Annotated in this window: 43 protein-coding genes (1 of these 43 cut by a window edge); 34 read left to right on the top strand and 9 right to left on the bottom strand. The window is 64.1% G+C overall.

The genetic code is table 11. The annotated features are described in order from the left end of the window. Both ACLBWL_RS17370 and ACLBWL_RS17375 read left to right on the top strand, forming a co-directional pair. Window positions 1-625: the 3' end of an ABC transporter ATP-binding protein gene (locus ACLBWL_RS17370; RefSeq protein ID WP_447795159.1), read on the top strand. 1,181 nt of this gene lie to the left of the window's left edge; the window shows 625 of its 1,806 coding nt (coding positions 1,182-1,806); its start codon lies beyond the left edge, outside the window; it ends in the stop codon at window positions 623-625. A gap of 142 nt (window positions 626-767) precedes the next feature. Continuing rightward, window positions 768-1,817, top strand: a complete 1,050-nt coding sequence (locus tag ACLBWL_RS17375; protein ID WP_447795161.1) for a nucleotidyltransferase domain-containing protein — start codon at window positions 768-770, stop codon at window positions 1,815-1,817. A gap of 246 nt (window positions 1,818-2,063) precedes the next feature. On the opposite strand, the gene ACLBWL_RS17380 is transcribed toward ACLBWL_RS17375, so the two are convergent. Continuing rightward, the gene (locus tag ACLBWL_RS17380) at window positions 2,064-2,525 is read right to left on the bottom strand and encodes a hypothetical protein (protein ID WP_447795163.1); all 462 of its coding nucleotides are present in this window, start codon (window positions 2,523-2,525) and stop codon (window positions 2,064-2,066) included. 355 nt (window positions 2,526-2,880) lie between these two features. Here ACLBWL_RS17380 and ACLBWL_RS17385 point away from each other — a divergent pair, with 355 nt between their 5' ends. The 4 genes from ACLBWL_RS17385 to ACLBWL_RS17400 all read left to right on the top strand — a co-directional run bounded on the left by ACLBWL_RS17385 (window position 2,881) and on the right by ACLBWL_RS17400 (window position 6,294). Then, a complete protein-coding gene (locus ACLBWL_RS17385) occupies window positions 2,881-3,393 on the top strand; it encodes a glycosyltransferase family 39 protein (RefSeq protein WP_447795165.1) in 513 nt (170 codons plus the stop codon). Between the two features lie 130 nt (window positions 3,394-3,523). After that, window positions 3,524-4,153 (top strand): hypothetical protein, encoded by a 630-nt coding sequence (locus tag ACLBWL_RS17390; protein WP_447795166.1) that lies wholly within the window; start codon window positions 3,524-3,526, stop codon window positions 4,151-4,153. Between the two features lie 252 nt (window positions 4,154-4,405). Next, window positions 4,406-5,443 carry a GDP-mannose 4,6-dehydratase gene (gene gmd / locus ACLBWL_RS17395; protein ID WP_447795168.1) on the top strand — a complete coding sequence of 346 codons (1,038 nt, stop codon included), beginning with the start codon at window positions 4,406-4,408 and terminating at the stop codon, window positions 5,441-5,443. Further along, window positions 5,443-6,294, top strand: a complete 852-nt coding sequence (locus ACLBWL_RS17400) for a GDP-mannose 4,6-dehydratase (RefSeq protein WP_447795170.1) — start codon at window positions 5,443-5,445, stop codon at window positions 6,292-6,294. The genes gmd and ACLBWL_RS17400 overlap by 1 nt, the downstream gene beginning before the upstream one ends. A gap of 72 nt (window positions 6,295-6,366) precedes the next feature. On the opposite strand, the gene ACLBWL_RS17405 is transcribed toward ACLBWL_RS17400, so the two are convergent. Then, window positions 6,367-7,245, bottom strand: a complete 879-nt coding sequence (locus ACLBWL_RS17405; RefSeq protein WP_447795172.1) for a hypothetical protein — start codon at window positions 7,243-7,245, stop codon at window positions 6,367-6,369. Window positions 7,246-7,525: 280 nt separating this feature from the next. On the opposite strand from ACLBWL_RS17405, the gene ACLBWL_RS17410 reads away from it, so the two are divergent. Both ACLBWL_RS17410 and ACLBWL_RS17415 read left to right on the top strand, forming a co-directional pair. Continuing rightward, a complete protein-coding gene (locus ACLBWL_RS17410; RefSeq protein WP_242153888.1) occupies window positions 7,526-8,185 on the top strand; it encodes an ABC transporter ATP-binding protein in 660 nt (219 codons plus the stop codon). A gap of 42 nt (window positions 8,186-8,227) precedes the next feature. Continuing rightward, the gene (locus ACLBWL_RS17415; RefSeq protein WP_447795174.1) at window positions 8,228-9,151 is read left to right on the top strand and encodes a hypothetical protein; all 924 of its coding nucleotides are present in this window, start codon (window positions 8,228-8,230) and stop codon (window positions 9,149-9,151) included. 1 nt (window position 9,152) lies between these two features. On the opposite strand, the gene ACLBWL_RS17420 is transcribed toward ACLBWL_RS17415, so the two are convergent. Beyond that, window positions 9,153-10,004: a right-handed parallel beta-helix repeat-containing protein gene (locus tag ACLBWL_RS17420; protein WP_447795176.1), complete on the bottom strand. Its 852-nt coding sequence runs from the start codon at window positions 10,002-10,004 to the stop codon at window positions 9,153-9,155. Between the two features lie 474 nt (window positions 10,005-10,478). Between ACLBWL_RS17420 and ACLBWL_RS17425 the strand changes: the two genes are divergently transcribed. The 4 genes from ACLBWL_RS17425 (at window position 10,479) to ACLBWL_RS17440 (ending at window position 16,428) form a co-directional block, all read left to right on the top strand. Further along, complete coding sequence (locus ACLBWL_RS17425) at window positions 10,479-12,644, top strand: glycosyltransferase (protein ID WP_447795178.1); 2,166 nt, start codon at window positions 10,479-10,481, stop codon at window positions 12,642-12,644. A gap of 56 nt (window positions 12,645-12,700) precedes the next feature. Further along, on the top strand, window positions 12,701-13,816 hold the full coding sequence (locus ACLBWL_RS17430) for a glycosyltransferase (RefSeq protein WP_447795180.1): 1,116 nt from the start codon (window positions 12,701-12,703) through the stop codon (window positions 13,814-13,816). Next, window positions 13,813-15,123: a glycosyltransferase family 4 protein gene (locus ACLBWL_RS17435; protein WP_447795182.1), complete on the top strand. Its 1,311-nt coding sequence runs from the start codon at window positions 13,813-13,815 to the stop codon at window positions 15,121-15,123. The genes ACLBWL_RS17430 and ACLBWL_RS17435 overlap by 4 nt, the downstream gene beginning before the upstream one ends. 141 nt (window positions 15,124-15,264) lie before the next feature. Next, window positions 15,265-16,428, top strand: coding sequence for a polysaccharide biosynthesis/export family protein (locus tag ACLBWL_RS17440; protein ID WP_447795184.1), 1,164 nt, complete (start codon window positions 15,265-15,267; stop codon window positions 16,426-16,428). A gap of 440 nt (window positions 16,429-16,868) precedes the next feature. Here ACLBWL_RS17440 and ACLBWL_RS17445 read toward each other — a convergent pair whose 3' ends face one another. Both ACLBWL_RS17445 and ACLBWL_RS17450 read right to left on the bottom strand, forming a co-directional pair. Continuing rightward, window positions 16,869-17,993 carry a lipopolysaccharide biosynthesis protein gene (locus ACLBWL_RS17445; RefSeq protein WP_447795186.1) on the bottom strand — a complete coding sequence of 375 codons (1,125 nt, stop codon included), beginning with the start codon at window positions 17,991-17,993 and terminating at the stop codon, window positions 16,869-16,871. A 29-nt stretch (window positions 17,994-18,022) separates the two neighbouring features. Further along, entirely contained in the window at window positions 18,023-18,841 is an 819-nt protein-coding gene (locus ACLBWL_RS17450; RefSeq protein WP_332801389.1) for an ABC transporter permease, read from the bottom strand. A gap of 480 nt (window positions 18,842-19,321) precedes the next feature. On the opposite strand from ACLBWL_RS17450, the gene ACLBWL_RS17455 reads away from it, so the two are divergent. From ACLBWL_RS17455 to ACLBWL_RS17490, 8 genes are all read left to right on the top strand, one after another. Next, window positions 19,322-20,233: an FkbM family methyltransferase gene (locus tag ACLBWL_RS17455; protein ID WP_447795188.1), complete on the top strand. Its 912-nt coding sequence runs from the start codon at window positions 19,322-19,324 to the stop codon at window positions 20,231-20,233. Between the two features lie 416 nt (window positions 20,234-20,649). After that, window positions 20,650-20,889 (top strand): hypothetical protein, encoded by a 240-nt coding sequence (locus ACLBWL_RS17460; protein WP_447795190.1) that lies wholly within the window; start codon window positions 20,650-20,652, stop codon window positions 20,887-20,889. Between the two features lie 209 nt (window positions 20,890-21,098). After that, entirely contained in the window at window positions 21,099-22,025 is a 927-nt protein-coding gene (locus ACLBWL_RS17465) for a GDP-L-fucose synthase family protein (protein WP_447795192.1), read from the top strand. Window positions 22,026-22,135: 110 nt separating this feature from the next. Continuing rightward, entirely contained in the window at window positions 22,136-23,920 is a 1,785-nt protein-coding gene (locus ACLBWL_RS17470) for a glycosyltransferase (protein WP_447795194.1), read from the top strand. After that, window positions 23,917-25,083 carry a glycosyltransferase family 4 protein gene (locus tag ACLBWL_RS17475; RefSeq protein ID WP_447795196.1) on the top strand — a complete coding sequence of 389 codons (1,167 nt, stop codon included), beginning with the start codon at window positions 23,917-23,919 and terminating at the stop codon, window positions 25,081-25,083. The genes ACLBWL_RS17470 and ACLBWL_RS17475 overlap by 4 nt, the downstream gene beginning before the upstream one ends. After that, window positions 25,065-25,655: an ADP-ribose pyrophosphatase gene (locus ACLBWL_RS17480; RefSeq protein ID WP_447795198.1), complete on the top strand. Its 591-nt coding sequence runs from the start codon at window positions 25,065-25,067 to the stop codon at window positions 25,653-25,655. Before ACLBWL_RS17475 ends, ACLBWL_RS17480 begins: the two co-directional genes overlap by 19 nt. After that, complete coding sequence (locus ACLBWL_RS17485; protein ID WP_447795200.1) at window positions 25,652-29,281, top strand: glycosyltransferase; 3,630 nt, start codon at window positions 25,652-25,654, stop codon at window positions 29,279-29,281. The genes ACLBWL_RS17480 and ACLBWL_RS17485 overlap by 4 nt, the downstream gene beginning before the upstream one ends. A 130-nt stretch (window positions 29,282-29,411) precedes the next feature. Then, window positions 29,412-30,197, top strand: coding sequence for a sulfotransferase domain-containing protein (locus ACLBWL_RS17490; RefSeq protein WP_447795202.1), 786 nt, complete (start codon window positions 29,412-29,414; stop codon window positions 30,195-30,197). 83 nt (window positions 30,198-30,280) lie between these two features. Here ACLBWL_RS17490 and ACLBWL_RS17495 read toward each other — a convergent pair whose 3' ends face one another. Then, complete coding sequence (locus ACLBWL_RS17495) at window positions 30,281-32,506, bottom strand: glycosyltransferase (RefSeq protein WP_447795204.1); 2,226 nt, start codon at window positions 32,504-32,506, stop codon at window positions 30,281-30,283. Between the two features lie 290 nt (window positions 32,507-32,796). Here ACLBWL_RS17495 and ACLBWL_RS17500 point away from each other — a divergent pair, with 290 nt between their 5' ends. Continuing rightward, entirely contained in the window at window positions 32,797-33,444 is a 648-nt protein-coding gene (locus ACLBWL_RS17500; RefSeq protein WP_447795206.1) for an outer membrane protein, read from the top strand. A gap of 259 nt (window positions 33,445-33,703) precedes the next feature. Beyond that, the gene (locus ACLBWL_RS17505; protein WP_447795208.1) at window positions 33,704-34,864 is read left to right on the top strand and encodes a glycosyltransferase family 4 protein; all 1,161 of its coding nucleotides are present in this window, start codon (window positions 33,704-33,706) and stop codon (window positions 34,862-34,864) included. 14 nt (window positions 34,865-34,878) lie between these two features. Here the strand turns inward: ACLBWL_RS17505 and kdsA are convergent, their stop codons facing one another. Beyond that, window positions 34,879-35,718, bottom strand: coding sequence for a 3-deoxy-8-phosphooctulonate synthase (kdsA, locus tag ACLBWL_RS17510; RefSeq protein WP_447795210.1), 840 nt, complete (start codon window positions 35,716-35,718; stop codon window positions 34,879-34,881). 214 nt (window positions 35,719-35,932) lie between these two features. Between kdsA and ACLBWL_RS17515 the strand changes: the two genes are divergently transcribed. From ACLBWL_RS17515 to ACLBWL_RS17535, 5 genes are all read left to right on the top strand, one after another. Continuing rightward, window positions 35,933-36,919 carry a KpsF/GutQ family sugar-phosphate isomerase gene (locus ACLBWL_RS17515; protein WP_447795212.1) on the top strand — a complete coding sequence of 329 codons (987 nt, stop codon included), beginning with the start codon at window positions 35,933-35,935 and terminating at the stop codon, window positions 36,917-36,919. 38 nt (window positions 36,920-36,957) lie between these two features. Then, entirely contained in the window at window positions 36,958-37,755 is a 798-nt protein-coding gene (locus ACLBWL_RS17520) for a 3-deoxy-manno-octulosonate cytidylyltransferase (RefSeq protein ID WP_447795239.1), read from the top strand. Next, a complete protein-coding gene (locus ACLBWL_RS17525; RefSeq protein ID WP_447795214.1) occupies window positions 37,752-38,378 on the top strand; it encodes a histidine phosphatase family protein in 627 nt (208 codons plus the stop codon). Before ACLBWL_RS17520 ends, ACLBWL_RS17525 begins: the two co-directional genes overlap by 4 nt. 69 nt (window positions 38,379-38,447) lie before the next feature. Continuing rightward, entirely contained in the window at window positions 38,448-39,491 is a 1,044-nt protein-coding gene (locus tag ACLBWL_RS17530) for a phytanoyl-CoA dioxygenase family protein (protein WP_447795216.1), read from the top strand. Further along, the gene (locus tag ACLBWL_RS17535) at window positions 39,488-41,167 is read left to right on the top strand and encodes a capsular polysaccharide export protein, LipB/KpsS family (protein WP_447795218.1); all 1,680 of its coding nucleotides are present in this window, start codon (window positions 39,488-39,490) and stop codon (window positions 41,165-41,167) included. The genes ACLBWL_RS17530 and ACLBWL_RS17535 overlap by 4 nt, the downstream gene beginning before the upstream one ends. A 53-nt stretch (window positions 41,168-41,220) precedes the next feature. On the opposite strand, the gene ACLBWL_RS17540 is transcribed toward ACLBWL_RS17535, so the two are convergent. Then, window positions 41,221-41,895 carry a sterol desaturase family protein gene (locus ACLBWL_RS17540; protein WP_447795220.1) on the bottom strand — a complete coding sequence of 225 codons (675 nt, stop codon included), beginning with the start codon at window positions 41,893-41,895 and terminating at the stop codon, window positions 41,221-41,223. Window positions 41,896-42,070: 175 nt separating this feature from the next. Between ACLBWL_RS17540 and ACLBWL_RS17545 the strand changes: the two genes are divergently transcribed. Then, window positions 42,071-42,829 (top strand): SDR family NAD(P)-dependent oxidoreductase, encoded by a 759-nt coding sequence (locus ACLBWL_RS17545; protein WP_447795222.1) that lies wholly within the window; start codon window positions 42,071-42,073, stop codon window positions 42,827-42,829. Here ACLBWL_RS17545 and ACLBWL_RS17550 read toward each other — a convergent pair. Then, entirely contained in the window at window positions 42,816-44,366 is a 1,551-nt protein-coding gene (locus tag ACLBWL_RS17550) for an LTA synthase family protein (RefSeq protein ID WP_447795224.1), read from the bottom strand. The genes ACLBWL_RS17545 and ACLBWL_RS17550 overlap by 14 nt on opposite strands. A gap of 229 nt (window positions 44,367-44,595) precedes the next feature. Between ACLBWL_RS17550 and ACLBWL_RS17555 the strand changes: the two genes are divergently transcribed. The 6 genes from ACLBWL_RS17555 to ACLBWL_RS17580 all read left to right on the top strand — a co-directional run. Next, window positions 44,596-45,936 (top strand): capsule biosynthesis protein, encoded by a 1,341-nt coding sequence (locus ACLBWL_RS17555; RefSeq protein WP_447795226.1) that lies wholly within the window; start codon window positions 44,596-44,598, stop codon window positions 45,934-45,936. Window positions 45,937-46,461: 525 nt separating this feature from the next. Next, a complete protein-coding gene (locus ACLBWL_RS17560) occupies window positions 46,462-47,565 on the top strand; it encodes a replication initiator protein A (RefSeq protein ID WP_447795228.1) in 1,104 nt (367 codons plus the stop codon). Between the two features lie 419 nt (window positions 47,566-47,984). Beyond that, a complete protein-coding gene (locus ACLBWL_RS17565; protein WP_447795230.1) occupies window positions 47,985-48,776 on the top strand; it encodes a helix-turn-helix domain-containing protein in 792 nt (263 codons plus the stop codon). A 275-nt stretch (window positions 48,777-49,051) separates the two neighbouring features. Beyond that, window positions 49,052-49,720, top strand: a complete 669-nt coding sequence (gene parA, locus ACLBWL_RS17570; protein ID WP_447795232.1) for a ParA family partition ATPase — start codon at window positions 49,052-49,054, stop codon at window positions 49,718-49,720. Further along, window positions 49,717-49,995 (top strand): ribbon-helix-helix domain-containing protein, encoded by a 279-nt coding sequence (locus ACLBWL_RS17575; RefSeq protein ID WP_447795234.1) that lies wholly within the window; start codon window positions 49,717-49,719, stop codon window positions 49,993-49,995. The genes parA and ACLBWL_RS17575 overlap by 4 nt, the downstream gene beginning before the upstream one ends. Before the next feature lie 213 nt (window positions 49,996-50,208). Then, window positions 50,209-50,753 (top strand): opacity protein (locus ACLBWL_RS17580; RefSeq protein WP_447795236.1); only part of this gene is annotated, 545 nt, incomplete at its 3' end.

Genomic DNA, 50,753 nt, shown 5'->3' on the forward strand with positions numbered 1-50,753 from the left:
CACGCTAGCCGATATCGTCATGGGATTGATCGCGTGCGATGCGGGCAGGCTGATGGTAGACAATCGCGAAATTGCGGGCAACGATCGGGTGCATTGGCGGCGGTCCATTGCCTACGTTCAGCAGGACGCCTTCGTATTCCACACGACGATCCGAGCGAATTTGCTGCTCGACCGGCAGGGCATCGGCGAGGGTGAGATCGACGAGGCGATCGCCCGCGCGGGTGCCGGCTTTGTGTATCGCCTGCCAGAGGGGATCGACACCATTGTCGGCGACGGTGGCGTACGCCTGTCGGGCGGCGAGCGTCAGCGCATCGCGCTTGCACGGGCACTTATAGGGCGACCGGCGCTGCTCGTCCTCGATGAGGCAACGAGCGCGCTCGATCCCGACAACGAGCTAGCAGTGCGCCGAACGATGGCGGCACTGCGCGGCACGACGACGATGCTGCTTATCAGCCATCGTACGTCGATGCAGGAAGATGCTGATCAGGTGGTCGAAGTGTCTGAAGGTCGGTTGCGGGTGGTCCTACCTTATTCGACTACGTTGCGAAACGCCGCCGTCTGCGACCGACACGAGTGTACGGACAGGTCCGATGTCAGCGTCTCTCACGACGAATCGGCAAAATAGCGTGGGTCAGCAACGCTTTTCTGTGAGTAGCGCCGTTACCCTATTTACCCTGGCTCCGCTCAGCGACGAATTCCAGCTTGTGTGTTTATGCTGCATTCGGCAGCGGACGCCGAATCAGGGACTCGACATAGCCGCCCTATCGTTGCGGATAGACTGGTCCCGATTTTGCGCGATCGTTGCGCGGCATCGCGTCGCCGGCTTGGTACATGAAGCGCTGGTACAATGTGGCGTATCTAGCCCTGCGGAACACCGTTACGCCCTTGCGCAGGATGCTCGCCGCATCGCCCTGCAAGGCATCCAGCTTGCCGCCGAAACCAAGCGCTTATGCGCGCTGGCGGAGGCCGCCGGAATTCCCGTCATCGTCCTGAAAGGCGCGCCGCTGGCGCAGATCGCCTACGGGATGGTCACCACCAAGCATGCCAAGGATATCGACCTCGCCGTCGTTCCCGGTAACCTCGCAGCGATGCGCGAAGTGCTGACCATAGCCGGCTATAGTGCGGATGGTGCGACCGCGTGCAAGGATGAATCTTGGTACCATTTACATAAGAAGGCACAGGTCGAGCTTCATGCCGCCTTTGTTGATCACCCGTCCTGGTTGCAGAGTCTTTCTATTCAGACAGCGCTGGATCGGCGTTGGCGATGCACGAGTAGCGATATTCCGACGCTCGCCCCGGACGACCTGTTCGCCTACCTGTGCGTCCACGGCGAAACGCACGGCTGGTCGCGATTAAAGTGGCTTGCCGACCTTGCCGCGTTACTTGCACAGCGCTCACCATCGGAAATTGAGGCGCTGCACGCGTATGCAGCGACACTTGGTGCTGAACGCCAGGCCGCGTCCGCATTGCTGCTGTGCGCCAGTCTACTGGGCACAAAATTGTCCGAAGAGCATGAGGCTAAGCTACGGAAGCGTCGGTTGATCCGTTGGCTGGCTGGCAATGCCAGGCGGTCGTTTACAGGTAACAGCGAAACCGCCGAACTCGACACGATGCCCATGTCAACGTTGCGTGTTCATATCGGCCAGTTCGTCACCACAATGGGATGGCGCAACCGTCACGGATTGCTGATGGCAAAGTTGGGCACGCAGCCGCGTGGCGGGACTCTGATCGGGTGGCCAAGCCGCCTTGTTTGTTGGCTAATGACGCGCCGGACCACCGCCCAGAAGATGCGGTCCGGCGTCCATCCGTTACGATGAATGGAGGCAGCAAATGTCGATCGTCATGTCAGTCGAACCCGAATAATCGGGACCGCCGGACAGTGCATACTCTAGATCCGCCTTATCAAGGAATAGGTGAGGTTACGTTCGTACGAAACTTTTTGGCCATCGAGTTTGTCGGCGACCGCTCAGCATGATGCGCCATCGGAAATACTCATCTCGGCTAAGTCTTCGGTGATGCTAGCTTCCATCTCAAGGACATAACTGCAAGCTATCCGGCATCGCTTAACAGTTTCTCGGCAAGTCGCGGGCAATCCGTGCGTGCGTCAGGCGGGGATCCTCGTAGAGGTCGCGCAGTGCACACCGGCGGAAGACGTTCCACCAGCGTTGCCAGCGATGTTCGGCCGCGTCGTGGAGCATGTGACAGCGCTGGCAAAGCGCGGCGAGGTTGGCGGGCATGTTGTGGCCCGGATCATGGTCGAGATGCGCGCAGGCGAGCACCACATACGTCGTCCGGACGCTGCCGAGATCGAAGCGATCGCGCACCGCGACCCGCCGCCCGCGCGCCGACCGCCAGCACGCGGCCTCGCCGTCCCACCAGCGTCCGTCGCCGAGGTGCGCGACGAACCGTCGATGCGGTCGCGCGCACCGCTCGCACCGCGCGCCGGCCCGACCGAACCGGATCGCGTGCGACAGCTGGTGCCAGTCGATCGGATAGAGCCAGCGGTTTTCGGGACGGATCGGCATCGTGATTCTATGAGTCACTGCCGAGTCGAAGGAAAGCAAAATCTTCGCTTTTCGTTTCCGTATTGTGCCGGGCGTGTTCTAAATGCTGCGGGGCAAGGCCTGATTGCACCGATGGTCACACATGAGAAAGATCGCTGATTGTTGCGATGAAGCCGAGCGGCGGGCCGGCCATGGCTAATCCGGTCTTAATCATCGTGGCGCATGATCGGGACGTGCGCCATCGTCTCTATACCCCTCCCCTGTTTGTGATCGCTCTGCTGGGTCTTGCGCTGCGGATCTGGTCTGCGCGCGGGGGCTGTGGGTCGATGAAGCGTGGTCGGCGGTATATGCGGCGCGGGCGTGAACGCCGCTCGGCGTGTTTCTCGCGATCAATCACGACAATAATCATCATTTCAACAGCCTGTGGATGCAGATGTGGGGTCTCGCCGCCTCGCCGCTCGCGCTGCGCAGCCTGTCGATCGCAACCGGCACGCTTACCATTCTGGTCGCCGGCGCGATCGGCGCGCGGCGGGGCGTCGGCCATGCGCTGGTCGCCGCGCTGCTGTTCGCGGTTTCGCCGATCCTCGTAAACTATGGTTCCGAAGCGCGTGGCTACGCGCCGATGCTGCTCGCTGCCATGACGATGATCTGGTGCGTCGCAGGGGTGCTCGACGATCTGCCCCGCATCTCGGGGCGCATGACGTGGGGCCTTGGCGGGTTGGTGGCGCTGGGCCTGTTGTCGCAACTGACGATGCTGTTCTTCGTCCTCGCGATGGCCGCCTGGATCGCGTGGGTGCTGGCGCGACGGCTGCCGATCGACGAAGCGATCGGATCGACCGTTCGTCTGCTGCTGCCCAGTTTCGGCGCCTGTGTTTTGGTGATCGGATGACGGTCGGTCGGGCCGTCTGGAGCCCGACCGGTAGGCAGGTCGGCGATTACAGCGGCTTTTCGCTCGCGGGCTGGTCCACCGCGATGGCAACGATGGTGCACGCCACGCTCGGTCTGCCAAATGGAGGGCGATGGATCGTCGCTGCGGCGGTCGTCGCGATCACTGGCTCGGCCTCGGCGCGCGCAACCAGCGCTCGGTCATCGGACCGTTCATCATCATCGCGAGCTTCTTCCCGCTGTTGTTCCCGCTTCTGCAGATCGGCAACAGCAGTTTTCCGCGATATGTCCTGCTGACGGCGGTCGCCATCCTGTTGCTCGTCGCCGACAGCATCGCGTGCGTGCTTGATCGTCGAACGGTCGGCCATCCACTGGGCCGTCCAGTGGGCAGGGTGTTGGCCATTCTGGCGCTCGGCGGGATCCTCGTCGGCAGTCTTTACGAGGATATTGCCCAGGCCGCACTTCGCCGAGGCGATCCCGGCGCGGTGATCGCGACGATGGCCGCGCGTGCGCCGCACGGGGCCACGATGAGGGTCGACCACCTGCGTCCCGTCGCGGTGTTGCGCGTGGCTGCGGCCGAGGCACGATACCCACTGGCGGTTATCGGCGACTGTCCTGCACGGCGCTTCCTTCAGGTCGAACTGAAGGCTCATGGGAATGCGTCGCCGACGACCGTGAGATGCGGCCGGCGCTATCGCCGGCTCGTCATGCGTCGCGGTGGCCGTCTGTCAGGCGTCGACTGGGCGCTTTATGAAACTTTGTGAGTTCGCCGCGCCCGCTGCGGATAGTATAATCAGCTAGGACAATCGGCCTGGGGGCGGCGCCATCGGCGCCTCGATCGAGATCGGGGAATCCGACTGTCGGCGCCCCAATTTGCCGGCATGCAGTCGGGAACGGTCCGGAACGGCACGATTTAACACGCGAACGCCTCATCAAAACGAAAAAGGTCCGAAGTTCTCTGGTTATCGTCGCACGACGCTACTATCGCCCCTGCGATGTTATCGAGGGAAGAAACTATGTCGAAGACCGCTATCGTTACCGGGATCAGCGGCCAGGATGGTGCATATCTGGCGGAGAATCTGCTGAACCGTGGCTATACGGTGTATGGAACGTACCGCCGGACGAGCTCGGTCAATTTCTGGCGGATCGACGAACTCGGCATCACCAACCACCCCGGGCTCAAACTCGTCGAGTATGATCTGACCGACATGGGGTCGGCGATCCGGCTGATCGAGACCTCGGAAGCCACCGAGATCTACAACCTCGCCGCGCAGAGCTTCGTCGGCGTGTCGTTCGACCAGCCGATCGCCACCGGGCAGATCACGGGTCTGGGCGCCGCCTATCTTCTCGAGGCGATCCGCACCGTCAATCGCGACATCCGCTTCTACCAGGCGTCGACCTCCGAGATGTTCGGCAAGGTCCAGGCGATCCCGCAGAAGGAGGATACGCCGTTCTACCCGCGCAGCCCGTACGGCGTCGCCAAGCTCTACGCGCATTGGCTGACCGTGAACTACCGCGAAAGCTTCGGCATCTTCGGTACCAGCGGGATCCTGTTCAACCATGAATCGCCGCTCCGCGGGCGTGAGTTCGTGACCCGCAAGATCACCGACACCGTCGCCAAGATCGCGCAGGGCAAGGCGGAGATCCTCGAGCTCGGCAATCTCGATGCCAAGCGCGACTGGGGCTATGCCAAGGATTATGTCGAAGGCATGCGGCTGATGCTCCAGCACGACGTCGCCGACACCTATGTGCTGGCGACCAACCGCACCGAGCCGGTCCGCACGTTCGTCGAGCTGGCGTTCGGCCATGTCGGCATCACGCTTGATTGGTCGGGCAAGGACGAGAACGAGACCGGGATCGACCGCAAGACGGGCAAGATGCTCGTGCGCGTCAATCCGGCGTTCTATCGTCCCTCCGAAGTCGACCTGCTGATCGGCGACCCGGGCAAGGCCGAGCGCGAACTGGGGTGGAAGCCCGAGGTTCAGCTGGAGGAACTTGCGCGGCTGATGATGGAAGCCGACATGCGTCGCAATACTGCAGGCTGGTCGTTCTGATGCGGGTCGCGCTGACCGGAGCAACCGGCTTTACCGGTCGCTTCGTGTCCGCCGCGCTGGAGCAGGCCGGCGCGACGCCGGTCGTGCTGCAGTGCGACCTGCGCGACCAAGCGGCCGTCGATCAGGCGGTCGACGAACTGGATTTCGACCGGGTCATCCATCTGGCCGGCCATGCGTTCGTCGATGCGAGCGACTGGCAATCCTTCTACACGGTCAACCAGCTCGGCACGCTCAACCTGCTCGATGCGGTCAGCCGCAGGAAGCCGGGCGCACGCTGCATCCTGGCGTCCAGCGCGCAGGTATACGGCCCCAATGCCGAGGGATTGATCACCGAGGATGCGCCGACCAATCCGGTCAATCATTATGCGATCAGCAAGCGCACGATGGAGGATGGTGCGGACCTGTGGCGGGACCGGCTGGAAATCGTCGTGACGCGGCCGTTCAACTATACCGGCGTCGGTCAGGACACGCAGTATCTGATCCCCAAGATCGTCGATCATTTCCGTCGGCAGGCCGATGTGATCGAGCTGGGCAATACGTGGGTAAAACGCGATTTCGGCGACGTGCGATCGGTCGCGGACGCGTATGCAGGGCTGGCGCTGGCGCGCGACGTCCCGCCGGTGGTCAATGTCGCGACCGGCGCGGTGTCGTCGATCGGCGACATCCTGGAACAGCTGACTGCGATCAGCGGGCACCATGTCGAGGTCGAGGTCAACCAGGCGTTCGTCCGCAAGGGCGACGTCGAGGTGCTGGGCGGCGATGCGACGCTGCTCCGGCAGACGCTGCCGGACTGGCAGCCGCGTAGCCTCGCCGATACGTTGCAGTGGATGTACGCCGCGGGCGAGGCTTAGGGTCTAGTACGAGGACCCCCGCAAAAGGCTATGGCAGCCGCTCCTGTCGACAGGAGCGGCTGCCCGGAACTGTCATCGGGCATGACCGGTGACGCGGGGATTACGCCAGCCCTGGACACCGTCGACGCGCGGCGTCGGCTTGCCGGCAAGGTCCATGATGGCGGGACGTTCCACCTCGAGTTGCCATCCTGCTGACAGCAAGTCATCGCACAGGCGGCCTTCGATCTCGCGCGAGTGTGTCCCTATCATCATGTAGGCGACATGCTCGTTCAGGAAGTCCAGCGAACTGGCGACCAGGTCGGCCTCGCCGCCCTGGATGTCGATATGCAGCAAATCCACGCGCTCGACGCCGACCGCAAGATCGGCGAAACCAACCGCGGGCAGCTTGTGATAGAGCCCTGTATTTTCCGCCTCCAACTCCTGGTCCCGCGTTCCGTTGATGATCGGATCGAGCCCGCTTCCTTCGGGTGGAAAAAATGCGGTTCCCGATCGGGGCGCCGCCACCCCGTGATGGATCGTCACGTCTTCGGGAGAAAACCCGTTTGCCAACGTCGACTCCCGGGCGAACGCGGCATGATTTGGCTCGCCCTCGATGCCGATAGCACGAACTTTCTTGCCCGCTCGACGCGCTGCGACACCCGTTATGTTGATCCAGCAACCCCAGTGGCAGCCAAGCTCGATGACGGTGAACACCTCGCCAGCCAGATCGACAGCCCGCAATGCAGCACCGAACTCCGCCATATCGGCATGCCAGTTGGCCGGAATCACGTCGACTTCAACGGTTCCCTTCATCGGCTCGAGATGCTCGGGAAAGAACTTCGGATCGATCGCTACGCCGAAATAATTGAGCGCGTAGTCGGCGTGTGCAGTCTGCGGGCCGGCTGCGTAACGCCGGATAGTTCCTGGAACGTCAAACCGGGCTTGATAATGCCAGAACGGGCTGTCGACCATTGTAACTCCTAATTACTAGACCGGATGCCGATCGGCTATGTATTTGTAAGACATAGGAAAAATATGATAAAAACTATGCAATTACCCAAAGTAGTTGAGCAATGGCGACGGTATGTTTGTCCGTCCGATCCAGCAAGCGATATTAACGCCGCTGCTTGAGAATTACGTCTCCGAGCCTTACACTGGGTACCGACCGCGGTGACACGGAGCATTGAGTTGCTCGGTGGATCCGAGCGTGATCGCGCAGGGCGATGACATTGATATATTTGTGGTTTGATTGATGATCTCGTTTGAAAACGTCTCCAAAAGCTATCACATCCGGAAGTTCCGCAAGGATGTGCTGAGCGATCTGAGCTTCGATATTCCGACCGGATGCAGTCTCGGCATATGCGGTGCCAATGGCGCGGGTAAGTCGACCTTGATGCGTCTGATTTCGGGCGTCGAGGCACCGAGCGCGGGTCGCATTACGCGGTCGGTATCCTGCTCTTGGCCGATCGGCTATTCGAGCTGCTTCCAGTCCAGCCTCACCGGCGCCGACAATGCGCGTTTCATCGCGCGGATCTACAGCAGGGATATTCAGCAGCTGCTCGATTACGTTGAGGATTTTGCGCAGCTGGGTGCCTATTTCTATCAGCCGATCTATAGCTATTCGGCCGGTATGATGGCGCGTCTCGCCTTTGGTATTTCGTTGGCGATCGATTTCGATTGTTATCTGGTGGACGAGGTTACTGCGGCAGGCGACGACCGCTTCCGGCAGCGCTGCGAAGATGCGCTCCACCACCGGCGCTCCGCCGGAACCCTGTTGATGATCAGCCATGACCCGAATACTTTGCGCGCGTATTGCGAACGTGGCGCGGTTTTGCAGGATGGCCGGCTTAGTTTCTATGACACGATAGATGAGGCCATCGATATCCACATGCATAATCAGTCCATACAGTAAGACCTTAATATTTAATCGGTGCACGGGCTGGGAAATACATGCATGAATAAGTCTATCCTTATCCAGAATTATCACCCCCAGGGTACCGAAGCGTTGATCCGCGATTTCAAAGCGATCGGTTTCAAGGTTTTCAGCCCCGATAGCGACTGGGGGCGTATCAGGTATTTTGCGGAGAATACCGGTCTCGGTGGCGAGATCGTATCTTTCGAAGACTATATGAAGACCGATCCCGGCTTTGTGCTGATCGGGTGCAAGGCGCAGGAGGACGATCTCAAGGCTATTGCTAGCCAGCATGGCGACAAGATGATTCTCAATATCGCTCAGCAAAACCATGTGTATGAGCCGAATATTGCGAATATCCTGATATGCCCGGATGTCGGGCTCTGGCGCAGTTATCCGGATCCGATACAGCACAGGCTGTTGTATTTCCCACGCCCCGTAATTGCCGACGTTCCCGCCAAGGATATCGTCCAGTCGTTTGAGGACCGGACGATCGCCTCATTCATCAGCATGCCGACGTTCTGGAAGCGGGGACTGCCGGCCTTCGAAGCGTTTCGGGCGCAGTGGCAAGGGAATTGCTACATGTTCGGCCATCAAGCAACCGATGGCCTGCTTACGCATGCGCAGTGCAATGCGCGGATGGCGACATCGTTCTTCACGGCGCATTTCAAGGACGAAGAGGCCTATGGTCTGTCGTGCCTGGAATCGATGATGCTGGGAACCCCGGTTGTGAGCACGCATGAGTTCATGCGCGATAAAACGCTCGGCGAGTATTTCCTGCGTCCCGAAAACTCCATCGTCACGGATACCATCGAGCAGGCCATTGCGGCGCTGGAGGCGCTTACGCTGGATGAATACAGGCAGCTAAGCGACAACGCCCGCACGACCGTCCTAGACCTTACCGCCAAGGAGAAGACGGTTGATATTCTGAACCACGCAGTCGAGGTGGAGATGCGCTCGCTCTAGCCTAGCGGATGGCGTAGTTCAAAATGCAGTAATGCTTGGCGGTCGTGGCCGTATCCGTAGCGGTTGGGGGCAAGACCATCCGGGACCTCGTGGAGAAGTTTGCCGAGGCACCGGCAATCCGTTGCGGGCCGCACATGCTTGGATAGGTGCCGGAGACTGCCTCGAGATCGTTGCGCGCGATCACCATCGGCCCCGTCAGATAGTCGACGTTAAGCGCGAGCATCGCTCCGCGAACGCGGTTGTCGGTCACCGCACCCCCGAAGGTCGGCGCCTCATACCAAGGCGCCGACCCGATCATGATGCCGAAGCCGCAGCGCCGCTTTGCGCCACAATCGATCATGTTGCCGGTAACCTGCGTACCGGTGAAATCGCCGCTAGTGGCGTTGGGCCAGGCTTGCAGCATGATCTCGGCGAACGCGCCGCCCTCGGCGCTCCCGCTATGATCGAAGTGGTTGGCGGTGATCGTGCAGCCGACGCAGCTGCCGAATATCAGCTGGACGTCGGTATTGTCGCGAAACCGGTTGCCCGACACCTGGAAGCGTTGCGCGGTATGGATGGTCAGACCGTCTGCCCAGCGCAGCAAGGCGTCGTGCGTGCCATTGCCGGTAAAGGCGTTGTCCGTGATGACGGCCTCGACGCCGGTCCCGTATTCGAGCGCGGTATAGCAGGCCATATCGCGAAAGACCGAGCGGGTAATCACAACCGAATTCCCGTTGACGAGAAGCCCGCCGGCCATCGGCCGTTCCTTGTCCGACGCGCAGCGCTTTGCCGACAGGGCGGGATCGCTCAATCGCGTTCCCTGGAACACCAGATGGTCGAGCCGGACCGCATTGCTGTCGATCGTGATGGGCATGATCGCGCCCTTGCTCGCGTCCTTGATGCCACCCGCTGTGATCGCGAGATGCAGGACCGCGCAGCGACGTTCGTCGGAGGAACACGGGGGTGCCTCCGGTGAAACGCCACGGGTCGTCAGGGTCACCGGACGCTGCAGGCGAACAGGCGTCGCGATCTCATATCGGCCAGATGGAAGCGCGATTTTTCCATTCGCCGGTGTCGCGTCCAGGCAAGCCTGAAGCGCGGGTCCTGCATCGTGTCCGCTACCGGCCAGGCGGGTTACCGCGGCGCAGGGCGCCGGCGCTGCGGTCGCGACTGATCGCCCCTCCCCGCCGAACCCCGACATCGCCGCCAGCGCAGCGGCCAGCAGCAAGATAAGCGCCCCTATGTATCGGTAAGTATATGAGGTCCCTTGCTTGCGACGTGATCCCCGCTGGTGCAGGGAGCGCCGCAACATTGGAACTCGACGGCTCGGGCGCGGTAGGAGCAAAACATGCTTTCAAAAATTTTCAACAAGACAAGCCGGGCTAACGATCGCCGAACGGGTAATCAATGCCGTAATGCCCGCGACTGGGCGGGCGCATCGACTGCGTATGCGCGACATCTTGCGGTCAACCGCACCGACCAGCCTATCTGGGTGCAGTTGGGTCACGCCTACAAGGAGCAAGGGCTTCTGACCGAGGCGGCAGACGCGTATCAGGCCGCGGTCGACCTCGATAGCCGCGATGCCGATGCCAGCATCCACCTTGCCGACGTCCTGCGGCGACTGGGTCGTGGCGAAGACGCGCTTGCAGCCTATGAGAGGGTAAACAACATCGCACCCAATGTCGAAAGCATGCAGCAAATCCGGTTGCTGCGCCGTGACACGAAGGCAACCGAAGCTTTGGGCTTGGGGGAGGGTACGACCTTCTTCGCGATCCAGGATCTTTTCGGGTACCTCAAGGCGCATGTGACGATGTCCGGAATCCAGCGTGTGCAAGCTGGCATCGCCATGCATGCGATACGGGATACCGACATCGACGTCCGTTTCATCCTGAGCAATGTCGGACCCGAAACGCCCGCGCTTCCTGCCGGTGAGTTCTGGATGGTCGATAACGCCGAGATGATGCGAGCCATCGACTATGCCTCGGGACGGCAGGTGGATCACGAAACGCTGCGGGCGATGTTGATGGCGTGCGAGAATGCCGCCGAACGCGTCAGGCCGCTCGAGGGCAGCACGATCATCCTGCTGGGTGCTTTCTGGGGCCTGGGGAACAGCATCCAGAATTTCGTCCGCTCCAAGCGCGATGGCGTGCGGATCGGCGCCTATGTCTACGACATCATCCCGGTGACGCATCCGGAATTCTGCGACGATGCGTTGGTCACCGACTTCACGATGGCGATCTGCGAGCTCTGCGGTACGGCCGACTTCGTTTTGACGATCTCCGACGCGACGCGCATCGCGCTGACCGACTTCATCGCGGAAAACGGGGGGCGGCCGATCCCGATGACGACCGTCCCGCTGGCGCATCACCTGACGCGCGAAGCCGGTCATTCCGTCGCATGGCCCGAGCAGCTCCGCCGCGTGAAGGGTAAGCGCTACGTCGCCTATGTCTCGACGATCGAAGGTCGCAAAAACCATTTGTACGTGATCAACGCGTGGCGACGTCTGATTGCCGAAGGCGTCGATGTGCCCGATCTCGTCTTCGTCGGCCGGCATGGCTGGAAGATCGGTGCCCTTACTGATGTGTTGATGGCGACCGAGAATCTCGGCGGACGACTGCATATCGCGCACAACCTGTCCGATGGCGAGCTGAACGCGGTGTACGCCGGATGCGAATTCTCGGTGTTCACGAGCTTCGTCGAAGGATGGGGACTGCCGGTCGGCGAAAGCCTGTTCCATGGACGCCCGTGCATCGCCTCGAATACCTCGTCGATCCCCGAGGTTGGCGGCGATTTGGTAGACTATGTCGATCCTTTCAACCTGACCCAGGGGGTAGAGGTCTTTCGGCGAATGATCACCGATCGGGGGTATCTGCGTGGTCGGGTCGAGGCGATCCGCGATCATTTCGTTGCACGGACGTGGAACGATGTCGGCGCCGATTTCCTGGAAAAGATAAAGCTCCATCAGGACACGCCGATCACGCCGTTCACGGCGACGCTCAAGGAAGGCGAGAGTTTTTCGTTCCGGGTCCATCCGGGTGATCGCGTCGATACGCATCGGTATTTCCGGCGCCTGAACCGCTTGTTGGCGGAATCCGCCTTCTTCTACGGTGGCGAAGACCATGGTGTGTGGATGCGCGGAGCCAATCCAGAGCTGTCGATAGCGACCGATATGGCAGCGGGTACGTCGCTCTTGGTCTATCTCAAGATTTCTATCGCGCCCGGCGCGTTCGAGTGTCGCTTGACGATTACCGACGTTGTGTCGGACGCGGAAACAGCCTCGACCGGATTGCACGATCTTCGGCTCGCAGGAGGTGCGGTGCGCATGCCGGCGGTCGTCGGCAAAGATGGCGCCCTGCATTTGCGCTTCAGCGTGCTCGGATCCTATTCGCAGTTGCCGGGCGAAGTCCGCAATTACGCGATCGGGCTACGATCCATCGGCTATGCGCAGACCGACAACACGCTGGCGCGGCAGGAGCTGATCGAGGCCATGACGTTGCAGGATTTGGCAGCCTGACATCTGGTGCCGGAAGAGACGGAGACGCATCGCTAGCCGGACCTACACCGCGCGGCGTGCCGATCTGTATCGACGGGCGGATGGTGTCCGATGGCGGCGCCGGTACCGGGGTCGGGCAATTCGCGCGCAATCTCATCGGCGCCTTGCGGGATGCGGGCCTTCGTCCGTCGATCCTTGAGGATGGCGGTCCGGCGGTGCGCCGTTCGCAGATCGGCAAGCTACTGGCGGCCGCGCGCCCGTGGCGCCGCGCGGCGATCATGAGCACGCACGGCTTCCTCGTACCCGACGTCTTTCGCGAGGCGCAGGTGTTTTTCGACATCCACAAGCAACCAATGCCGATCGCGCTACCCGGCCCCGCCGGGATCATGCACTGGACCTATCCGCTGCCGCTGCGCGTCTTGGGCTGGCGCAATCTGTATACCGTCCATGACGTGCTGCCGCTCGATCCGGCGATCCCCAGTCCGGTCAACGGCCCGCGGCTGCGTCGCCTGCTCGATGCATTGCGGGCGTCGGGCGGCGAATTCGCGACCGTGTCGGAGGCTGCACGCGCCCAGATCGTCGCCCGGATGGGCTGGCACGCAGATACCGTGACGTGCTGCCACCAGGCGATCGACGTCGACGGCGCCGATAAGGGGCCGCTGCCCGGCGACCTCCGCCAAGGCGAGTATCTGCTCTATGTCGGCGCGGTCGAAGCGCGCAAGAATCTGCACCGCCTGCTCGATGCCTACCGTGCCAGCGGAATTACGACGCCGCTGGTGATCTCGGGACCCGATGGGTTGGATGCAGCGGGCATCGACGACCATATCGCGGCGACCCCCGGCGCGGTGCGGCTCGGGCTGCAGCCGCGCGGTCGCGTGCTGCAGCTGATCGCTGGCGCGCGCGCGCTCGTTTTCGTGTCGCTCGCCGAGGGCTTCGGGCTGCCAGTGGCCGAGGCGATGGCGCTGGGAACGCCGGTGCTGGCGGCCGATGTCGCAGCGCTGGCCGAGGTCGCGGACGGCGCGGCGTTGCTGGTCGATCCGCTCGACCTGTCCGCGCTGCAAATCGCGCTGCTCGCGATCGACGGCGATGCGGCGTTGCGCGACCGTCTGGCGCGGCTCGGCCGGCAGCGCGCGCGACACTTTGCGCTCGGCCCCTATGCACGGCGCCTGCTATCCCTGTACGGGATGGCATGACCGACCACGCTTCATCACCCATCCGGATCGGCCTGGATGGCTATAATCTCGCGTTGCCGCAGGGCACCGGTGTTGCCACCTATGGCCGCAACCTAGCCGCGGCGATCGACCGGCTCGGCTATCCGGTCGACCTCGTCTTCGGCGTCAACATCCCGCGCAAGGCCGATGTCGATCTTCGGGAATCTCTGTTCTTCGGGCAGTTGGGGGCGGATGTTTCCAATCGCCTGACCTGGCGCAAACGCGTGCGGCGCTGGCGGGTCCATCCGCTGGCACACGACCTGATCGAGATCCCGGTGACCGGCCGCGCCATCATGGCGGATGCGGGCGACCGGTTGCCGCGGTTCGACCGGCTGTTCAACCTGAGCGAAATCTACGACGTCTGCGCGCGGCATTTCCGCCGCTACGGCACGTTCATGACGTTGCGGATGCCCAACCCGCCGACGATCATGCACTGGACCTACCCGCTGCCGCTTCGCATCGCCGGCGCGCGCAACATCTACACGCTGCACGACCTCGTGCCGTTGCGGCTGCCGCGCGCCAGTCTCGAGGACAAGCGCTATTACGACCGGCTCGCGCGCGCCTGCGTCGCCCGCGGCGATCATATCGTCACGGTGTCCGAAAAGTCGCGCGACGATATCATCGAACTGCTGGGCGCCGATCCCGACCGCGTCACCAACTGCTATCAGTCGAGCGATATCCCCCCGCTGCGCGAGCCCGCCGGGCTGGCCGGCCGGCTGCGACGGCTGTTCGACCTCGAGATGAAGGGCTATTTCCTGTTCTTCGGCGCGATCGAGCCCAAGAAGAATTTGGGGCGCGTGATCCAGGCGTATCTCGAGGCCGATCTCGAGACCCCGCTGGTGATCGTCGGTGCCGAGGCCTGGCATGCCGAGCGCGAGTTGAAGCTGCTCGGCAGTGCGCACGGCCGCCAATTGCCCGGGGTCGATCGGATCCGCCGTATCGACTATGTCCCGCGCGCGCTGCTGACAGATCTGCTGCACGGCGCCAAGGCAAGCCTGTTCCCGGCGCTCTACGAAGGCTTCGGGCTGCCCGCGCTGGAGACGCTGGCGGCCGGTGTTCCGTTGTTGTCGAGCACGACCGGTGCGTTGCCCGAGGTGACCGGGAATGCGGCGCTCGCGGTGGATCCGTACGACGTCGACGGCATGGTCGATGCGATCCGTCGGCTCGATACCGATGGCGCATTGCGGGACCGGCTGTCGCACGACGGGCCGATCCAGGCGGCGACCTTTTCGGGTCCCTCCTTCGCCGAGCGCATTCGTCAACTTTACCAAGTGGTCGCGACGCGCTAGGCGCGTGGCAAGGTGCAGGCTCCCGGATCGAACGTGACCATTCGACGATATTCCGCAGCTGCGATTGGTGACACTGGAGTGAAGATAATGCGTGTTATGCACACGGCGCGGGTCGTTCGACCAGGCCTTGCCTTGCTGGTGATGACGGCGATGAGTGCGTGTGCCACGCTGCCGCGCAACGGGCCGACCGGCAGCCAGATTACGCATGACGCGACCAAGGCGAACGATATCGGGTATCAACTCGTCGACATCGCGCCCGGTAACATCGCGGCGCTGTCGACTGTGGACGTGCCGAGCGGTGCGCTGGCCACGCTGGCGGCCGACGGCTTCGTCGACACTTTGGGGCCAGGCGATGTCCTGTCGGTCGAAATCTACGAAGTCGGCGTCTCGCTGTTCGGTGGCCGGGCGAGCATCGCCGGGGGCGCGGGCATGGCGGGTGGCGGCGAAGCGCCGTCCGCAAGTGGCGAGGCGCTCGGCGGTATCACTGTCGATCGCAACGGCAATATCACCGTGCCCTATGTCGGAACGATTCAGGTCACCGGGCTGACGCTCGCGCAGGTCCAGCAGAAGATTCTCGCCGGTCTGCGCGGCAAGTCGCAAAGCCCGCAAGTGATCGTTTCGCTGCGCAGCAACGTCGCGAATACCGTGGTCGTGATGGGCGCGGTCACCAATCCGCGTCGGATACCGTTGACGCTGGCGCGGGAACGTCTGCTGGATGTGATCGCGGATACGGGGGGCATTTCGCGTGCGGCGCAATCCGGTTCGTCGACCGCGACCGGGACCGGCACGCAGGATTCGATCGTCCGCTTTACCCGCTACGGTCGCACGGTGGAACAACCGCTCGACTCCATCGTGTCGGGGTCGCCGGACGATCTGGTGCTGCTCGGCGGGGACCGGATCGAGCTGATCCGGCAGCCGCGCACTTTCACCGTCTTCGGTGCGATCGACCGGATATCGCAGGTTCCTTTCGAAAGCCGCACGCTGACGCTGGCAGAGGCGTTGGCGCGTGCCGGCGGGCCGAACGACGGTCGTGCCGATCCCCGCTCGGTGTTCGTCTTCCGCTTGCCGGCCGGGGCGGCGCTTCAACCCAAGCAGGCCGGGGCGGCGCCCGTGACGGTCAAACCGATCGTCTACCGGATCGATATGCTGCGCGCGCAGAACTACTTCCTGGCGCAGCAGTTCGCGATGCGCGACAAGGACGTGGTGTATATCGCCAACGCCTCCGCCAACCAGCCGTTGAAGCTGGTCCAGGCGCTGGGTCAGCTGTTCTCGCCGGTCATCGCCGTCCAGAACGCTACGCGCTGATGACATGATCGGTGCGCCGCCGCGCACCGATCATGCATGGGCGGCCAAGCCCCGTGCCTGCAACGGGCGGCCATCGTTCGTGTCACCGATGTTTCGCGCGCCCGCGGTACGAGTTGCCCCGCGCCAAACAACGCCGGTTCGTGTCGGGCCTCGGTTCCGTTGCTGGGCTGGCAGCCACCGATCTCGTCTTTAATCGATACCGCTCATGCGCGCGGCAGCCTTGCCGTTTGTCCCCCCGTTCGGTCTAGGGGGAGTTCTTGCGGCAGGCCGCCTGCTGCGACAATCACCACGTGCTTCGGCAGACCTCCACGCGGGGCGCTCAGACGTGAGCGCACACCTTGGACGGACAACGTGGGGGAAAGAGGCGCGGCGTAGGAGCGGCGCGCCCGTCGGACGACCTGCCGGCCGGTGCGTCTCCACACCGGCCGGTGCGAGCCGTATCAGGCTGCGTGTTCGCGGACACCCGCGGTGATCAACCAGCCGATGCCATAGATCAGCAGGAGCGCGAGAAACGCGGTCAGGACGATCTTGGTACGCTCCGGATACAGCGCGCGGACCGGCAGATTGGCATCGACCACCGGCACGACATACAGCTGTTGTCGCCGGGCTTCGTCTTCGGCGCGCTGCAACGCCGCGGACGCCAGCTCGAACCGCTTGCCAGCCAATTCCTGGCGGATCTTGATGTTCTCGTAGGCCCCCATGCCGGCAGCGACATTGCCGGGCCCCTGCGACAATTTCGCGGTTTCCGCGTTGACCTGCCGGGAGAGTGCGGCAACGCGCTGCCGGGTCGCGACCAGCTGTGGGCTGTTGGGCGACAGGACCGCCGCCATCGACGATTCCTGCGCCCGGGCAACCGCAAGCTGGCCTTGCAGTTCGGATACCATGCTGGTCCGTGAGGTGCCCGTCACCTGCGGGTTGAAATCGCGCTCGTCTCGCCGGAATCGGGTGATCTGGCCCTGGACCTGGGCAAGGTTGGTTTCGGCTTCGCGGACCTGGCGCTGCGACGCGGCGACAGCATTGGCGTAATTGCGACGATTGAGCGTGTTCACCCGCGCTTCGCCCAGTTGGATCATCTCGCGGACAATCCGATAGGAATCCTCCGGTCGAAAGCTGCGCACCTTCAACGTGGTGATCCCCGTCTCGGTGCTGACCTCGACCTCGGCCTTGCCTTCAAAATATTTCTGGAGCTGTTCGGGCGTGGGATTCGCATACCACAGGCGCGAGACGATATCGGCCTCGGGACGCTGGAAACGCTGGGCAAGCCCGATCCGCGACTGCAAGGCAGCGACGGCATCGTGCGACTTTAGATAATCGGCGACCAGCAAGGCATCGCGCTCGGACGAAGCCCCGCCCACCAAACTCAATGCCTGGCCAAGTCCGCTCGGCGCAGCGGGTTGCGTATCCGATGTGCGCACGACGAAATGCGCCTCGGATACGTACTGATCGGCCGCAACCAGATAATAATAGGCAGCGATCAGCAGCGTTGGCGCGAGAACGATCAGGCACCAGTTGCGATGGGTACGCAGCCACCCAAGTAGCGCACCGCCGCGTCCTGACCGGTCCAATGAAGAAACGTTATCCAAGTCTAGTTACCTTAGTGAAGATGAATGCGACGCCGCGTCACCCGGATCGACACCAACCCGGCATATGTCAGCACGAGGCAGAAGCCGACGATGTAAGGAATATCGACATACGTATCCTTCGCGGCGCTGAATTGGCCGTAGCGAAGCAACTCGAAGACCGTGGTCAGCGGAAACCACGTAAGCCACGTTCGATACGGCTCGGGGATCCAAGCCAGCTGATAGAAGGCGCCCGATAGCGGCATCAATATGTAGGTAATGGGGTGTACAAATCGTGCCACCAGCCGATTGTCGTGCGTCCAGGCGCAGATCAGCAGCGAGACCGCAAACGAGAACCAGAAGATCAGGATGATCCCGATCAGGAGCTCCAACGGGCGTGCCGGCAACGATGCGAGATTGATGATCATGACGAAGCCGATCAGTACGGCATACGTGACGATCGTACCCGCGCCTTCGAGCAACGCACGCGCGAACATCATGTCGAAGATCGTGACGCGACGATGGTACAGCAGCGGCATGTTCGCTTCCAGCGCACCGTCAGCGCGCGTGACCATGCCGCGGAACATGATGAAAAGCGTGTACCCAAGGATAGCGAAGGGGATCGGGTTGATACCCGTCCCGTGGGACGATCCGCCACCGATATGCAGCAACGCGACTGCGCCTGCCAGCGTCATCGGCTCTAGGAAGATCCATAGATACCCGATATTCTCTCGACCGTAGCGGGTATGGAGTTCGCGCATCAGCAGCGCGCCGATCACATCGCCCTGCACCTTCAGGCCGCGCCAGAAGCCACGGTCTCCGGTCGACCCCGAGGTATCCGAAATCATCGTCATGCCCGAGCATCCACGGGGCGGGGGGAGGGCATGCGCGACGCATGTAATGCAGCAACGCGGCGCTGGCTTGCGCAAGACGGCTTGGCGTGGCGATACGGTGCGCCCCGCGGCCCACGTGAGGAAAGCACGTCAGCCATTTCAGCCTGCCCGAAAGAGTTGCATGTTCAGGAAACTGTCCATGGTCGCGCAATATCAGCAAATTGCGGTAGGGAAAGGGCACTTCCATCGATATCGCGTCGATTGAAGGCATTCTATGCCCTGCCTGTGCAACGCCGTCGCGATCGAAAAACACACCCTGCTCAGCACCAGGCGGCGTCTAGTCTACGATACACGCAGAGACAAGTTTACCCCATGCCGGATGCCGGGATTGGTTTGCCCACGCCGAACCGCAGCGGTTTTTCGTCGCATCCGCCGGTATGACGGACCATCCTGCCGGGTAAATGGTCGCCTTATGATGCGACCTGCCATAAGGCGACGCGCATGAATCAGTCTTCCGTTCTGTCGAGTATCGTATCTCGCCTTCATCGTCGATCGACCGCCGAGGCGGGCATCCGTCTGTTCCATCTCGAGCATCTGCTGACGCAGTCGCGTCAGCGCAACGAGGCGGTGATCCGTCAGCTCTGCGCCAACGCCTATCTTGGCGACAACCGCTCGCTGTGCCGGGTGCTGGGCCGGTACAAGATGATCGTCGATACGACCGACGTCGGCCTGTCGAGCCATCTGCTGCTCGACGGCTATTGGGAGATGTGGCTCACCGAGCTGCTGGCGACGCTGATCAAGCCGGGCATGAAGGTCGTCGATGTCGGCGCCAACCTCGGCTATTTCACCTTGCTGATGGCGGATCTGGTCGGGCCGACCGGCCATGTCCACGCGTTCGAACCGAACACCGATCTGGCGCGGCGGATGACGCAGAGCATCGCCATCAACGGCTTTCACGCTGTCGCAACGGTGTACGAGCAGGCGCTGGCCGACGCCGAGACCGACGTTGTGCTGGTCGTGCCGACCGACGAACCCAAGAACGGCCATCTGCTGCCCGCCGATCATCCGGTCTCGGACGATCAGGCGACCGAGACCCGCCTGATGCGGACCTGTCGGCTGGACAGCTTTGCCGCGTTGCTGGATGCCGATCTGATCAAGATCGACGCCGATACGTCCGAACTGGCGATCTGGCGCGGGATGGCGGGGATCCTGCAGGCGGCGCGGCCGCTGACGATCGTCCTCGAATTCGCGCGGATGCGATACGACGATCCGGGCGCGTTCATCGACCAGATCGTCGCGGATGGTTTCACGCTGGCGGAAATCACGCTGGAGGCCGGCATACAGCCGACCACCCGCGCTGCAATCCTGGCCGCACCGCCGACCGAAGACGTCATGCTGCTGCTGGTGCGCTGAACCGGGGGCGGCGGCACCCCCAGCGGCTCGCCGGACGGATATGAAGCCTCACCGGACGGATATGAAGCTATGTCCTCTACCGGCGTGGTAATGGACTCCGAAGATGTGGCAGGGCGGGAAAACCGGGATGGCGGGGCCGACCTGTTCAAATCGAGCTGGGGGATAAGGTTGTAGCAAACAGACGGATGGGGCTTGCCATGAAGTCACCGTTGCCGATGGCCTGTCTGTTCCTTCTGAGGGTCTGTGGCGGCGCTTCCTTGACCACGGCGTCCTCCCCTTCGCCGACCCCAACGCCGGCACCAACCCCAACGCCAGCCCCGACCCCGACCCCGTCTCCTTCGGCGTATCAGCCCGTATTCGATTTTACCCGCGATCGCAGTTTTACAGGGCTCGTCACGGCGAACACCACACAGGCCATGCCTGCGCGAGTCAGCTATGGCCTGTGCGATTCCGCAACGATTGCCTACTCCGCCGCTACGCGGGCGATCACCGCGTTCGGTACGACCATCGTACCGGGCATGACGGGCGCCAAACTCGCGCAGACCGGCGACCGCTGGTCTACACCTAATCTGATCGGGACCTCTCCCGCGACGCTCGACCTGACCGATCGTAGCGGAAACGACCTGCCTGGCGTCATCATCGGACGCGCAGGATAATTGCGAATACCGCGGCGCCGTTCATCTCGGGCCAGGTGGCGAGGGATCAACGACGCCGATCGCAGGAGCGGCGCCACCGATGGCGCGGCCTGCGAAATCGAAGTCCGTTACAAGCTTGAGGTTGAACAAGAAACCGGGACCCCTATGGGGTGTCAGCTTGGACGGCGCAGACGGCTATGGTAGCACAGGCGTTTCCGGTGGAGTATTGAATGCACGAGCTTGTCTGGGTCGCTGGCCATAACGGCATGGTAGGCAGTGCCGTTACGCGCGCGCTCAAAGCACAGGGACGGCGTGTGCTCACCGTCGACCGTGCGGATCTCGATCTTACCAATCAGCGCGACGTGCGCGACTGGGTTCAGCAGAACCAGCCCTCCTCGATCATCTTCTGCGCGGCCAAGGTCGGCGGGATCATGGCCAACGACACATTGCCCGCAGACTTCCTGTACGACAATCTGTGCATCCAGGTTAACACGATCAACGCTGCGCATCTTGCGGCAGTCAACAATCTGGTGTTTCTGGGGTCGTCCTGCATCTACCCGAAATTCGCCGAACAGCCGATCAAGGAGGATAGTCTCCTGACCGGCAGCCTGGAACCGACCAACGAATGGTACGCGATCGCCAAGATCGCCGGGTTGAAGATGTGCCAGGCGTATATGCGCCAATATGGCCGCAACTACATCTCGGTGATGCCGTGCAACCTGTACGGCCCGGGCGACAATTTCGACCTTCGCAGCAGCCATGTCATGCCCGCGCTGATCCGCAAGATCGTCAACGCCAAGCGCGAGGGAAGCCCGACCGTCCAGGTCTGGGGGTCGGGCAAGCCGATGCGCGAGTTCCTGCATGTCGACGATCTCGCCGCGGGCGTGGTCTTCTGCCACGACAACTACACCGACTATGAGCACATCAACTGCGGCAGTGGATCGGAAGTCACGATCCGCGAACTGGCGGAGACGATCGCGTCGGTGGTCGGCTACGAGGGCGACCTGGCGTTCGATACCAGCAAGCCCGACGGCACGCCTCGCAAGGTGATGGATTCGAGCCGCCTGCGCGCGCTTGGCTGGTCCCCCAAGATTGAACTCGTCGACGGCATCCGCTCGACGGTTGCCGCGTTCCTGGAGGCCTCCAGGGCCGAGTGAGGCCTGGGAGGATTTCAAGGCTGCCGAGTCCGGTACGGCGTCGCAGCCGGTAGGCGCCGGTGTGCAGGCGCCGTTTCGTAACCGCTCCTTTCGATCGCGAGAATGTGTTGATGACTATCGAGCATGACGTACCTGCAAACCAGATGGCCGATCTGGTACGGCAATTATATCGTGCGTTTCTCGGTCGGGCGCCGAGCGATGGCGAAGTGGTCGTGCACAGCGCATGTATCCAGCACGAGGGCGCGATGGCGGCCGTATTGGGGATCGCCCATAGTGAAGAAGCGATGGCTGTTCAGGCCCGAGCGGCCGAGCCAGCCCAGCCAAGCCTGCCCGAAGGGATGCTGGCGATCGATCGGGCCGACATTGCCGCGGTGGTGACGTACGCGCTCGAAGCGGCCAGGCACGATCCCCCCTCGGCCTATGAGGTGGGGTTGCGGGTCGCTGATTTCGAGCGCGGTACCGACCTCGCCGCGGTGCTCCGGGACGCCTTGCTCCCCCCCCAGCCGCTGCCGGATTCGGTAGAGGACGACGCCTCGATCGACCGGACGATCGAGATCATGTACCGGCTCGCGCTAGGCCGAATGCCTGGACCGAGAGACCTGGAAAACTGGCGTGGCGTGGCCAGTAACGGGGGCCGTCTGTCCAATGTGGTTTTCGGCATCGGCGAAAGTACCGAGGCCAAGCTGATCCGCGGCGCGCTCGACGTGGTGCCGGGTACGAAGGTCCAGCTCGCATTCGAAATCGTGCTGGGTCGCGGCGCCTCCGCGGCGGAGGTGGACCATTATCGACGCATGGTCGACAAGCAGGAACTCGATATCTCGCCGCTGGTCTGGCAGCTCTTCGGCGACGAGGCGCGCAAACGCCTGGCGCCGCCACAGCAGGCCAATAATCCCCATCTCGCGTATATATTCGGGTCGCGCGGCGCCGTGACCCTCGCGGATTGGCGGACCGATACAAAGGCGGTCGCCAAGACCGGCATCAGGCACGATGTCCTCGGCGCCGGAAGCGCGGTTCGTCTGCGGCCCACCGAAGACTGCGTCGTCAGTATCATCACCAGCCTTTATCGCGGTGGCGCGTTCATCCGTTCCTTCCTCGAGAACATGACGTCGCAGACGATCTTCAAGACGCATTGCGAACTGATCATCATCGATGCCAATTCCCCCGAGGGCGAGCAGGCGATCATCGAGGAATTCCAGCGGGACTTTCCCAACATCGTCTACAAGCGGATGGATGCGCGCGTCAGTATCTACGAAGCGTGGAATATCGGGGTCGGACTGGCCAGGGGGCGGTACCTCACCAATGCCAATGTCGACGATATCCGCCGCAACGACTCGTTCGAGATCCAGGCCGCGGTGCTCGACACGCTCGATTTCGTCGATGTGACCTATCAGGATGTCCTGTACTGCTTCGACCCCCGGTTGCCGTTCGACGAGATCGCGAAACGCGACTTCCGCAGCGACCTGCCGGTCGTCAGCCGGTATAATCTGATGGAGTTCAACAGTCCGCACAACGCGCCGATGTGGCGCGCCACGGTGCACCGCGACGTCGGCCTGTTCAACCAGTCGCTCCAGTCGGCCGCCGACTTCGAGTTCTGGTTGCGTTGCCGGGCGGCCGGCAAGATCTTCTATAAGGTGAACGAGGCTCATGCCGCCTATTTCGTCAATCCCGACGGCATGTCGACGCGCCCCGACACGCGCGGCGCTGTCGAAGCCAACGCGGTGTCGCGTGATCTCTATCGCAAGATCGTCTCGCCCATGCTCGTGATTTGCGACGACGAATTCCTCGTACGCGTCGAGGAGATCGACGCGGCACCCCTGCGCAAGGGGCGTCGCTACGATATCGTCCAGGCCGCGCTGCTTGCGCTTGGTACGCGACGCGAAGGAGTGGTGGCGTGAAGCTTCTTGTCGATGGTGTGTTCTTCCAGCTTGCCAGTTCGGGCATCGCCCGCGTCTGGCAGTCGGTCCTCCCCGCACTGGCCGCGATCGAGGGGATCGAGGTGCTGGTGCTTGACCGCGGCGGAATGCCGCCTCTCGAGGGCGTGATGCGGATCCCGTTTGCCACCTACAAGGATCTCTACACCGCGGACGACAGCGAGCTGATCCAGCGCATCTGCGACTTTTACGACATCGATGTCTTCACATCGACCTATTACACGACACCCTTGTCGACGCCGATGTTTCTGGTCGTCTACGACATGATCCCCGAGTTGTTCGAGTTCGATCTGACGCACCGCCATTGGCAGGAAAAGGCCGTCGCGATCGCTTATGCCAGGCGGCACATTGCAATCTCGCAGAGCACGCGCGAGGACCTGCTGACCTGCTATCCGACGCTCGATCACGTCGACGTCGCGCATCCGGGTTTCGACCGCGCGGTGTTCCACCCGGTCGACGAAGAGCGGGTCGCGGCGTTCCGGCAGCGGGTCGGTTTCGACCAGCGCCCCTATCTCGTGACGGTCGGTTCGCGCGAGCAGCATCTCAACTACAAGAACGGCGCTCTGCTGTTCGATACGGTGGCGACGTTCGGGATCGATGCGTTCGATATCCTGTGCATTGGCGGCGAGCCGACGATCGCGCTCGAAAAGCTTGCGGCACTGCCTCCGGCGGTGAAGGTCACGCGGATCCAGGTGTCCGACGATGATCTCGCGGCTGCGCTGTCGGGTGCGGCAGGCCTGATCTATCCCTCGCTGTACGAGGGCTTCGGCCTGCCGGTGCTCGAGGCGATGGCCTGCGGGTGCCCGGTCGTGACGACCGCGCGGGGATCGCTGCCCGAGGTGACGGGGGATGCCTGCGTGATCATCGACGGCACCTCCCGGCCGGAGATGGCGGCCGCACTCGCAAAGCTGACGTCGGCGTCGGTGCGTGCCGATCTGCGCCGCGCCGGTCTGGAGCAGGCCGCGCGGTTCGACTGGTCCACGCTAGTCTCGACGATCGCCGACGTGGCGCGCGAGACGGCCACGCTTGGTGACGATGCCGATTACCGGGCTTTTGCCGAGACCTGGCAGTCGCTCCGCCGACTGCAGGCGGCGGTCGACGTCAATACATGGGCGCCATCCGCGTGACGGTGATCGAAGCCGCGCGCGTCGCGTCGGTCGAAAAGGTTCTGCAGGGATGGATCAACGTCGACCGGGTGATCATGCAAATGCCCGATGGCGCCCTGGTCGAGCGGCATGTCGAGGATCACGGACCCGGCGTGGCCGTGCTGCCCTATGATGCCGAGCGCCGGACCGCCCTGCTCATTTCGCAGCCGCGGGCCGCGGTGATGCTCGGCGGGGCCGGCTCGGTACTCGAGGTGATCGCAGGCCGGCTCGACGATGCCGATCCGGCCACGCGTATCCGTGCCGAAGCGATGGAAGAGGCAGGCGTCGAACTCGGCGCGCTCGAGCATGTCGTCTGTCTGTGGACGATGCCGTCAATTTCGACCGAACGTCTGGATCTATTCCTTGCCCCCTATACTATGGCGGATCGAACCGGCCAAGGTGGCGGGTGTGACGACGAGCACGAGAATATCATGGTCCACGAACTCCCGCTGGCGCGGCTGGCGCAGGATGCCGACAACGGGCAACTGCTCGACGGCAAGACGCTGATTCTCGTCCAGACGCTGCGCCTGCGTCGGCCGGATCTGTTCGCTTGAAAAAGGCCTATGTGGCGCTTGCCGATCGTGTTCGACTGCTCCTTCAAGGGTCGGCCGCCTTGCCGCAATCGCATTTCGACGAGCCGGTCGAAACGACTGACGACCGGCGCACGCCGCAGCAGCTGCCGGAACCAGGCCAGCGACGCTTCCTGATCGTCACGCCCGTCTTCAATGCCGAGGCATTCATCGACGAGGCGATCGCCTCGGTGCTGGCACAGGGGCATCCCGGCTACGCGCTTCATTATCACGTCCAGGACGGGGGCTCGACCGACGGCACGCTGGACAAGCTGCGCGCGTGGGACCGCCGATTGCGCGAGGGCCTCTACATCCCTCATGCGGGCGACATCGTCTTCAGCTTCGAGTCCGAGCGCGATGGCGGGATGTACGACGCGTTGCAGCGTGGGTTTGCCCGACTGGCGCCGCAGGACACCGATATCCTGACCTGGATCAACAGCGACGACGGCTTAGCGCAAGGCGCGCTGGTCACCGTGGGCGGCGTTTTCGAGAACATACCCGGGTGTGAATTCCTCAGCGGCCGGACCGCCCTGCTCAACGAAGCGGGCGCGGTGATCGTCCTGGCCCCGGCGCTTCCCTACGCGCGCAAGGCCCTGGCCGACGGCCTTCACGATGGTCGCACGCTGTCGTTCCTGATGCAGGAAGGGACCTTTTTCTCGGGACGGGTCTGGAACGCGGTCGGGGGCGTCGATCCGGCGTTTCGTCTGGCCGGCGACTGGGATCTCTGGCGCCGCATGGCGCGCGTCGCCGGGCACTACACCGTCGACTCGCTGACGGGGTATCATCGCCGTCGCGTCGGGCAGTTGTCGGGGGATATGGACGCCTATCGGCGGGAGATCGATACCGCCGCGGCCCTGTCGGACACGAGCCGGCTGAGCGTGCTCGGCACGATCGTCACGTTCGACCAGGCGAGCGCGCGGTGGATCGAGACCGCCTACGACCCCGCGATGCTCACGGCCCCTGCGCTCCTGCGCGACGGTCGACCGGAACTCAGCGCGGTCTGTCGTCCGGTGGCGGGGTTCGCTGCACCGGAAGGACCATATCCGCAATATCAGCTCCCAGGCGGTATTCGCTGGATCGAGGGTTGCCGCGCCGAAATCTCCATCCTCGTACGCGCGACCGGCCGCTATCGGCTCCGTTTGACGCTGCGGGCGAGCCGCAAGGATATCGTCATCGGTCTCGGTATCGGCACGCGCGAACCGCAGCCGATCACGCTCGAGCCACCCATCCCCCTGGTCGATCAGGTGATCGAGACCGTGCGGTGGCTCGAACAGGGTGAAAACAGCCTGTTCATCGGCTATGATGGCGCTCCCGACGCACGATCCATATTGCTGATCCGGTGCGAAGCGACGAGTACTGACGAGGCGTTCCTGCGCCGACCGGTCCTTCCCCCCGCCCAGCCGACGCGGCCCGATCGTCCGGCGCTGGCGATCGCGATCCTGTGCGAGGACGACGAGCCCGATCTGCTCGACCTGAGTCTCGCCGGCTGCGACGCGGTCGCACCGGCGGGCACGGCGATTTTCGTCGTCCGCGATCCGCAAAGCGCGGCGCTGGACCGCGTCGTCCGTGCCCGGGGCGATCGTATCGCCGGCTGCATCGATAGTGGCGGTTCGCGCATCGAGTTGGCGCTGGTGCGGCAGATGCTCCACGCCGCAGGCCACGCCGACGTGCTGATCCTGCAGCGCGGGTCCGTGGTGACGCCGCGCGGTATCGACGCGGCCGCGGCGCTGCTCGACGCGACCGGTGCCGGCGCTGCGGCCGGGTTCGTCGACGCGCGGGATTCGATGGGCCGCTCGCTGCACTTGTCGGGTACGCCGGGGGCTGCACCCGTCTTGTACCGCGCCACGGCGGAAACGACCGCGGTGCTCCGGGTCGGCAGCGCGCTCGCCCAGACCGTCGCGACAAGCATCGAACCGCGCGATCCGTCGGTGATATGGGTGCTCGACGGCGACCAACCGATGCTCGGACGGACGCCGGCCGCGCTGTTGGCGGCGGGTCTGGCGCTGCTTGGCTATGACGCGCGACACGTCGTCGTCGGCGCGGGTCCAGTACCGATGCTACCGCCCGGTGCCCTGAGCATCGCCTCGCACGGGCTCGCCGATCGATCCGCTGCGACGATGACGATCACCCAGGATGGCGGCAAGCTTCGTCTTGCCCGCGAGGGCGACTGGGCGGTCGACCTGCCGTTGGCGGTGGATACCGATCTGCTCCTCCCGCGCAATCGACGCGAGGCGCGCGAGCGTCTCGGCTTTGCCCTCGACGAGCGGATCGTCTGCATCGCGGAGCCATCCGCGGAAGCCGCGGATACCGCAATCGCGCACGTGGCGGCGATGGTGGATGGCCCGTCGCGGATCCTGAATTTCGGCCATAGTCCGTCCGCGCCGGTGCCGGGATGCGCGGTGCTTGCGCTGGGCACGGTCGCCGATCCGCTGTTGCTGTCGTATCTGCTCAGCGCCGCGGATGCCGCGGTCGTCGCCGAGCGTGGTGGAACGATGCTCGCAGGCGCGGCATGGGCCTGCGGGCTCATGGTCCTCGACCAGAGCGGGGCGGTCCTGCGCCCCGACGGCGATCTCGATGATGCGGGGATCGCGCCGCAAGGCCGGCAGGCCATGGCGGAAGATGCATGGCGATTGCGCGACCTGATCGTGGCCACGCGCTCGCTGGTCGCGCTCGCCAGCGCGATCGACGAGCGTTGTCCCGATTTTCGCGGTATCGGCGGATCGTCGCCCCTGCATTTGCGCGGCGGAGCGGTATGGGTACGATCCTATCGGGATACCGATCAACCCGGCTGGTTCGATCCGATCGCCGGGTCCGCAACGCTCGCCGTGCTGGGCAATGAACGACCCTTTATCGGCGCGGACGGCGAAAACGGCCTGTCGATCGGCGGACGCGAGGCGGAGATCGTCGCCTGCTTCGACCATGCCGACGTTTCGGGCCTGCGGCTGCATCTCCGGGGAACGCCGGGTGACGCAGGAACCGTTTATGCCGGCGACGGTGCAGCGGCCTTCTGTCTCGGCGAGGACGGTGTCGATACGGTATTGGTGGCCGGCGTCTACGATGCTGGCCCGACCCGTGTCAGGGTCGAGCGGCATGGTGGCGCCGACCTCCCGCTCCTCCACGTGATCGGGCTGAGCGCGACCGGCAAGGCGGTATCGATGACGCCAGGCTGGGAAGAGACCAGGCTTTCGCTCGTCCCCGCGGCTGCCTGGCCGACGCCGGTGCTGGAGATGGATGGCGACTGGCAACGCCTGACGGGTTTTCTGCCCGAAGAGCCGGCGGTGCCGCAGGAGGGACTGCATGCGCCCTTCCGGTGGAGTTTTGGCTATGATTGCCAGATCCGGATGCGGGCAATGGTCGGCGGACCGCGAAAATTACGGCTGGCTATGGCTGCGGGCATCCGCGATCAGCGCGTGCGGCCGGTGATTGCGGGCCGGGCCTATGACTGGTGCGCGCCCCTGGCGGGGCCGATCGGTCACGTCGAACGTCGCACGTGGCTGGTGGACTGGCCGACGGGAGATGTCGACATAACGTTGGAACTCAGCGACGTGCTGCGTCCGCCTGGGCAGGAGCTTGGCTTCATTTTATGCGAAGCCATGGTAGAACCCTCTTGAGAACAGGCACGGTTCGCCCCCTGTTGAGTCAAGGCTGAGCCCTGTCTTCTCCATGGGAGGCGGGGCTATTCGCCAATATCAGGATACATGGGTGCAGTGATGACACGATATAGAACCAGCGAAAATCCGCATGGACTATAGTTCGATCATAAAAATGCCGACACCCGGTGTCGGTAGCGAGTCTTTTGTCTTTTCCGTGCACAAGGCCGGAAGCTCTTTGCTTTTTGGCATGCTGGAAGATATCTGTAGCAGGTGCAATCTGCCGGCAATATCGATACCTGACATCTTGTTCCTAGAAGGTATCGGGGATGACAACTGGCAATCAGACGAAGATATCATCCCGATGTTCACATCGGGATATATCTATTTCGGGTTTAGGTTGTTTCCCGCAATCTTGGAAAATTACGCACGGCTTGGCGAAGTCAACAAGGTGTTTCTCATAAGAGACCCCAGGGACATACTGACGTCGCAATATTTTTCATTTGGTGGAAAGCATTTTTCCCACAGGCTTCCCAATAACAATGCCGAAGAGCTGGTCGAATATCACAGGCGCGATAGCCATATGGGCATCGACGAATATGTGCTCGCTCATGCAGACGTGCTGCATCAAAAAATACGTCAATACAGAGAAAAGATATTCGACAAAAACCTACTCATGGTCAGGTACGAAGATATTTTCTTTCAAAAGTCGGTCTGGCTAGATCGGATCATGACCCATATCGGATTTCCGATAAGTAAAGACATTATAGATGTTGTGGCTAATGGACATGACATTCGCCCGGTCGTGGAGGATCCGACAAAGCATATCCGTCGCGGAACGCCGGGCGATTATGGCAACAAGCTGCAACAGGATACTATAGAAAAGCTGACGGTGAAATTTCGCGACTTGATGGGCGATTTTGGATATAATCTCTAGGTTCCGTACGGATATTCGGGGGAGTCCGATCCTTTGGCCCGGTTGGCCGGGGTTATGGATATTGCCCTGCCCGGTAGCCGTTCCTACAGCGTGATCTCGATCTTTTCGACGATCACTTCGCCGATAACCGGTGCGATCGTGATCCATATATTCTCAGCGGCATTCGGCAGCGGCCAGGATAGGATCGCCGGTATACCGGGCCGGATACGACACGTCCGCTCGACGCCGTCCATCCCGACTTCGGCGGTGGCATCGTCCCGTCCCGGCGCGAAATGAATATGCAGCATTGCGCCGTGCCGACCGGCCCAATGGAACCACAGCGCCGCATCGTCCCCGTCGATCCTGCACCCCGAAAGACCGGGTGACTGCCATGCCCGGCCATGGCGGAGTGCTTCGCCCTGCCATGCCTCTGTCGACGGTCGATCCAGCCTGCCTGTCTCCAGCCTGTCCGTCTCCAGCCTGTCCGTCTGGTGCGGGAGTGCCAGGGTCCATGTCCCGGCATCGGCGAGGCGAGGCAGCGTATCCTGCACGCGCGACGCGACGCTCGTTGCCTGGGCGACGACATCCTGCGCGATCCCGCGCCAGGTGCGCGGTACATAGTCCTGACGGATCGCCGCTTCGGCGCCGAGCCGCGTCGGCGCGTCCAGCAGCGCACGGACCGTCGCGGTGATAGCGTCGGCATCGTCAGGATCGAAATAATGTGCGAACCGCCCGCCGGCTTCGGGAAGCGACGACACGCGCGAGATCGCCGGAACCTTGCCGTACGACAGCGCTTCGGAGACCGGCAGCCCCCATCCCTCGTAGAAGCTGGGGTACAGCGCGAACAGGCAATGCTCGTAGAGCGCGGCCAGGGTGTCGTCGGGAATCCCGTGCAGGATAAGGACCATGCGCCGCAGCGCCGGCCGCTCGCGCAGCATGCGGTGCAGATCCTCGTTGAGCCAGCCGCGACCACCGACGCAGACGAGCCGGGGAACGCGCGCCTCGCCCAGCGTATCGGCAAGCGCCAGCCACGCTTCGAACGCGGTCCGATGGTTCTTGCGGGGCTCGAGCGTCGAGACGAGCAGCACGTAGCTGCCCGCTTCAAGGCCATAAACGTGCAGCGAAGCGGCATCGGCTGCAGCCTGGCGGAAATCGCCGTCGAGGCGGACGACCGGCACCGATGCCGGTGGGACAGGCGCTCGCCATTCCGCCGAGACACGCACCAGATCCGCGCGCGTGGCTTGCGAAATCGCCAGGAACCCGTCGGCGGAATGGAGCAGCGACCCGAACCAGGCGCGATAATCGCGGACCAGCGATTGCATGAACCATTGCGGCCCGATCAGGGGGATCAGGTCGAACACCAGTGGGACGTACACCACCCCGTCACGCGCGCGGACGTTGCGGACATCGAGCAGATAGTTCCGATCCGCCCACGACGTCCCCAGGTTCACCAACACGGTCGACGGTAACGCGGTCGACGGTAACGCGGTCGACGGGGAAAATCGCAGCGTCCGCGCGACGGCAATCTTCCGGTACATCCGGTCGAGCTGGCGGGTCCAGGCCGGGTCTTGGACGTCGTCGCTTTGCTTGGCCAGCCGGCAGAGCGTGTCGAAATGCTCGTGCGACAGCCCGATCCAGCCCCGCCTCGCGCTCGAATAGACGCAGAATACCGGCCGTGGATCGAACATCTGCTCGAGGCCGACCAGCGACACTTCTATCTGAACGCGCTGGATGCCGGTGGGCAGCCGGCGCTGGCCGAAAAAGGCGAGCAGGTCGGTCACGTCGAGCACCACCGCCCCCGCGGGCAATTGACCCGTATCGTTCGATATCCGGTCGTTCGGCTCGATCTCCAGGACGTCGAGCACGGTCGACCACAATGCCGGCTCGATATCGTCGCGATCGGGGAGAAGGCGCACGAGTTCGGAGACCGCCTGCAGATTATGGCGGTCGCGTTGCAGGGCAGCGATGAAATACTCCGCTGCATCGATCGGCTGGCGCCATGCTTTTGCCAGATGACCGAGCCGAAGGAGCGGTTCGGTATCATCGGGTCTCAGGCGCGCGGCTTCCTCATAGGCGCGGGTGGCCTGGTCGATGTCACCCGCCTCTTTTTGCATATGGCCGAGTTGCACCCACACATGCTGGAGATGCGGTTCGCGCGTCAGCGCATGGCGGTAGGCGATGGCCGCGTCGCGCCAGTCCTGCCGGTCTCGCGCGGCATTTCCCGCGCGGATATGACGGGCTGTGGCGCGGTGTACACGGATGCCGTTCGAGCGCGCGCTGAGCGGTAATTGCGCGGATACGCGGATCCACCACCATTTGATTGATCGCATGATGCCGGCCCTAGCGCGCCGGAAAGGCGGCTGACAGAGGTTTTAGGGCGCCGACCGGTGAAGTGCCCTGATGATCGGGGCACGCCCCTGCCGGCTGGCCTGCCCGCCGGCCTGCCCGCCGGATATCGATCGGCTAACCAAAATTTAACGAAGCCGAAATACGGGGAACCAAATGGCGGGGTGACCCTGTGGCCGAAAAGTCACGCTCCGATTATTCTAAGTTAGGCGGGGAACGTCCCGCCAGCGCCGCTGTTTCAACGTCGTCTACCGTACCAATGAAGGATGTTTCCATGCGTAAAATCGTTGCGCTCTGCGCGATCGCGGGCTTTGCGGCCGCTGCTACCCCAGTTTTCGCACAGGATGCGGCGACCGACACGACCCAGACCACAACCGATACCGGTTCGACCTCGTTCCGCGGTTTCCGCATCGAAGGTAACGCTGGCGGCGATCGCTTCCAGTCGCAGGGCCGCCACGACGACAAGTTCGGCTACGGCGCGAGCATCGGCTTCGATGGCCAGATCGGCGACCGGATCGTGATCGGGCCGGAAGCGACCTACTGGCGTTCGAGCGGCTTTGGTGAAAACTGCACCGCCGGCGTTTCGGGCGGGTCGATCTGCCACAAGTCGTTCGAGGAATACGGCGTCGGCGTTCGCGCAGGCGTTCTGGTCGCACCGCAGCTCCTCGTGTTCGCCAAGGGCGGTTACGTCACCAACGAGCAGCGCAAGCGCTTCGACGCACCGGCTGGCCAGACCAGCTTCTACAACCACTTCAACACCGACGGCTATCAGGTCGGCGGTGGCGTCGAAGCCTCGATGGCGAACCGTTTCCAGGGGCCGCTTTCGGGTCTCTACGTCAACGCGCAGTATGTCTACTCGCAGTATGACGACCACACCTCGCGCCAGCGCGTGATGGGCGGCATCGGTATCCGCTTCAAGTAAGCGATGACGCCATCGGCGGTTTCGACCGTCGATGGCGTTTCTTTGCCGACAGGCAATCTGCCGCTAGGGACGATCTCGCTAGCGGCAGCCGTGGCATTCCTCGGTGAGCCACATTCCGACGTGGTCCTGCGTCGGGTTTCGAGGACAGATACGTGCAATTTCCCTACCGGGCCTTGTGCCGGGCCCATCGCGAGATCGGCGACCATCGACCATGACCATGGTTGACCGCCCGCCCGCCCCCGCTCGGAACGACGTTGCCGTGGCGACCCCCATATTGATCGACGTCAGCCGCTCGATCTGGCGCTACTGGTCCGGCCGGCTGCCGACCGGAATCGACCGCGTATGCCTGGCGTATGTCGAGCATTTCGGTCCACGCGCGCAGGCGGTCATCCAGTGGAAGCGACGCCGGATCGTGCTAACCGTGGCCAATTCGCGACGCCTGATGGCGCTGTTCGTCGCGCCGGGGCCTCCGTCGCGGCAGAAGTTGATCGCGGTGTTGGGCAAAGCGATCCCGAGCGCGTTCGCCAGCACGCCGCAGCCCGGTCAGCTCTATCTGAATATCGGCCATACCGGGCTGAACGACGACAGCCTGGTGACTTGGATCGCGCACCATCGTCTGCGCGCGGTCCATCTGATCCACGACCTCATTCCGATCGAGACACCCGAGTTCTGCCGGCCGGGGGAAGCCGACCGGCACGTCCAGCGCATGACCAACGCATTGCTCAGCGCAAGCGGGATCATCGGCAATTCGGAGGCCACGCTGACCGCATTGCGCGACTTTGCCACGGCGCATCGCCTGCCCAGCCCGCCGATGGTCGCCGCGTGGCTGGCCGGCGACGTGCTGCCGCCCGAGGTCGCGCCGACGCCCGCCGACCATCCCTATTTCGTGGTCGTCGGCACGATCGAGGGCCGCAAGAACCACCTGCTGCTGTTGCAGGTGTGGAAGCGACTGGTCGAACGGCTTGGCGACGCCGCACCGCGCTTGGTGCTGGTCGGGCAACGAGGCTGGGAAGCCGAGGGCGCGTTCGCCTTGCTAGACCGGAGCATCGCGCTGCAGGGCATGGTGATCGAACGCGGCCGCTGCGACGACCGCGAACTGGCGGGGCTGTTGAAGGGCGCGCGCGCGCTGTTGATGCCGTCGTTCGCCGAGGGGTTCGGCATGCCGGTGATCGAGGCGTTGCAACTCGGCGCGCCGGTGATCGCCTCCGACCTCGCGGTGTTTCGCGAGATCGCGGATACGATCCCGACCTTCATCCCCGTCCATGATGCGGGCGAATGGGAGCGCACGATCCTCGATTTCTGCGGCCCCTCCCCCGAGCGCACGCGGCAGCTCGCGGCAATGCGTGCGTACCGGGCACCAAGCTGGGAGGGGCATTTCGCGATCGTCGAACGCTGGCTGGCCACCCTCCCCGCCCGGTGAAGTTGCCGATAAGGTCAGAGCAGTGGTGTCGCCTTGACCACCGCGTCGATCGCCATCAGCTGACACAGCAACGGCTCCATATCACCCAGCGGCCAGGCATTCGGGCCGTCCGACAAAGCCTGGTCGGGGTCGGGATGCGTTTCGATGAACAGGCCGGCGACGCCGGCACCGACCGCGGCGCGCGCCAGGAGCGGCACGAACTCGCGCTGGCCACCGGAGCGATCGCCCTGCCCGCCCGGCAGCTGCACCGAATGCGTCGCGTCGAACACCACCGGGCACCCGGTCTCGCGCATGATCGCCAGACTGCGCATGTCCGATACCAGGTTGTTGTAGCCGAACGTCGCGCCGCGCTCGCACACCGTGAAGCTGTCGGGATCGCAACCTGCCTCGGTCGCGGCGCGGCGCGCCTTGTCGATGACGTTCGTCATGTCGCCCGGCGCCATGAACTGTGCCTTCTTGATGTTGACCGGCTTGCCGCAGGCCGCGACCGCCGCGATGAAATCGGTCTGGCGCGCCAGGAACGCCGGCGTCTGGAGCATGTCCACCACCTCGGCGACCGCCGCGACCTGTTCGGTGGTATGGACGTCGGTGAGAACCGGCACGCCGATCTCCGAGCGGACCTTGGCGAGGATCCGCAGGCCCTCGTCCATCCCCGGCCCGCGGAACGACAGTCCGGAACTGCGGTTGGCCTTGTCGAACGAACTTTTATAGATCAGCAGGATCCCCAGCCGGTCCGCGATCCGTTTCAGCGTCTCGGCGGTCGATAGCGCGAGCGACTCGTTTTCGATCGCACAGGGGCCCGCGATCAGGAACAAAGGTTCGGTCGAACCCACCACCTTGCCGCACAATTGCATCTATCTTAACCCTTCGTCATTTCATGGCCGTAACAATTGTCGGCATAAAACCGACATCGGTACGGCTGATCATGAGAACTGTAAAAACTGGATCATCCGTCACACTTGCAGTATGCGCCGCGCGACGGCTCCTGGCCGTCGTGTATCTTTTAAGGGACGGCTTCGCCATATGCGATATGACGAGGCCCTCCGGCGAGGTGACGAGTTGCAGTCCATGGAAATGCGTAAAGTCGGCGACGCGGCGTTGGCATCGGCGTTGAAAACGGTTCGGATCGAACAGGAGGCGCTCAACATTCTCGCAATCGCGCTGGAGGATTCCGCGCTCCGCGATGCGTTCAAGCGATCGGTCGCGGCAATCGCGGCAACCTCCGGTCGACTGATCGTCAGCGGGATGGGCAAGAGCGGCATCATGGGGCGCAAGATCGCCGCGACGATGACCTCGACGGGCACGCCGTCGCTGTTCATCCATCCGGGCGAAGCCAGCCACGGCGATCTGGGGATGATTACCCCGAGCGATATCGTGCTCGCGATCACCTGGTCGGGCGAAACCTCCGAGCTCGGCGACATCATCGCTTATTGCCACCGGTTCGACATCACGCTGATCGTCGCGACCGCCAAGCCGGACAGCACCGCGGGCAAAGCCGCGCATATCTGCTTAGTCCTGCCCCATGTCCGCGAGGCGTGTCCGAACGAACTCGCACCGACCTCGTCGACGACGCTGCAGGCGGTCCTGGGGGATGCGCTGGCGATCGCGCTGATCGAGCAGCGCGGCTTTTCGAAATCGGATTTCCTGTCGCTGCATCCCGGCGGTCAGCTGGGCGCCAAGCTCGTCACCGTCGAGCAGTTGATGGGCCGGGGCGAGGAAGTGCCGATGGTCCGGCTCGGTGCGTCGCTGATGGATGCGACGTTCGAGATGAGCCGCAAACGCTATGGCTCGACCGCGGTCGTCGATGCCGAGGGCAATCTGGTCGGTGCGTTTACCGATGGCGATCTGCGGCGCAGCTTCGCGACCCAGCATCTGCAGGATCCGATCGAGGCGCATATGACGCCGACCCCGCTGGCGGTGCCGCCAACGACGCTGTCGACCGAGGCGTTGCGCACGATGAACGCCAACGCGGTCATGGTCCTGTTCGTGTGCGATGGGACCAAGCTGATGGGCGTGCTGCATGTGCATGACCTGCTTCGGGCTGGCGTCGTCTGAATACCGCGCAGCCTGTTGCCCCCCCGCCCACAGACCTGATCGTCGTTCCTGCACGATACGGCTCGACGCGGTTACCGGGAAAGCCCCTCCTCCCGATCGCCGGCCGGTCCTTGCTGGACCGCGTCGTCCGGGTGGCACGCGACGCCGCCATGATCGCCGGCCGCTGCGATGTGGTCGTGGCGACCGATGACGATCGCATCGCCGAGCACGCCCGGTCGCTCGGCTGCGACGCGGTGATGACGGCACGCGATATCCGGTCGGGGTCGGGGCGCGCCTGCGCCGCGGCGGTGCAGCGTGCCGTACGGCCGGATATCGTCGTCAACCTCCAGGGCGATGCACCGTTCATTCCGGCCGCGATGGTCGCCGCGTTGATCGCGGCCGCGCGCGCAAGCCCGGCTGCTTGCGTCACCCCGGTGGTCCAGCTCGACTGGCCGGCGCTCGATGCGATGCGGGCGCACAAGGCGCGCTCGCCATTCAGCGGTACGACCTGCGCCCGCGATGCCGCGGGCAGGGCGTTCTGGTTCTCGAAGACGATCATCCCCGCGATCCGCGACGAGGCCGATCTGCGTGCGCGCGGGCCCTTGTCGCCGGTGTTCCGTCACCTCGGGCTGTACGCCTATCGGATCGACGCGCTGGAGCGCTTCGAGGCGATGCCCCCGACTGTGTATGAGCGGTTGGAAGGGCTCGAACAGCTGCGCTTTCTCGAGATGGGGCTCGATATCCAGACGATCGCGGTCGCACCCCCCACGCACGCCATATCGGGGATCGACACACCCGAGGACGTCGCGCTCGCTGAGGATCTGATCCGCCGCTTCGGCGATCCTTACGCGTCGTGATCCGAACCTTCGTCATCGTCCGTCACGGCAACACGTTTGGGGAAAACGAAGCCCCGCGAAGGATCGGTGCGAGAACCGACCTGCCGCTCGTCGCCAGCGGGCATGAGCAGGCGCGTCGGCTGGGAGGCTATTTCGTCGAACAGGGTTGGCGCTTCGACACTATTCTCTGTTCGCCGCTTCTACGGACGCGGGAAACCGCGGAGGCGATCCGCGGCGCGTTCGACGATGTGCCGACCGTCACACCCGCACAGCTGCTCGCCGAGATCGATCACGGGCCGGAAGAGGATCGGATCGAGAGCGACGTGATCGCGCGGATCGGCAGCGACGCGCTGGCTGCGTGGGAAACGCACGGCGTCGCGCCTCCCGGGTGGGTCGTCGATGCCCCGGCGCGGCTGGCGGGGTGGCGTGCGCTCTTCGCGGCGCCCACCCCGATAGGGCAAGCGTACAGCACGACGCTGTTGATCACGAGCAACGGCGCCGCGCGGTTCGCGCTCCTCGCCGACGCCGCACTGATCACGCAGGCGAACGGGCGCGACAGCTTGAAATTGCGCACCGGCGCGTTCGGGATCATCCGGCGCAGCGATGCCGGTCTGCAACTCGTCGACTGGGATCGGCGACCGTAAACGGCGCATGATCGATCCCGCGCGACCAGCACGCTTGCGTCCGTCGGTATCCTCGGAGAGAGGGTGGCGATGAAACCGGCCCGTTACCTTTTATTGCCCTGGTGGATCGCGCAATTGGCGACCGGCGCCAAGGCGTTCAGCGACAATCCGATCATCGGGTCCCCGCTGCTCAATCGCTGGGGCCTGCATGTCGCACGGATCCGTCTGGCGGGGCGGCTGGCGGCTATCCGTCGCAGGCGGCTCGAGCGTCTCGTGTCGCCCGAGGATCGCGCCGCGTTCGACCGCAACGGCTTCGTCCTCAAGCCGGACTTTCTGCCGGCCGACCAGTTCGCCGACCTCAAGCGACAGGCGCTGGCCTATGTCGCCCCAGCACGCGAGATGGTGCAGGGCGACACGATCACCCGCCGGATCGCGCTCGATCCCGCCGCGCTGGCGGCGATGCCCGCGGTCGCGGCCTTGGTCGGCAGCGCCCGCTGGCGTGGGCTGATGCGCTATGTCGGCAGCTTCGACAGCGAACCGGTCGGCTATATCCAGACCATTCTCAGCCATGTCAGCGATGCCGCGCCCGACCCGCAGACCGCGCTGCATGCCGATACCTTTCACGCGACGGTCAAGGCCTGGCTGTTCCTGACCGACGTCGCCGTGGATGAAGGTCCGTTGGTCTATGTTCCCGGGTCGCACCGGATGACGCCGCAGCGGCTGGCCTGGGAGCGCGATCGCAGCGTTCGCGCGCGGTCCGGTCTCGACCGGCTGTCGGCGCGTGGATCGTTGCGGATCGCGCCGGAGGAACTCGCGGCGCTCGATCTTCCCGAACCGCAGGCATTCGCGGTGCCCGCCAATACGCTGGTGGTCGCGGATACGTCGGGATTCCACGCGCGCGGCGCCTCGGTCAGACCATCGGTGCGGATCGAGATCTGGACCTATGGCCGACGCAATCCCTTCCTGCCCTGGACCGGGCTCGATCCGTTCAGCCTGCCGGGGATCGCCGAACGCCGCGCGCCGCTGGCCTGGTCGGTCCGCGACCGGTTGCGCAGGATACTCGGCCAGCCGTGGAGCGATGCCGGATTGAAGACCGCGGCCGCGCCCGCGCATTCCGACGGGACAGTACCGTGAGGCACGCGAAGACCGTCCCTCTGCTCCGCGCCCCCCCCTTCCCCGGTGCTTCGGTAGAATATTTTACAAAAGGAGCGACCGCCCCGGCGATCGAGCCTGCCGACATCGAGCGGATCTTCGCCGCCATTCGGGAAGCCAGGGTCGGTGGGACCTTCTGGGCAGGACCTGCCGCCCCGTCGGAGGCACGAACGATCGTCCGCGCGCGGTCGGCAGCCGATCTCGCAGACCTTCGCGCCGACATGATAGATGCGGAGCCAGGCGCGGTGGTCTGGCTCCTGCCGGCCGATCTCGCGGGCGATACGGCGGTCCGCACAGTACTGCCGCAGGGATCGGCAATCTTCGGCGACGTCGACCCCTGGTCGCTGCTCAGGACCGACGCGTGGCTGTTCGCGCATGGCGACGACGAGTGGGTGGCGTTGGCGGACATTGCCGGATGCCGCGTGCGGATCCTGTCGGACGGCGTTTATGGCGGACCGGATACGTCCCCGGCGCAGCGCCGCCAGTGGATCGCGCAAATGGTGTTCGACACGCCGCGCTATCGTGACCCGTCGACCGGCCTGGAGACGGGGATCGATGCGACCATCGCGCATCTCGGTTTCTGGCGGCGGATCTGCGACGGCAATCGCGGGATCGTCGCGGCCTGCGGCATCGCCTGGTGGAAGCGTCGCGAGATCGCGCGCTTTCTCTGGTCGCCCGATCGCCGGTTGCGGTATTTTTCGTCCGAACGTCGCGCCATCGCGCAGGCCAAGCGGCAGGGTGGTGCGGTCGCGGTATGGCCGTCGCGGATATCGCCGGCGATGGTCCGCGACGCCGCAGCCGCGGGCGTCCCGCTGGTGCGGGTCGAGGATGGCTTCGTCCGGTCGGTCGGGCTGGGCAGCGACATGGTGCCGCCCTCCTCGATCACGGTCGACTGGCGCGGGATCCATTATGATCCGAGCCGCGCCAGCGATCTCGAGGCTTTGCTCGCGGAGACGCACTTCCCCGCGGCATTGCTGGCGCGCGCGGCGCATCTCCGCGCGGCCATTCTTGCGGGCGGGATCAGCAAATATGGCGGCAGCGCCCCGCATGCGTTTCCCGACCGTCAGCCGGGGCGTCGGCTGGTGCTGGTGCCGGGGCAGGTCGAGGACGACATGTCGGTCAAGTTGGGCGGCGGAGGCCTCGCCAGCAACCTCGAACTGTTGCGGCGCGCGCGTGCGCTCGAGCCTGACGCCGAAATCTGGTTCCGGCCGCACCCCGACGTCGATGCCGGCCACCGCAAGGGCGCCGTGCCCGATGCGGAGGCGTTGGGCGTCGCCGACCGGATCGTTCGCGGAGGCGGCATGGCCGCCTTGCTCGAACGCGTCGATGCGGTTCATGTCCTGACGTCGCTGACCGGTTTCGAGGCGCTGTTACGCGGGTGCGACGTGACCTGTCACGGCATGCCGTTCTATGCTGGCTGGGGACTGACGCGCGATCTCATGCCGATCTCCGACCGCAGGGGACGCGTACTCACGCTCGACGAGCTCGTCGCCGGCGTGTTGATCCTCTATCCGCGGTATCTGGATCCGGTTACCGGCCTGCCCTGCGAGCCCGAGACGCTGTTCGCGCGGATGGTCGCCGGGGATGCGGTCAACCGGCTTGGCTGGGTCACGCGTCTCCGCCAGATCCAGGGGCGCCTGATGAAGGGGCGTCGGTGAGACGGGGTTGAGACGGAACCGTGTCGCGTCCGCTACCTGCCGCTACCCAGATATCAGGAGTGTACGCGGGACTCCGGCGCGGTCGCCGCGGCCTTGGCGGAGATGTGCGAGCCGAACAGGCGATCCCAGAAGATCGTCGTGATGGCATAATTGCCGTCGCGCCGACCGAAGTGATGACGCAGGTGATGGCGGCGCAACGCGCGCATCAGGGGACCGCGCGCCGGGAGCTGATGGCACGCATAGTGGATGCTGTCATAGGAGACGTAGCCGATCGCGAACCCCAGGAAGATCACCGTTCCCGCAGGTCCGAACGCCGCCGCCAGACCGGCCCAGATCGCGGCCGACCAGGTCACGCTGACGATCGGAGGCATCAGGCTGCGATAGGGATCGTTCGGATCCGAGTGATGGTTGCCGTGCATCACATAGCCGAGCCAGCGGCCCAGATCCGACTGCAGTTCCAGGTGGAACAGAAAACGGTGCATGCAATATTCGAACAGCGACCAAATCAGCAGACCGGTCATCACCAGCCCGATCCAGGGCAGCGGCGCCACTGTTCCCCAGCCCGCCCATGCGACCAGCACGAGGATCACGGACCAGGTCGCGACGAACGCGCGAGGCGATATCACGGTAAGGCGCTCGAGCAGATCGCTGCGAAACAGCCGGAGGCGTTGCGGATACTCGGCGCCCCCGCCGTGGTTCGGCTTTGGCTCTTGTCTACGCATACTCATACCGCCGCTATGGACAGAGGCGGGGCACCCCTGTCAAGTCACACTAGGCGCAATAGATTATCCTAGGCTTACCGCAAATCAGCATTTGTCGACGGACAGGTTCGGGTTTGGGCCAAGTTATGGTGTAGATGACACACCCGACAGCCCCGTCAGATAAGTGCCATTCAGGATAGACGTGCGACAGCGAATTCTCATTACCGGTGCCTCGCGAGGGTTGGGCGCGGCGATCGCGCGGCACTATGCCGGCCCGGATGTCCTGCTGATGTTGTGGGGACGCGACCGCGAACGGCTCGAGAACGTGGCGGATCAATGCCGCGGCGCCGGTGCGATGGTGACGGTCCGCATGCTCGATCTCGTCGATCCCGCAGCAGCACTCGCCGCGATCGACGCTGAGGAGGCGGTGGGCTGTATCGACATCGCCGTGCTGGCCGCCGGGCTCGGCGATATCCAGGGCCGCCACGAGCGGGGCGAGGATCCGGCGCGGATGGTCAGGCTGGGGCTGGTCAACTTCGTCACGCCGAGCGCGATGGCCGCGGCGCTCGCCGACAGGATGGCGGCGCGTGGTCATGGTCATATCGTCCTGATCGGCTCGGCCGCGGCGTTTCATGCGCTTCCCTTCGCCGCGGCCTATGCCGGATCGAAGGCCGGCCTCGCCCACTTCGCACAGGCACTGCGGATCGGCGCCGCCCCTCATGGCGTCACCGTAACGCTCGTCTCGCCCGGGCCGATCGACCGGCCCGAAGGGCGTCAGGTCGCGGCGCCGCGGCGCATCCTGATGCAACCCGCCGAGGTCGCCGCGCGGATCGTGGCGGCGAGCGCGCGCGGCGACGCGCATCTCGTCCTGCCTTGGCCGTTCGCCGCGCTGCGGCTGGTCGATCGCCTGCTCCCGGCGGGCCTGCGCGATCGCCTGCTGCGCGGTCTCAGGCCGACGTGACGGACGCGCCGAGGGCATCGCGCAGGATGGCATGATGCAGCAGGTCGGGGGTGAGGTCGACACGGCCATCCGCGCCGGCGACCCGCGCCGGGACCGGTTTCCCATCGACGAACCGCAGCATCACATACGGCGTGTGGCGGACCGGGTCCGGCTCCGCCACGCCGGGAATGCTCGGGCGGTGATCCCCGAAAAAGACCAGCAGCGCGGAACGGCCGGTGTCGGCCAGGCCGTCGATCAGCTCGGTCAGCATCGTGTCGCTGTTGCGGACATGGTGGAGATAGGCGTCGAGCCCGCCGGGCGACCCGGTCACCCGATCCTTCATCCACGGCCCGTGGTTTTCCATCGTCACGGCGTAGATCAACGTCGGTGCCACGGGGTCATCGATCGTGGCGTCGTCGATCGTGGCGTCGTCGATCGCCGCGTCCTCGATCAGCGTGCGCAGCGTTGCACCGAGCGTGCGATCCCCGACATAGCGACCGGCGCCGGGCACCACCGGAGGAAAATGCTCCTCGCCGATCAGCCGGTCGAACCCGATCGCCGGCATCATCTGGTCGCGCCCGTAGAAGCGCAGGTCGTGCGGGTGGACGAACAGGCAGCGATAGCCCGCCGCGCCAAGCCTGGCCGACAGCGCATAGGAGCCCTCGCTCTGCGCGGTCAGAAACGGATCGTAGCGACGAAAGCCCAAGTCCGCTTCGCTACGCCCGAACAGCACGCCGAATTCGGTCCGCATCGTATAGGCGCCAAAGCCGCTGACGCCGAGATTGCCCCATTGCGACGCCACCGCCCGCGCACGCGCCAGTCCGGGTAAGGCATGGCGGGGATCGTGCGTCAGGTCGACCGGATCGGCAAAGGATTCGCACTGGATGACGATGACGAGCTCGGGGCGACCAAAGTGTCCAGCCGATAGCGATCGGTCGGCAGGTCCGGTCGCGCACATGGGAGGATTGGGCGTTTCGCGCCAGCGTCGCCAATACAGCAGCAGCGTCGCGATCAACCCGTGGCGGGCGAGATCGGCGTCGATGTCGGGTGTCCGTGCCAGGCCTGCAAAGGCCTTGCCGCGAAGCAGCACCGCCAAGAGACCGCCGGCCAGCAGCAGCACCCCTGCCCCCACGAGATGCGGCGCCAGATGCGGGACGAACAGCCAGACCAGCGCGAGGAGCAGGCCGAGCGCGCCGATCGCCAACCCCGATTTCTGCTGCATCGACAGCGCGGTGAAATAGAAACCGGGATGGCGGACCAGCGCGGACAGCAACGCCAGGTCGGAGAACAGCAACGGCTCGCCCAGCATCGCGTGCTTGGCGTTCGACGCGGTCACGAACACCGCCATGAGCGCGACGATCAGAACGCCGGCAACCACCGCGCTTCCCGAAACCGCCAGGACGAGCCCGAACAGCGCGGTCATCGTCAGGCCGTGCAGGATCAGCCCCTGCGTACTGCGCAGGAGACTGCCACGATGTCGGTGCCGGGGCCGCACCGCCGCGTCGAGCATCAGCGAGAGGCTCTGCATCAGCAGGAAGGACATAAAACCGATCGTCACAGGTCTGCCGCGTTGTCGGACTCAAAAGGGTAAATCGATGCGCGAGAGCAGGCGACCAGAGGGCTTATAGCGGCCGGGCGTCAGACTGTCACCGCGGGTAATCTTGCCTCTGTGCTTCAACATATCTAGCTGGCGGGTCAACGGCTTAGACGGTGCCGACGGACAGCAGCCATGATGCACCGCATTATGTGTCTATCGCCTGCATCGGATATGTATGAAAGGCTGCCGCATGCTTTCTTCCTTTGCCGACGTACCCGACATCACACCGAAAATTGCGGCGCCGAGTTTGGTACGACCCCCGGCGCGACGCAACATCCTGCTGCTGCAAGGACTGATGGGCCCCCTTTTCGGCCGGGTCGGCAAGGCGCTGCTCAAGCAGGGCTACGGCGTCTACAAAGTCAATTTCAATGGTGGCGACCGGCTGTTCTGGCGGCTGCCGAACGGGATCGACTATCGCGGATCGCTCGACGACTGGCCCGCGGCACTGGCGCGGCTGATCGGCGAGCATCAGATCACCGATGTCATGCTGTTCGGCGACTGCCGGGCGATGCACCTAGGCGCGACCCAGGTGTGCCGCGACCTGCATATCCCCGTCCATGTGTTCGAAGAGGGCTATATCCGGCCCGATTGGGTGACGCTCGAACTGGGCGGCGTGAACGGCCATTCGAGCCTGCCGCGCGATCCTGCCTGGTACCGGGCCCAGGCGGCGACGCTACCGCCGATCCCCGAGCATCGCCAGGTGGCGTCGTCGTTTCGGCGCCGCGCGCTCGAGGCGGTCGCGTACAACGTCGCCGACGTCTTCAGCCGCTGGTATTACCCGCATTGGGCCAATCACCGGCCGTGGCATCCGCTGGTCGAGGCCATGGGCTGGATACGCCGGTTGCGCGGGCGCGAGGAGGCGGCGGTGCGGTCGTCTGCGTTGATCGCGGCGTTGGAGAGCAGAGGCGATCCGTATGTGCTGTTTCCGCTGCAGCTCGACTCTGACGCGCAAATCCGGCTGCATTCGAGCTTTGCCGGCATCGCCGATGCGCTCAGGATGGTGATGCGGTCCTTTGCCGAAAATGCCCCTGCCCCGCTGCGTCTGGTCATCAAGGAACACCCACTCGACAACGGCGTCCGCGACTGGCGCGAAGAGACCGCGTCGCTCGCGGCCCTCCACGGCGTCGCCGACCGGGTCGACTATCTCGAAAGCGGCGACATGGTGCCGATCGCGTGCAAGGCAAAAGGCATGGTGACGATCAACAGCACCAGCGGGACGCTGGCGCTGATGCAGGGCGTCCCGGTGATCGCGCTCGGCCACGCGGTCTACGATATGGAAGGCATCACCTTTCAGGGATCGCTCGACGATTTCTGGCGCGATCCCGGCAAGCCCGACGCCGAGACGTTTGCCGCCTTTCGCCGGGTGCTGATCGATCAGTGCCTGATCCCCGGCGGTTTCTTTTCCGAAGAAGCACTCGCCCGCGTCACCGAGGGGGTGATCGCCCGGCTGGAAGCGGCCAGCCCAAAGCAGGTCGCGACAAACGCTGCGGGCTCGGTGTCGGCCGATCGGACGGTTTCGCAAATCTCCTAACCCGACGATCCGACAATCCGATGTGTCGATTTGTCGACACGTCGGATCGTCGACTGGCTTTGATCCTATACGCTCGGGCAGGCCTGCGTGATCGAACCGTCGGCAGTGTCGCGTTATGGATGTCGACATGGCTGACGGCCCAAGAATTGGCGGGTTTGGCGTGGATCGCGGCCGGGTACAGGGGCCGTGGCGACCGCAAAGGTGCCACCTACGGACTGGACATGTCGACATGTATGATCCCGCCCGTGCCCCAGCGCCGATCGCCTTGTCGACGGCGCCGGGCCAAGGTGTGCGATGGTGCAACAACGACACGTCGACATGCAGACATGTCGATCGATCGACCGCTCTACCGACCGGACGCGCACATAGCGGGTCGCAGTGCCGTATGACCCGGCGCATACCCGCGGCGTACCACTCGGCGAATTGATACTCGAAAGCACGATCTTTTTACCCAAAACCGCGATTTTCCGCTCGGTCCCCCTTGGCGGGCTCCCATAAGTTCGTGCTTTCGAGTAGAAATAGCCGATGACCCGACCCAGCACCGCCAAGCGCCCCCCTGCCCCGCGTGCGAAAGCCCGCAAGTCGAGCGCCGGCCAGACGGATATCCCGCAGGGCGACCTGTTCCTGCTCGACAGCCCGTTATACGGCGAGATCCGTGGCGAACGATCGCTGATGGCGTTCCCGTTCTTCGCGCTCAGCAAGAATGCGTGGATGAAGCCGCTCAGCTACAAGACCGACACCGTCACGATCGAGGTCCGGCCCAGCGCGAGCGGCGTTGCGACGATCTACGACAAGGAGATCGTGCTCTATATCGCCAGTCTCATGGCCGCCAAGCTCGAGGCCGGCGAGGACGTCGCGCAGGATTTCGTGTTCACCGCGCACGATCTGTTCAGCGTGACCGGCAGCAACCACAGCGCGCGCTCCTATGGACGGTTGTCCGAGGCGCTCGAGCGGCTCCAGGGCACCCAGATCAAGACCAATATCGAGGCGGGTGGCGAAGGTGAGGAAGGGTTCTTCTCCTGGCTCTCCGAAGCCAAGCTCCATTACAACAAGACCCGCGCCGGCGAACGCCGCCTCAAAGCCGTCAAGGTACGGCTGTGCGACTGGCTGTTCCGGGCGATCTTGCTCGATCGACACGTGCTCGACTATGCTGCGGCGTATTTTCAACTCGGTCCGATCGAACGGCGGATCTACGAAGTCGCACGATCGACCGGCGATGGCGACGGGTTCGAGATCGACCTTGCGACCTTCCGGTTGCAGATCGGCTATCAGAATCCGTTGGCCAATTTTCGCGCTGCATTGCGGCAGATCGTCGTCGCCGACACGATCCCCGACTACCGGCTCGAGCTGGTCGAAACCGTCAGCGATCCCGATGGCACCGAGATCGTCAAGCGGGGCCGCAAGACCAACCCCGTCAGGGTCGTGATCACCAGGCGGCTCACCGCGCTCGACGAGCATCCCAAACCACGGCTGTCGCGTCAGCTGCTGTCGACCGCGGAACCGGCGTCGAAACCACCCCGTGATTTGGGGCGCGATTCCGGCCGCGAGCCTAACCGCGGGACGGTTCGCGAATCGGGCACTGAACCGAGCCGCGAATCAGGCGTCACCGGGTCGGAGGACCTGTTTTAATTGATACTCGAAAGCACGAACTTTCCGCGAATTGATACCCGAAAGCACGAATGCGGGCCTGAATTGATACTCGAAAGCACGAAGTTTAGAGAAGATAATCGACCAATTTCCGTAATTGATACTCGAAAGCACGAACCACAGACGCTTCCGTTGCTCGAGATTAACTGCAAAAATCGGGAAATGTCGGCGATGATGCCGGTGAGATCGATATTGGAGCGGCTGTGACCCCATAAAGGAAAGCCCGGCACGAAGGCCGGGCATCCCAAGGTAGTGATGGAGCGACGTCGCCAAACGTCGATTCCGGGGTCGAAACTCACCGACCCTCTCCACATAGCCTGACACGGACTTCGGTTCAAGGATGCGCGTTTCGCGCCACGCTCTCTCTTTGTCTTGGTCCCAGCCCCATAAGGGGATGGAAGATGGCTGTTTTTACCTTGGGCCAGGCGACCGCGCAGGCGCTCGGGGCCTGTACGGGACGCCGCGCGTCGCCAGGGTTCGGCGCGCGATCAGGCGGGCCACACCGCACCGGCGCGCCGGTGCTGCGCGACAGCATCGAGGCGGGTACGTTCGAGGCGCTGTTCTTCACCGTGCCGGCCAAGGGCGAGACCGACAAATTGTTGCGGATCGCCAAGCGTACACTCGACGCGGGCCGCCAGCTGCGCCGCGAGGCGCGCGCGGGTGATCGCACGCTGACCGCGGCCGAGCGCCGCATCATCCTACTCACCGCGGCCGCGGTTCGCGTCTACGAGGAGATCCTCACGCTGGCACGGCTCAACCGGGGGCGCGTCTTTCCGAGCTACGATCACCTGTCCAAGGCGACGAGTCTGGGCCGCGCGACGATCGCGCGCGCGCTCCACATCCTCGAAGACATCGGCTTTCTCGTGCGACAGCGACGGTTCAAGCGTGTCGAGGCTGAGGGACCGGGGCCGCGCTATCGCCAGACTTCCAACGTCTACCGCCCTACCCTGCCCCAGCGCGTGCTCGGCTATCTGCCGCGGTGGATGCGACCGGCGCCGACGCCCGATGACGTCGTCCAGCAACACGCCGATCGCACCGACGACGTCGCGGCGATGCTGTCCGGGCTGTCGTGCCGCGATCTGGCGGCAGTGACGGTCGGGGGAGCGTTGGGGAAGATGCTGGAGAAGCTAGGTGCGAGCATCGATCGCCTTGAGTGCGAGTCTCAAATTCAGTCTCAACCGCTACACAACTAATTAGATTACAAAACCGGACGCGTCGACCAAAGCAACTCAACAACATGAAACCAAACTCAGAAGTGCCGGCTACGCCGTCACATGCTCCCTAGCTGGAGCAAGCGGTGAGTGCGTTCTGTCACGGGCATGACCACGTATGAGGCGGCTCTAGATCGACTTATGCGGCCACGTATGGTGCCGATCTAGCGCGTTATCGCGATACGCGACCGAACAGCCGTCAGGACAGGGCTAGAAATCACTGGTTTGTAGGCATGTAGACATGTAGGGGTTTGGACATGACGACAATCGCGATCATCAGCCAGAAGGGCGGTGCGGGCAAGACCACGCTGGCCCTCCACCTTGCCGCAGCAGCACACGATGCGGGCCGCGTCGCGCTGGTCATCGATACCGACCCGCAAGCCACTGCAAGCCAATGGGCCGCGTGGCGCAGTGAGGCACCGCCCGAGGTGATCGACAGCCCACCACCGCGGCTCGCCGCCAAGGTCGCCCAGGCAACCGAACAGGGTGCCGAATTCATCGTCATCGATACCCCACCGCACGCCGACAGCGCTGCGCGCGCCGCGGTCGAGATCGCGGATCTCGTACTGATCCCGTGTAGACCCAGCGCCTTCGACCTGTCGGCGATCCAGACCACCGCCAAACTCGTGCAACTGCTCCGCAAGCCCGCGTTCGTCGTGTTCACGGCGGGCTCACCGAACGCACCGCGGGTCTATCAGGAGGCGGGCGAACTCGTCGAAAGCTTCGGGACGCCGGCCTGCCCGATCCAGATTCCCGACCGCGCCGCGTTCCGTCATGCCAGTGCCGAAGGCCGTACGGTCATGGAGTTCGAGCCGAACGGCAAGGCAGCGGACGATATTCGACAGATCTACGAGTGGACATGTCGACAAACCGGATTGTCGACATCGACTGCCAAACCGGCGCGCAAAAGAAAGATCGCCGCATGAGCCGCAAGCCCTCGTTCGCCAATCTGCGCGATCGCACCGCACCCGACATCGCCCTGTCGACACCCGTGGCGGCAGGGCAGGGGGGGGGGCAGGGGGCGTCGACCGGCCCCGCCAGCCGACAGGGTCGCAAGCAGATCGCCGGGTTCTTCTCGCCCGAAATGTCGTTCGCGATGCATACGCTCGCGCGTCGGCAGGGCAGGAGCCTCCAGGCACTGATGGCCGAGGCGTTCAACGACGTCCTGCGCAAGCACGGCGAAAGCCCGATCGGCGACTAGGCAGCTCGGTCGACGCAGGCCTACCGGCGCGGGGGGCAGGCCGTTCATCCTCCCGTCAGGAACCGTTGCTGCAGTGCAACACCGCAGGAAAGTTCCTGGCGGACTGTATTTTTATTGCAACAAAGCGGCTAGCCGCCTGTTTCGAGGCCCTGGATCAAGCCGACGCATCGTGCGGTCGGGGGCCACGTAATCAACGATAGAAGGTCTATTTCCATGCGTACGCTTTCCCTGGCCCTTGCCCTCGCGGCTACCGCATTCGCCGCTCCCGCCTTCGCGCAGGACATGTCGGCTCCGGCGCCTGCCCCCGTCGACAACAGCGCCGCCCCCGGCGAAGCCGCCGCACCCGACGGTTCGAAGGCGTTCGGCATCGAGCCGTATTTCGGCGTCATGGGCGGCTGGGAACAGTTCGACAACCAGGGCAACCACGGTATCCCGCGCGCGCTGAACTCGGACGGCTCGGTCCGTAACAACTATCGCGCCGACGGCGCGCTGGTGCAGGGCGTCCTCGGCGTCAACGTGCCGCTCGGCCCGGTCTTCGTCGGTGTCGAAGGCAACGTCATCAAGGGCGTCGATGGCAATATCGATTGGGAATATGGCGCAGCAGGCCGCTTCGGCTTCCGCGCCGGCGACAGCGGCATCCTGTACGGCAAGGTCGGCTACCAGTGGGTGAACTTCGACCATTTCTCGCAGTTCGCGACCAATGGCGGCAACACCAACCGCGACTATAACGCGATCACCTACGGCATCGGCGCCGAAGT

The sequence above is a fragment of the Sphingomonas sp. M1A8_2b genome (assembly GCF_053345535.1).

What these genes read in the sequence shown, in the direction of transcription:
- ACLBWL_RS17380 (WP_447795163.1), bottom strand. Translation starts at nt 2,525, where the DNA reads ATGCCGATCCGTCCCGAAAACCGCTGGCTCTATCCGATCGACTGGCAC.
- ACLBWL_RS17390 (WP_447795166.1), top strand. Translation starts at nt 3,524, where the DNA reads ATGGATCGTCGCTGCGGCGGTCGTCGCGATCACTGGCTCGGCCTCGGC.
- gmd (WP_447795168.1), top strand. Translation starts at nt 4,406, where the DNA reads ATGTCGAAGACCGCTATCGTTACCGGGATCAGCGGCCAGGATGGTGCA.
- ACLBWL_RS17400 (WP_447795170.1), top strand. Translation starts at nt 5,443, where the DNA reads ATGCGGGTCGCGCTGACCGGAGCAACCGGCTTTACCGGTCGCTTCGTG.
- ACLBWL_RS17405 (WP_447795172.1), bottom strand. Translation starts at nt 7,245, where the DNA reads ATGGTCGACAGCCCGTTCTGGCATTATCAAGCCCGGTTTGACGTTCCA.
- ACLBWL_RS17410 (WP_242153888.1), top strand. Translation starts at nt 7,526, where the DNA reads ATGATCTCGTTTGAAAACGTCTCCAAAAGCTATCACATCCGGAAGTTC.
- ACLBWL_RS17415 (WP_447795174.1), top strand. Translation starts at nt 8,228, where the DNA reads ATGAATAAGTCTATCCTTATCCAGAATTATCACCCCCAGGGTACCGAA.
- ACLBWL_RS17420 (WP_447795176.1), bottom strand. Translation starts at nt 10,004, where the DNA reads ATGCCCATCACGATCGACAGCAATGCGGTCCGGCTCGACCATCTGGTG.
- ACLBWL_RS17425 (WP_447795178.1), top strand. Translation starts at nt 10,479, where the DNA reads ATGCTTTCAAAAATTTTCAACAAGACAAGCCGGGCTAACGATCGCCGA.
- ACLBWL_RS17435 (WP_447795182.1), top strand. Translation starts at nt 13,813, where the DNA reads ATGACCGACCACGCTTCATCACCCATCCGGATCGGCCTGGATGGCTAT.
- ACLBWL_RS17440 (WP_447795184.1), top strand. Translation starts at nt 15,265, where the DNA reads ATGACGGCGATGAGTGCGTGTGCCACGCTGCCGCGCAACGGGCCGACC.
- ACLBWL_RS17450 (WP_332801389.1), bottom strand. Translation starts at nt 18,841, where the DNA reads ATGACGATGATTTCGGATACCTCGGGGTCGACCGGAGACCGTGGCTTC.
- ACLBWL_RS17455 (WP_447795188.1), top strand. Translation starts at nt 19,322, where the DNA reads ATGAATCAGTCTTCCGTTCTGTCGAGTATCGTATCTCGCCTTCATCGT.
- ACLBWL_RS17460 (WP_447795190.1), top strand. Translation starts at nt 20,650, where the DNA reads ATGCCTGCGCGAGTCAGCTATGGCCTGTGCGATTCCGCAACGATTGCC.
- ACLBWL_RS17465 (WP_447795192.1), top strand. Translation starts at nt 21,099, where the DNA reads ATGCACGAGCTTGTCTGGGTCGCTGGCCATAACGGCATGGTAGGCAGT.
- ACLBWL_RS17470 (WP_447795194.1), top strand. Translation starts at nt 22,136, where the DNA reads ATGACTATCGAGCATGACGTACCTGCAAACCAGATGGCCGATCTGGTA.
- ACLBWL_RS17480 (WP_447795198.1), top strand. Translation starts at nt 25,065, where the DNA reads ATGGGCGCCATCCGCGTGACGGTGATCGAAGCCGCGCGCGTCGCGTCG.
- ACLBWL_RS17490 (WP_447795202.1), top strand. Translation starts at nt 29,412, where the DNA reads ATGGACTATAGTTCGATCATAAAAATGCCGACACCCGGTGTCGGTAGC.
- ACLBWL_RS17495 (WP_447795204.1), bottom strand. Translation starts at nt 32,506, where the DNA reads ATGCGATCAATCAAATGGTGGTGGATCCGCGTATCCGCGCAATTACCG.
- ACLBWL_RS17500 (WP_447795206.1), top strand. Translation starts at nt 32,797, where the DNA reads ATGCGTAAAATCGTTGCGCTCTGCGCGATCGCGGGCTTTGCGGCCGCT.
- kdsA (WP_447795210.1), bottom strand. Translation starts at nt 35,718, where the DNA reads ATGCAATTGTGCGGCAAGGTGGTGGGTTCGACCGAACCTTTGTTCCTG.
- ACLBWL_RS17515 (WP_447795212.1), top strand. Translation starts at nt 35,933, where the DNA reads ATGGAAATGCGTAAAGTCGGCGACGCGGCGTTGGCATCGGCGTTGAAA.
- ACLBWL_RS17530 (WP_447795216.1), top strand. Translation starts at nt 38,448, where the DNA reads ATGAAACCGGCCCGTTACCTTTTATTGCCCTGGTGGATCGCGCAATTG.
- ACLBWL_RS17540 (WP_447795220.1), bottom strand. Translation starts at nt 41,895, where the DNA reads ATGAGTATGCGTAGACAAGAGCCAAAGCCGAACCACGGCGGGGGCGCC.
- ACLBWL_RS17555 (WP_447795226.1), top strand. Translation starts at nt 44,596, where the DNA reads ATGCTTTCTTCCTTTGCCGACGTACCCGACATCACACCGAAAATTGCG.
- ACLBWL_RS17560 (WP_447795228.1), top strand. Translation starts at nt 46,462, where the DNA reads ATGACCCGACCCAGCACCGCCAAGCGCCCCCCTGCCCCGCGTGCGAAA.
- ACLBWL_RS17565 (WP_447795230.1), top strand. Translation starts at nt 47,985, where the DNA reads ATGGCTGTTTTTACCTTGGGCCAGGCGACCGCGCAGGCGCTCGGGGCC.
- parA (WP_447795232.1), top strand. Translation starts at nt 49,052, where the DNA reads ATGACGACAATCGCGATCATCAGCCAGAAGGGCGGTGCGGGCAAGACC.
- ACLBWL_RS17575 (WP_447795234.1), top strand. Translation starts at nt 49,717, where the DNA reads ATGAGCCGCAAGCCCTCGTTCGCCAATCTGCGCGATCGCACCGCACCC.